Origin of the sequence: Microbacterium sp. HD4P20, assembly GCF_019449275.2 — a bacterium.
Classification (GTDB): domain Bacteria; phylum Actinomycetota; class Actinomycetes; order Actinomycetales; family Microbacteriaceae; genus Microbacterium.
In genome coordinates this window covers 344,253-401,555 of sequence record NZ_JAHZQZ020000022.1, presented here as the reverse complement: position 1 = coordinate 401,555, position 57,303 = coordinate 344,253, and the positions used below count along the sequence as shown (strand labels likewise).

General features: G+C 69.4%; 49 protein-coding genes and 1 pseudogene (2 of these 50 running past the window's edge). 25 read left to right on the top strand and 25 right to left on the bottom strand.

Annotated features, from left to right (window positions below):
- On the top strand, window positions 1-393 hold the 3' portion of the coding sequence (locus tag K0817_RS18395; RefSeq protein ID WP_219983123.1) for a glucose-6-phosphate dehydrogenase. 9 nt of this gene lie to the left of the window's left edge; only the last 393 of its 402 coding nucleotides appear in the window; its start codon lies off the left edge, out of view; the stop codon is at window positions 391-393.
- 54 nt (window positions 394-447) lie between these two features.
- Here the strand turns inward: K0817_RS18395 and K0817_RS18390 are convergent, their stop codons facing one another.
- The 3 genes from K0817_RS18390 to K0817_RS18380 all read right to left on the bottom strand — a co-directional run bounded on the left by K0817_RS18390 (window position 448) and on the right by K0817_RS18380 (window position 5,877).
- A complete protein-coding gene (locus K0817_RS18390; protein WP_219983122.1) occupies window positions 448-2,568 on the bottom strand; it encodes an acyl-CoA dehydrogenase in 2,121 nt (706 codons plus the stop codon).
- A gap of 146 nt (window positions 2,569-2,714) precedes the next feature.
- Entirely contained in the window at window positions 2,715-4,052 is a 1,338-nt protein-coding gene (locus K0817_RS18760) for an AAA family ATPase (protein ID WP_219983121.1), read from the bottom strand.
- 142 nt (window positions 4,053-4,194) lie between these two features.
- Entirely contained in the window at window positions 4,195-5,877 is a 1,683-nt protein-coding gene (locus K0817_RS18380) for a formate--tetrahydrofolate ligase (RefSeq protein ID WP_219983120.1), read from the bottom strand.
- A gap of 128 nt (window positions 5,878-6,005) precedes the next feature.
- On the opposite strand from K0817_RS18380, the gene K0817_RS18375 reads away from it, so the two are divergent.
- Together K0817_RS18375 and K0817_RS18370 are read left to right on the top strand one after the other, a co-directional pair.
- Window positions 6,006-6,806, top strand: a complete 801-nt coding sequence (locus tag K0817_RS18375; RefSeq protein WP_219983119.1) for a glycoside hydrolase family 16 protein — start codon at window positions 6,006-6,008, stop codon at window positions 6,804-6,806.
- 119 nt (window positions 6,807-6,925) lie between these two features.
- Window positions 6,926-7,390 carry a GNAT family N-acetyltransferase gene (locus tag K0817_RS18370; RefSeq protein WP_219983118.1) on the top strand — a complete coding sequence of 155 codons (465 nt, stop codon included), beginning with the start codon at window positions 6,926-6,928 and terminating at the stop codon, window positions 7,388-7,390.
- A gap of 32 nt (window positions 7,391-7,422) precedes the next feature.
- On the opposite strand, the gene recQ is transcribed toward K0817_RS18370, so the two are convergent.
- Window positions 7,423-9,267, bottom strand: coding sequence for a DNA helicase RecQ (recQ, locus tag K0817_RS18365; protein ID WP_301340128.1), 1,845 nt, complete (start codon window positions 9,265-9,267; stop codon window positions 7,423-7,425).
- A 244-nt stretch (window positions 9,268-9,511) separates the two neighbouring features.
- Window positions 9,512-10,048 (bottom strand): DUF1697 domain-containing protein, encoded by a 537-nt coding sequence (locus tag K0817_RS18360; protein WP_219983116.1) that lies wholly within the window; start codon window positions 10,046-10,048, stop codon window positions 9,512-9,514.
- A 142-nt stretch (window positions 10,049-10,190) separates the two neighbouring features.
- Between K0817_RS18360 and K0817_RS18355 the strand changes: the two genes are divergently transcribed.
- Window positions 10,191-11,063 carry an SDR family oxidoreductase gene (locus tag K0817_RS18355; protein WP_219983115.1) on the top strand — a complete coding sequence of 291 codons (873 nt, stop codon included), beginning with the start codon at window positions 10,191-10,193 and terminating at the stop codon, window positions 11,061-11,063.
- A 113-nt stretch (window positions 11,064-11,176) separates the two neighbouring features.
- Here the strand turns inward: K0817_RS18355 and K0817_RS18350 are convergent, their stop codons facing one another.
- Entirely contained in the window at window positions 11,177-13,795 is a 2,619-nt protein-coding gene (locus K0817_RS18350) for an RNA helicase (protein WP_219983114.1), read from the bottom strand.
- A gap of 103 nt (window positions 13,796-13,898) precedes the next feature.
- Here K0817_RS18350 and K0817_RS18345 point away from each other — a divergent pair, with 103 nt between their 5' ends.
- Window positions 13,899-14,219 carry a GNAT family N-acetyltransferase gene (locus tag K0817_RS18345; RefSeq protein WP_219983113.1) on the top strand — a complete coding sequence of 107 codons (321 nt, stop codon included), beginning with the start codon at window positions 13,899-13,901 and terminating at the stop codon, window positions 14,217-14,219.
- Window position 14,220: 1 nt separating this feature from the next.
- Window positions 14,221-15,243 carry a pirin family protein gene (locus K0817_RS18340; RefSeq protein WP_219983112.1) on the top strand — a complete coding sequence of 341 codons (1,023 nt, stop codon included), beginning with the start codon at window positions 14,221-14,223 and terminating at the stop codon, window positions 15,241-15,243.
- A gap of 82 nt (window positions 15,244-15,325) precedes the next feature.
- On the opposite strand, the gene K0817_RS18335 is transcribed toward K0817_RS18340, so the two are convergent.
- The gene (locus K0817_RS18335) at window positions 15,326-18,334 is read right to left on the bottom strand and encodes a S8 family serine peptidase (RefSeq protein WP_219983111.1); all 3,009 of its coding nucleotides are present in this window, start codon (window positions 18,332-18,334) and stop codon (window positions 15,326-15,328) included.
- A gap of 140 nt (window positions 18,335-18,474) precedes the next feature.
- On the opposite strand from K0817_RS18335, the gene K0817_RS18330 reads away from it, so the two are divergent.
- The 6 genes from K0817_RS18330 (at window position 18,475) to K0817_RS18305 (ending at window position 24,758) form a co-directional block, all read left to right on the top strand.
- Window positions 18,475-19,026 (top strand): ECF transporter S component, encoded by a 552-nt coding sequence (locus K0817_RS18330; RefSeq protein ID WP_219983110.1) that lies wholly within the window; start codon window positions 18,475-18,477, stop codon window positions 19,024-19,026.
- Between the two features lie 132 nt (window positions 19,027-19,158).
- Window positions 19,159-21,006: an ABC transporter ATP-binding protein gene (locus K0817_RS18325; RefSeq protein WP_374209564.1), complete on the top strand. Its 1,848-nt coding sequence runs from the start codon at window positions 19,159-19,161 to the stop codon at window positions 21,004-21,006.
- Window positions 21,003-21,851: an energy-coupling factor transporter transmembrane component T gene (locus tag K0817_RS18320; RefSeq protein ID WP_219983109.1), complete on the top strand. Its 849-nt coding sequence runs from the start codon at window positions 21,003-21,005 to the stop codon at window positions 21,849-21,851. Before K0817_RS18325 ends, K0817_RS18320 begins: the two co-directional genes overlap by 4 nt.
- A 33-nt stretch (window positions 21,852-21,884) precedes the next feature.
- Window positions 21,885-22,763, top strand: a complete 879-nt coding sequence (locus K0817_RS18315; protein ID WP_219983108.1) for a siderophore-interacting protein — start codon at window positions 21,885-21,887, stop codon at window positions 22,761-22,763.
- Window positions 22,760-23,308, top strand: coding sequence for an ECF transporter S component (locus K0817_RS18310; RefSeq protein WP_219983107.1), 549 nt, complete (start codon window positions 22,760-22,762; stop codon window positions 23,306-23,308). Before K0817_RS18315 ends, K0817_RS18310 begins: the two co-directional genes overlap by 4 nt.
- A gap of 70 nt (window positions 23,309-23,378) precedes the next feature.
- Window positions 23,379-24,758, top strand: a complete 1,380-nt coding sequence (locus K0817_RS18305; protein WP_219983106.1) for an FAD-dependent oxidoreductase — start codon at window positions 23,379-23,381, stop codon at window positions 24,756-24,758.
- A gap of 74 nt (window positions 24,759-24,832) precedes the next feature.
- Here K0817_RS18305 and K0817_RS18300 read toward each other — a convergent pair whose 3' ends face one another.
- Window positions 24,833-25,996 carry an acyl-CoA dehydrogenase family protein gene (locus K0817_RS18300; protein ID WP_219983105.1) on the bottom strand — a complete coding sequence of 388 codons (1,164 nt, stop codon included), beginning with the start codon at window positions 25,994-25,996 and terminating at the stop codon, window positions 24,833-24,835.
- A 113-nt stretch (window positions 25,997-26,109) separates the two neighbouring features.
- A complete protein-coding gene (locus K0817_RS18295; RefSeq protein ID WP_253735497.1) occupies window positions 26,110-27,216 on the bottom strand; it encodes a M15 family metallopeptidase in 1,107 nt (368 codons plus the stop codon).
- 124 nt (window positions 27,217-27,340) lie between these two features.
- Between K0817_RS18295 and K0817_RS18290 the strand changes: the two genes are divergently transcribed.
- Window positions 27,341-28,930 (top strand): Rv2578c family radical SAM protein, encoded by a 1,590-nt coding sequence (locus K0817_RS18290; protein ID WP_219983168.1) that lies wholly within the window; start codon window positions 27,341-27,343, stop codon window positions 28,928-28,930.
- Window positions 28,931-28,933: 3 nt separating this feature from the next.
- On the opposite strand, the gene K0817_RS18285 is transcribed toward K0817_RS18290, so the two are convergent.
- A complete protein-coding gene (locus K0817_RS18285; RefSeq protein ID WP_219983104.1) occupies window positions 28,934-29,863 on the bottom strand; it encodes an alpha/beta fold hydrolase in 930 nt (309 codons plus the stop codon).
- A 69-nt stretch (window positions 29,864-29,932) separates the two neighbouring features.
- Here K0817_RS18285 and K0817_RS18280 point away from each other — a divergent pair, with 69 nt between their 5' ends.
- On the top strand, window positions 29,933-30,595 hold the full coding sequence (locus K0817_RS18280; protein ID WP_219983103.1) for a TetR/AcrR family transcriptional regulator: 663 nt from the start codon (window positions 29,933-29,935) through the stop codon (window positions 30,593-30,595).
- Window positions 30,596-30,665: 70 nt separating this feature from the next.
- On the opposite strand, the gene K0817_RS18275 is transcribed toward K0817_RS18280, so the two are convergent.
- Complete coding sequence (locus K0817_RS18275; protein WP_219983102.1) at window positions 30,666-32,444, bottom strand: glycosyl hydrolase family 18 protein; 1,779 nt, start codon at window positions 32,442-32,444, stop codon at window positions 30,666-30,668.
- A gap of 210 nt (window positions 32,445-32,654) precedes the next feature.
- Window positions 32,655-34,643 carry a DEAD/DEAH box helicase gene (locus tag K0817_RS18270; RefSeq protein ID WP_219983167.1) on the bottom strand — a complete coding sequence of 663 codons (1,989 nt, stop codon included), beginning with the start codon at window positions 34,641-34,643 and terminating at the stop codon, window positions 32,655-32,657.
- 1,221 nt (window positions 34,644-35,864) lie between these two features.
- Here K0817_RS18270 and K0817_RS18265 point away from each other — a divergent pair.
- Entirely contained in the window at window positions 35,865-36,500 is a 636-nt protein-coding gene (locus K0817_RS18265; RefSeq protein ID WP_253735496.1) for an antibiotic biosynthesis monooxygenase, read from the top strand.
- Window positions 36,501-37,289: 789 nt separating this feature from the next.
- On the opposite strand, the pseudogene K0817_RS18260 reads toward K0817_RS18265, so the two are convergent.
- From K0817_RS18260 to K0817_RS18235, 6 genes and pseudogenes are all read right to left on the bottom strand, one after another.
- Window positions 37,290-40,520: pseudogene (locus K0817_RS18260) on the bottom strand (efflux RND transporter permease subunit); the annotation flags it as partial.
- Window positions 40,521-40,606: 86 nt separating this feature from the next.
- The gene (locus K0817_RS18255) at window positions 40,607-40,996 is read right to left on the bottom strand and encodes a CrcB family protein (RefSeq protein ID WP_219983100.1); all 390 of its coding nucleotides are present in this window, start codon (window positions 40,994-40,996) and stop codon (window positions 40,607-40,609) included.
- Window positions 40,993-41,406, bottom strand: coding sequence for a CrcB family protein (locus K0817_RS18250; RefSeq protein WP_219983099.1), 414 nt, complete (start codon window positions 41,404-41,406; stop codon window positions 40,993-40,995). The genes K0817_RS18255 and K0817_RS18250 overlap by 4 nt, the downstream gene beginning before the upstream one ends.
- Before the next feature lie 61 nt (window positions 41,407-41,467).
- Entirely contained in the window at window positions 41,468-42,451 is a 984-nt protein-coding gene (locus K0817_RS18245) for a DNA topoisomerase IB (protein ID WP_219983098.1), read from the bottom strand.
- Between the two features lie 71 nt (window positions 42,452-42,522).
- Window positions 42,523-42,789 carry a Rho termination factor N-terminal domain-containing protein gene (locus K0817_RS18240; RefSeq protein ID WP_219983097.1) on the bottom strand — a complete coding sequence of 89 codons (267 nt, stop codon included), beginning with the start codon at window positions 42,787-42,789 and terminating at the stop codon, window positions 42,523-42,525.
- Window positions 42,790-42,840: 51 nt separating this feature from the next.
- Window positions 42,841-43,728, bottom strand: coding sequence for an SDR family oxidoreductase (locus tag K0817_RS18235; protein WP_219983096.1), 888 nt, complete (start codon window positions 43,726-43,728; stop codon window positions 42,841-42,843).
- Window positions 43,729-44,144: 416 nt separating this feature from the next.
- On the opposite strand from K0817_RS18235, the gene K0817_RS18230 reads away from it, so the two are divergent.
- From K0817_RS18230 to K0817_RS18220, 3 genes are all read left to right on the top strand, one after another.
- A complete protein-coding gene (locus K0817_RS18230; protein ID WP_219983095.1) occupies window positions 44,145-44,810 on the top strand; it encodes a hypothetical protein in 666 nt (221 codons plus the stop codon).
- Between the two features lie 234 nt (window positions 44,811-45,044).
- Window positions 45,045-45,617, top strand: coding sequence for a DNA modification methylase (locus K0817_RS18225; RefSeq protein WP_219983094.1), 573 nt, complete (start codon window positions 45,045-45,047; stop codon window positions 45,615-45,617).
- A 187-nt stretch (window positions 45,618-45,804) separates the two neighbouring features.
- The gene (locus tag K0817_RS18220; protein ID WP_164861705.1) at window positions 45,805-45,969 is read left to right on the top strand and encodes a hypothetical protein; all 165 of its coding nucleotides are present in this window, start codon (window positions 45,805-45,807) and stop codon (window positions 45,967-45,969) included.
- An 81-nt stretch (window positions 45,970-46,050) separates the two neighbouring features.
- On the opposite strand, the gene K0817_RS18215 is transcribed toward K0817_RS18220, so the two are convergent.
- A complete protein-coding gene (locus K0817_RS18215) occupies window positions 46,051-46,830 on the bottom strand; it encodes a MerR family transcriptional regulator (protein WP_219983093.1) in 780 nt (259 codons plus the stop codon).
- Between the two features lie 143 nt (window positions 46,831-46,973).
- Between K0817_RS18215 and K0817_RS18210 the strand changes: the two genes are divergently transcribed.
- Both K0817_RS18210 and K0817_RS18205 read left to right on the top strand, forming a co-directional pair.
- A complete protein-coding gene (locus K0817_RS18210; RefSeq protein WP_219983092.1) occupies window positions 46,974-47,861 on the top strand; it encodes a DUF4097 family beta strand repeat-containing protein in 888 nt (295 codons plus the stop codon).
- Entirely contained in the window at window positions 47,861-48,469 is a 609-nt protein-coding gene (locus tag K0817_RS18205; protein ID WP_219983091.1) for a PadR family transcriptional regulator, read from the top strand. The genes K0817_RS18210 and K0817_RS18205 overlap by 1 nt, the downstream gene beginning before the upstream one ends.
- A gap of 63 nt (window positions 48,470-48,532) precedes the next feature.
- Here K0817_RS18205 and K0817_RS18200 read toward each other — a convergent pair whose 3' ends face one another.
- Window positions 48,533-49,072 (bottom strand): universal stress protein, encoded by a 540-nt coding sequence (locus K0817_RS18200; protein ID WP_219983090.1) that lies wholly within the window; start codon window positions 49,070-49,072, stop codon window positions 48,533-48,535.
- A gap of 192 nt (window positions 49,073-49,264) precedes the next feature.
- On the opposite strand from K0817_RS18200, the gene K0817_RS18195 reads away from it, so the two are divergent.
- Window positions 49,265-49,459, top strand: coding sequence for a DUF3073 domain-containing protein (locus tag K0817_RS18195; protein ID WP_019181519.1), 195 nt, complete (start codon window positions 49,265-49,267; stop codon window positions 49,457-49,459).
- Between the two features lie 39 nt (window positions 49,460-49,498).
- Here the strand turns inward: K0817_RS18195 and K0817_RS18190 are convergent, their stop codons facing one another.
- Window positions 49,499-50,752 (bottom strand): CynX/NimT family MFS transporter, encoded by a 1,254-nt coding sequence (locus tag K0817_RS18190; protein WP_219983089.1) that lies wholly within the window; start codon window positions 50,750-50,752, stop codon window positions 49,499-49,501.
- A gap of 131 nt (window positions 50,753-50,883) precedes the next feature.
- Between K0817_RS18190 and K0817_RS18185 the strand changes: the two genes are divergently transcribed.
- The 3 genes from K0817_RS18185 (at window position 50,884) to K0817_RS18175 (ending at window position 53,125) form a co-directional block, all read left to right on the top strand.
- Entirely contained in the window at window positions 50,884-51,744 is an 861-nt protein-coding gene (locus K0817_RS18185; protein WP_219983088.1) for an alpha/beta fold hydrolase, read from the top strand.
- Window positions 51,745-51,976: 232 nt separating this feature from the next.
- Window positions 51,977-52,579, top strand: a complete 603-nt coding sequence (locus tag K0817_RS18180; protein ID WP_219983087.1) for a TetR/AcrR family transcriptional regulator — start codon at window positions 51,977-51,979, stop codon at window positions 52,577-52,579.
- A 168-nt stretch (window positions 52,580-52,747) separates the two neighbouring features.
- The gene (locus K0817_RS18175) at window positions 52,748-53,125 is read left to right on the top strand and encodes a YciI family protein (protein ID WP_219983086.1); all 378 of its coding nucleotides are present in this window, start codon (window positions 52,748-52,750) and stop codon (window positions 53,123-53,125) included.
- 106 nt (window positions 53,126-53,231) lie between these two features.
- Here K0817_RS18175 and purF read toward each other — a convergent pair whose 3' ends face one another.
- The gene (gene purF / locus K0817_RS18170; protein WP_219983085.1) at window positions 53,232-54,692 is read right to left on the bottom strand and encodes an amidophosphoribosyltransferase; all 1,461 of its coding nucleotides are present in this window, start codon (window positions 54,690-54,692) and stop codon (window positions 53,232-53,234) included.
- Window positions 54,693-54,729: 37 nt separating this feature from the next.
- Window positions 54,730-55,944, bottom strand: a complete 1,215-nt coding sequence (gene purM, locus K0817_RS18165) for a phosphoribosylformylglycinamidine cyclo-ligase (RefSeq protein WP_308211916.1) — start codon at window positions 55,942-55,944, stop codon at window positions 54,730-54,732.
- Window positions 55,945-56,053: 109 nt separating this feature from the next.
- Here purM and K0817_RS18160 point away from each other — a divergent pair, with 109 nt between their 5' ends.
- Window positions 56,054-56,665 carry a zinc-binding alcohol dehydrogenase gene (locus K0817_RS18160; protein WP_219983084.1) on the top strand — a complete coding sequence of 204 codons (612 nt, stop codon included), beginning with the start codon at window positions 56,054-56,056 and terminating at the stop codon, window positions 56,663-56,665.
- A 15-nt stretch (window positions 56,666-56,680) separates the two neighbouring features.
- On the opposite strand, the gene K0817_RS18155 is transcribed toward K0817_RS18160, so the two are convergent.
- Both K0817_RS18155 and K0817_RS18150 read right to left on the bottom strand, forming a co-directional pair.
- Window positions 56,681-57,034 carry a potassium transporter Trk gene (locus tag K0817_RS18155; protein WP_219983083.1) on the bottom strand — a complete coding sequence of 118 codons (354 nt, stop codon included), beginning with the start codon at window positions 57,032-57,034 and terminating at the stop codon, window positions 56,681-56,683.
- Between the two features lie 69 nt (window positions 57,035-57,103).
- Window positions 57,104-57,303, bottom strand: the 3' portion of a protein-coding gene (locus K0817_RS18150; protein ID WP_219983082.1) for a sterol carrier family protein. Its footprint extends 169 nt past the window's final position; the window shows 200 of its 369 coding nt (coding positions 170-369); its start codon lies off the right edge, out of view; the stop codon is at window positions 57,104-57,106.

Genomic DNA, 57,303 nt, shown 5'->3' with positions numbered 1-57,303 from the left:
GTCGCATCATCGGACTGGCGGGACGCCATCCCGTTCGACACGCTCGTGGTGGTGGCCGATGTCGTTCCCGGCGAGCCGACGCGCTGCTTCACGTGCGGGACCGACTCCGAGCCGCAGCCGCGCACCGAACTGTGGGCGTACAAGCACCGCCATCCGAAGAACCATGACGGCTATGTGCGCTTCTACTGCGCCGAGCATCGTCCGGTGATTCAGCGACCCGTGGTCGCGGCGTACGTCGCTTCGAGCCGTTCCGCGCGATCCTCGCGGGCAGCGGCCGAGCGCCGCCCCGCGAAGCCATCTATCCCCGAGCGCCAGCGGGCGGTGTGCCCGAACTGCTTCGTCGAGGTCTCGGCGACCGGCGAGTGCGGCATGTGCAGCTGGTCCGACAGCTGACCTGGGCGGGCAGCTGACGAACCGGCGGCACCGGCCGCCGCCGCCGCTCGATGATCAACGCCCGGCGCGCTCCTTCTTCTTGAGCGACTTCTCCGACACGGGAGCCTCGCCCGAGGCTGCCAGTTCGCGATAGTACTCGCGGGCCTCGTCCTGGCGCTCCCGCTCCGCGCCCGACGCGATCGGCGCGCGCACGTGCTCGGGCTCGAAGCCGTAGGCGTCGACGAGATCCTGAGCGTGGGGGCGCAGCCGCGCCGACAGCCGGTCGATGTACCGCGAGACGGATGCTGCGCGCTGAGTCGACAGCCGTCCGTTGATGAGATACCACGCGAGGTGCTTCTCGATCAGCTGCATGCCGAACAGGTCGCGCAGCCACGTCAGCACGCGCTTCGTGCCCGCGTCGGTGACACGGTTGACCCCGTCGGTGAAGGCTTCCCACTGCAGCAGTTGGCCATGCGCACGGGCTGCCTCGATGAGCTCCGCCTGATGGCTGTTGAAGAGTGCAGCGGCCTCGGCGGGCGCGAGCGATGATGCCGGACGGAGGGCGGCCGCCAGGTCGGCGACCATCTGCTGCACACGGCCGGCGAGCAGCTCGTGCTGCTGGTCCTCGCGCAGTCCGAGCTCCACCGAGCGGGCCGTAGAACCGAAGTCGGTGACCGTCTGTCCGAGCTGGCGCAGGCCCGCGCCGTGGAACAGCTTGCCCGCGGTCTGCGTGACCGCAAAGCGTGCCAGGGCCGCGGCATCCTTCCCCTTGAACTGCTTGGCATAGTCCGACAGGAGTCGCTTGCCGACCAGCTGCAGCAGCACGTTGTTGTCGCCTTCGAAGGTGGCGAAGACGTCCAGGTCCTGGTGAAGGCCGACCAGGCGGTTCTCGGCGAGGAAGCCGGCCCCGCCGCACGCCTCGCGTGCCTCCTGGATCGAATCGAGCGCGTTCCACGTCGACAGCGACTTCAGGGCAGCGGCCAGCGTCTCGAGGTTCTCGCGCTCGGCCGGTGTGTCCTTGCGACCCGAGAAGACGCCGTCGAAGGTGCGCAGCAGCTCGTCGTGGGCGAAGAACTGCGCGTAGTTCTGGGCCAGCAGCGGCAGCAGGCGTCGCTGGTGCTTGCCGTAGTCGAGCAGCACGACCTCTTCGCTGCCGACGCCCGAGTCGAACTGGCGGCGCTGGTTGGCGTAGGTGAGCGCGATGTAGAGGGCGAGCGCGGTGCCGGTCGTCGCGGCGCCGTCGAGCGAGACCCGCCCCTGCACCAGCGCGCCGAGCATCGTGAAGAAGCGGCGGCCGGGGCTGGCGATCTCGGAGCTGTAGCTGCCGTCGGCGGCGACGTCGCCGTAGCGGTTGAGCAGGTTCTCGCGCGGGACGCGCACGTGGTCGAAGTGCAGGCGGCCGTTGTCGATGCCGTTGAGGCCGCCCTTGACGCCGTCGTCCTCGCCGCCGATGCCGGGGAGGAAGTTCCCGTCGCCGTCGCGCAGCGGCACGAAGAAGCAGTGCACGCCGTAGTTGACGCCGCCCGTGATCAACTGGGCGAACACTGTCGCGGCCTTGCCGTGCAGGGCGGCATTGCCGAGGTAGTCCTTCCAGGCGCCGCGGAACGGCGTGTGGATGACGAACTCCTCGGTCTCGGGGTCGTACGTGGCCGTCGTGCCGATGGCCGCGACATCCGATCCGTGTCCGGTCTCGGTCATCGCGAAGGCGCCGGGGATCGACAGATCCATCACGCCCTTGAGCCACTTGTCGTGGTGGGTCTTGGTGCCCAGCTGGTGGATCGCAGAGCCGAAGAGTCCCCACTGCACGCCGGACTTGATCTGCAGGCTGGGGTCGGCCAGCACGAGTTCCTGGAAGCCGGCGAGGTTCGCGCCGTTGTTGTTCTCGCCGCCGTATTCCTCGGGGAAGGCGCGACGCGAGCCGCCGTGCTCCACGAGCAGGTGCAGCTGGGTCAGCACGCGCTCGCGGTGTTCGGCCATCGGCTGTCCGTCGATGCGCCAGAACGCGGGGTCCTTGATCATCTCGCGCGCCGTGCGGCGGGTGTCGCCCCACGTTCCGAGCAGCAGATCGGTGACGGCCGCGACATCGATGCGGGGCTCGGATGCCTCTTCCGCGGTGTGCGCGGCGGTCGGGGCGCCGCCCGCGGGCGTGCGCTTGTGGACGGCGGGCTTCTTGGTGCGGACGGCGGCGTCAGCCATGTGCATCACCTTCGGGTCACGAGAGGAAGAGTCACTGCGACGGTAGGACTTCCTACAACGGCAAGGCAAGCCGGTTGGCGAGTGCGCACAAAGGTGCCCGACCGCGTCTGCCGGATGCCTTGTGCGGACCCGACAGCCGCAGGGAGCTACCGCAAGCCGGCGGCGACCGCCGCGGTGACCTTCATCCAGGCCTCGCGGCTCTGATCGCTGAGGGCGTCGTAGTCGATCACGTCGCCTCGATCGAGCGCCACGTCGAAGGGCACCGGCACGACCTGTCGCGTGAGCTCGCCCATGTGGCTGGTCAGACGCTTCTCGAGGTCGGGATAGCTCGTCGGCGACGGATGGCTCATGACCGTCACCGCGTTGCGCAGCTTGGCCTCGTGCCCGTGGGCGACGAGCGTGTCGGCCATGGAGGCGAGGGTCCTGGCGCTGTCCTCCTTCACGATGGTCGTGAGCACCAGCACGTCGGCGGCGGCGACGGCGGACTGCCAGGTTCCCGCCTTCGAGTTGTTGCCGGTGTCGACGATGATCACGCGATACGAGCTGCTCAGCGTGTCGTGCAGCAGCCCGAACGCCTGCTCGTCGATCACCTCGCTGTCGCCGTCGAGGTTCTGCGACGCCAGAACGTCGAACTTGTTGTCGCGCTGGCCGCGCACGAAGTCGATGAGGTCGGCCGAGCTGAGCTGACCCGGTCCCTCGTTCACGTGGCGCAGCAGGTCGATCGCGGTGCGGTCGTGCGACGGCGCGGGCAGCGAACGGATGCCGAGCGTGCCCTTGTACTCGTTGTTGTCCCACGCGAGCACGCTGCCGCCGCGAATGCGGCCGAGTGTCGCGCCGAGCAGGTACGTGGTCGTGGTCTTGCCGACGCCGCCCTTCTCCCCGATCACGGCGATCGTCTTGCGACCCGAGAACGCCCGCTGGATGGTGTCGTGGCGATCGCGCCGGGCCTGCTCCTTCTTGCCCGGCGCGAGGCGGAAGCCGACCTTGTTCATTCCGCCGCGCATGCCCTCGGTCGCCAGGACCCGGATGGGCGTCTTGGCGGACTCGGCGAAGTCGCGCGCGGTGAGCAGGCGTGCATCACGCCGGGTCAGCGATTGCTCGTCGGATGCTGCGGCTGGAGTTGCGGCGGCCGTCGCCGATGTCGAGACCGCTGTCGAGACCGCGCTCGAGACCGGTGTCGAGAGCGTCGCCTCGGGAACCCCGGTGACGAGGTCGGCGGTCGTCTCGATGCCCTCCTCGACCGATCCGTCGGGCGCGACGATCAGCGCACGCACGCCGTCGCTGCCGCTGGCCGCGACGCGAACCTCACGGCCGTGCTGCTGAGCCACCTCGACCACGAGCGCGAGCACCGCTTCCCGCGCGCCGGCGGCGTCGCGCGCCTTCACCGTGCGCGTGCTGCCGTCGACGGTTACCGACCCGGTGCCGTCGTCGTTGGTGACCACAGAGATGCGCGGCCGATCCGGGATCTGGACGCTTTCGTTCACTCGGACTCCTTGACTGAATGTCGATGGGGCGGATGTCGTCGAAGCGAGGACGCCTTCGCGGCGCGAGCACATGGCGCTTCAGACGAATCCGACGTACCACCGTAACCCGGGCGCGCTCGCGGCATTCGAATCGACGGCGGGCTCAGAACAGTCCGACGATCCGCCCGTCCCCTGTGACGTCGATCGTGTTGGCCGCGGGCACGGCGGGCAGGCCCGGCATCGTCATGATGTCACCGCAGATCATCACGACGAACCGCGCTCCGGCCGCCAGCCGCACCTCGCGGACGTCGACCGCATGGCCGCTGGGGGCACCTCGCAGCTTGGCGTCGGTCGAGAACGAGTACTGCGTCTTGGCGACGCACACCGGATACTGCCCGTACCCCTCCTCCTGCAGGCGGCGGATCTGCGCGCGGACCGCCGTGGAGGCGGTGATCTCGGATGCCCCGTACACGCGTGTCGCGATCGCGCTCATCTTCTCCCACAGGCTCGCGTCGTCGGCATAGGTGAAGTGAAGCTCGGACGCCGCGGGCGCCGCGTCGCACAGGCGCACCACCTCCCGGGCGAGCTCCTCGGCGCCGGCGCCGCCCTGCGCGAAATGCTTCGCCACGACAGCTCTGGCCCCGGCCGCCTCGACGGCACCGATCACCGCCGCGATCTCGGCATCCGAATCCTCCGCCCGATGGTTGATCGCGACGACCGCGGGGATGCCCCACGTGTCGCGGACGGTGGACAGATGCCGTTCGAGATTGACCATGCCGCGGGTGACCGCGGCGACGTCCTCTTGCGCCAGATGGGCGACCTCGACGCCGCCGTGGTACTTCATCGCCCGCACCGTCGCGACGATCACCGCGGCGTCGGGGCGCAGACCGGTGGAGCGGCACAGGATGTCGACGAACTTCTCGGCGCCCAGGTCGGCGCCGAAACCCGCCTCGGTCACGACGTAGTCCGACAGCCGCAATGCCGCATCGGTCGCGATGAACGAGTTGCAGCCGTGTGCGATGTTCGCGAACGGCCCGCCATGGACGAACGCCGGCGTGTGCTCGAGCGTCTGCACGAGGTTCGGCGCGAGCGCATCGCGCAGGATCGCGGCCATGGCGCCGTGCGCCTGCAGATCGCGCGCCCGCACCGGCGCGCGGTCGCGGGTGTAGGCCACCACGATGTCGCCGAGACGGTTCTTGAGGTCTTCGAGGCTCGAGGCCAAGCAGAAGATCGCCATGACCTCGCTGGCCACGACGATGTCGAAGCCGCTCTCACGCGGGTAGCCGTTGCCGGGCCCGCCCAGGCCGATGACGGTGTCGCGCAGTGCGCGGTCGTTGACGTCGAGCACGCGCCGCCACGTCACGCGCCGCACATCGATGCCGAGCTCGTTGCCGTGGTGGATGTGATTGTCGATGAGTGCCGCCAGCAGGTTCGTGGCCACCGAGATCGCCGCGAAGTCACCGGTGAAGTGCAGGTTGATGTCTTCCATCGGCACGACCTGCGCGTATCCGCCGCCGGCGGCGCCGCCCTTCATGCCGAACACCGGCCCGAGCGCCGGTTCGCGCAGGCAGATCATCGCGCGCTCACCGATCCGGTTCAAGGCATCGCCGAGGCCGACGGTCGTGGTCGTCTTGCCTTCGCCCGCGGGCGTGGGCGAGATCGCGGTCATGAGCACCAGGCGTCCACGCGGCCGTTCCTGCAGCTTCGCGAGGTGCGCGAGGGCGACCTTCGCCTTGTGACGGCCATACGGCTCGAGAGCCTCCTCGGGGATGCCGAGTCCTTCGGCGATCCGCGTGATCGGCCAGAGTTCGGCCCGCTGTGCGATGTCGATGTTGCTCGTGGCCACGCCCGCTCCCCGCTCCCGGGCGCCGTCGCCCGCACGTCGGAGCCTAGCCGGGCACCGTCGATTGTCGGGCACGGCACCCACGGAGAAGGTGACCTCGGAGTGTCGGCAGATGTGCGCAGAATGGAGCGATGCGCGCCACTCCCGATGCCCCGCTCGATCTGAGTGACCGCGAGCCCGACGTCGACGAGCGTTTCGACGGCGGCCGGCTCGATACCGCTCGCTGGTGGCCCTTCTATACGCCGCACTGGTCGACTCGGGATGCTTCGGCCGCGCGTTGGTCGATCGGCCCCGGTGGTCTCGAGCTGCGCATCGACGCCGACACCGCGCCCTGGGCACCGGACCTCGACGGCGACGTGCGAGTCTCGCACTTGCAGACCGGCCAGCACTCGGGCCCGGTCGGGAGCGAGCGGGGGCAGCACCGGTTCCGCACGGGTCTGCGCGTGCGCGAAGAGCAGCCGGAGCACCGGGGGTGGCTGGTGCGCCACGGAGTCATCGAGGTGCGGATGGCCGCGGTGCGGCATCCCGATGTGATGGTGGCCTTCTGGCCGATCGGGTTCGAGGAAAGGCCCGACGACTGCGGCGAGCTCTGCATCGCCGAGATCTTCGGTCGGGAGGTCGACGACACCGGCGGCCTTGTCGGGGTTGGACTGAAGGCCCAGAACGACCCGCGACTGCGGACGGACTTCGAGAAGATCCGCGTCGACGGCGACCTGACCGACTTCCACGATTACGCGGTCGAGTGGGCGCCCGAGCGCGTGCGCTTCTTCATCGACGGGCGATGGGTGAAAACCGTGGAGCAAAGGATGGACTACCCCGTGCAGTTCATGCTCGACGTGTACGAGTTTCCGCGCACCGACGGCACGCGAGACACCGCCGCGCTACCTCATGTGCTGCGCGTGGCACACGTCCGCAGCTACGCGGCGCGCTGACGCCCCCTCGGATCGACGAAGGGGAGCGTTCGAGACGCGTCTGCTGGCGCCCCAGGCGATGGCGCGCCACCGTGATGACCACCCTGGTCACGGCGTCGCGCGACGCCTACGGTTGACGCATGAGCGGGGTGCGGGTTCGACGTGCCGGAGTCGGCGATGCCGCGGTCGTGGCGGGCTTGCTGCACGATTTCAACACCGAGTTCGAAACCGACTCCCCTGGCCCGATCGTCCTTGCCTCGCGGCTGCGGTCGCTGCTCGCGGGAGCGGACACCTTCGCGCTGCTGGGCGGCGAACCGGCGGCCGGGCTCGCACTGGTGACCCTGCGCCCGAACGTCTGGTACCCCGGCCCGGTCGCCCTGCTCGACGAGATGTACGTCGCCCCTTCCGCGCGCGGTGCCGGCATCGGCGGCGCGATCATCCGGCGGCTCATCGAAGACTGCCGCACGGCCGGAGTCTCGGCGATCGAGATCAATGTCGACGAGGCCGACGTCGACGCGCAACGCTTCTACGAACGCCACGGCTTCAGCGGAACCGACCCTGACACCGGGGAACGCGCGTACTACTACGCCCAGGAGCTCGACTGAGCGCCACCCCGCCTGGGCGGGCCTGCACGGCGCTACGCCGCCGTTGCAACGACTTCGAGCACGGCTTCGCCGTAGGCCTCGCGCTTCTTGGCACCGATGCCGGTGACGCCGTCGAGGTCGGCGAGGCTCGCCGGGCGCCGCTCGGCGAGCGCTCGCAAGGTCGAATCCCCGAAGATGATGTAGGCCGGAACGCCCAGCTCTTTCGCGACGCCGGCGCGCCAAGCCCGGAGGGCCTCGAACAGTCCGACGTCGCCGGCCGCCAGCGACGCGGGTGCTGTCGTCTTGCGCACACGGCCGGCGCCGCCCGTCCGGCCCATGACATCGCGGCGCAGCGGCACCGGGGTCTCGCCCTTCAGCACACCACCCGCGGACTCGCCGAGTGCGAGGGTGCCGTATTCCCCGCGGGGAATCAGGATGCCACGCGCCAGAAGCTGCCTGATCACACTGCGCCAGTCCTGCTCGCTGAGATCGGCGCCCAACCCGTACGTCGAGAGCGAGTCGTGCCCCTGCTGACGCAGCCGCTCGGTCGAGGCGCCCCGCAGGATGTCGATCAGGTGCCCGGCGCCGAACGCCTGTCCACGCTCGCGCTGCAGGCGCACGATCGTCGACAGCAGCTTCTGCGCGGGAACCAGACCATCCCACGTCTCGGGCGCTTCGAGGCACGTGTCGCAGTTGCCGCACGGACCCGAGTCTTCGCCGAAGTAGCCGAGCAGGTTCTGGCGGCGGCATCCGATCGTCTCGCACAGGGCGAGCATCGCGTCGAGGTGCTGCCCGAGACGCAGCTTGAACGCGCGATCGCCCGGGGACTGGTCGATCATGCGCCGCTGCTGCACCACGTCACCCAGGCCGTAGGCCATCCAGGCGACCGACGGCTCACCGTCGCGACCGGCACGGCCGGTCTCCTGGTAGTAGCCCTCCACCGACTTGGGCAGGTCGATGTGGGCGACGAAGCGCACGTCAGGCTTGTCGATGCCCATGCCGAACGCGATCGTGGCGACCATCACCACGCCGTCATCACGCAGGAACCTCGACTGGTTGGCTGCCCGCGTCTCTGCCGGAAGTCCGGCGTGGTAGGGCAGCGCATCGATGCCCTGACCCGCGAGAAACTCTGCGGTCTGCTCCACGGACTTGCGGCTGAGCGCGTAGACGATTCCGGCGGCACCGGCGCCCTGCGACCGGATGAAAGCGACGAGCTGGCGGCGCGGGTCGGTCTTCGTCTCGATGCGGTACTGGATGTTGGGCCGGTCGAAGCTCGAGACGAAATGCCGTGCCGTGGGCAGCTGCAGTCGCTCGGTCATCTCGCGGTGGGTCGCGGGGGTCGCGGTCGCCGTCAGCGCGAGACGCGGCACGCCGGGAAAGCGCTCGGCGAGCGCGCCGAGGGCGAGGTAGTCGGGGCGGAAGTCGTGGCCCCACTGCGACACGCAGTGGGCCTCGTCGATGGCGATCACGCTCAGGCGACCCCGCGAGAGGAACCGGAGGGTGGTCTCGGTGTTCAGCCGTTCGGGCGCGACGTAGAGCAGATCGAGCTCGCCCGCGAGGTAGGCCCGCTCGACGGCTGCGCGCTCGGGCGGGGCCTGAGTCGAGTTGAGGTACGCGGCGCGCACGCCGTTGGCCACGAGCGCGTCGACCTGGTCGTGCATCAGTGCGATGAGCGGGCTCACGACCAGCCCCGTTCCGGGCCGCACGAGCGCGGGGACCTGGTAGCAGACGCTCTTGCCGGCGCCGGTCGGCATGAGCACCACGGCATCCCCGCCCGCGATCACATGCGCGACGATGTCGCCCTGCTCACCGCGGAACGCGTCGTAGCCGTACACCTCGTGCAGCACCGCACGCGGATCGGATCCCGTGAAGTCGCGCCGAGGTCCGGTGCTCTCCAAGGGCGAGTCTACGATTCCCGTCACCACGCCGTGAGAGCCGGAAGGCGGGGACCAGCCGTCCTCGGGGGGCACCCACGCGTCGTCGGGCGGGGGCGCGTCCGCGTCGCTCCACGCGAGATCGGCGTACGGGTCGCCGGAGGGGTTGGTCACCTGATCCAGGGTAACCGCGGCATCCGACGACGAATCCCCTGCACATGGACCGGTGGATGCCCGGCCCGACCAGTCGCCTGGGGAGGAGCGGGGCTCAGCACCACTTCACGGCGATGGCCGCGATGACGTTGACGTTGCGGTTCGTGGCGACCCCGAGCAGCTTCGCCCCCTTCAGGGGATCGCCGGAGCCCTCCTCGTATCCGGGTCCGAGCAGCGCATGTGCCGCACGCCCCCGCACCACGATCTCCCCACGCGGAGTCGCCATCGCGGCGATGCGCGCCACGGTCTCGTCGTGCAGCTCGTCCTTCATCAGGTAGACGTACTGCCGGGCGAGGTCGGGACGCTGGGCGCTCAGCTCGCGCGCCTGGCGCGCGATGTCGGCGATCTGCGCTGTCGTGAACACCATCGTCGGCACCTCGAAGCCCCGGTCGGCGGCGAAGGCCTTCTCCAGAGTGGCCTCGATCCTCACGCGCGAGCGCATCGGTGTGGACAGCCGCACGTTGCCGGTGTTGATGTGCGTCTCGACGTCGGTGAACCCGGCCTGCTCGACCACCCGCCGGATGTCGCCCTTCGGGAACACCCGCTTCGCCCCGAGGTTGATCGCGCGGAGGAAAGCCACATAGGTCGGCATCCGGCCATCATTGCGGATGATCCCGGTACACGGCATCCGCTATCGTCGTCGTCATGCAATGCCTGTGACTCGCCTCCGTCACCATCGCGCTTCGCGCTGAGAATCCGGATGCTCCCGCCGGGGCATCCCTGAAAGGCATCGCATGTCCTCCTCGACCTCCCTGCCGCTGCGCGGCAAGACCGCCCTCATCACCGGCGTCTCGCGTCGCCGCGGCATCGGCTTCGCCGTCGCGTCGCAGCTCGCGCACCTCGGCGCCGACATCTTCATCCACCACTACCGCGCGCACGATGTCGACCTGCCGTGGGGCGCCGACGATCTCGACGCCGTGCGGGACGGGCTGCGCGCGGCCCTCACGCCGGGCGCGTCGTTCGGCGACGTCAGCGCGGATCTGCGGGATGCGGCATCGCTTCCGGCCCTCATCGAGAGCGCGAAAGCGCTCACTGGCCGGCTCGACATCCTCGTGTGCAACCACGCCAAGTCCGGCGACGACGGCTCGATCCTCGACATGACCGCCGACCGGCTCGACGGGTTCTGGCAGGCGAACGCCCGCTCGACGCTGCTGCTCACGCGCGAGTTCGCGGCGTTGCACGCGGGCGCCGGCCCCGGTGCGCGCCCCGGCGAGCGCATCGGACGACGCGGGCCGTTCGCCGAGCCGACCGGCCGGGTGTTCTGGATGACCTCGGGGCAGATCCACGGTCCGATGCGCGGCGAGGTCGCCTATGCCGCCAGCAAGTCGGTGCTCGCGGGGCTGACCAAGACAGTGGCCGCGGAGCTGCTCGACCTCGGCATCATCCTGAACACGATCGACCCGGGTCCGGTGAACACCGGCTACCTCGACCCCGAGACGACCGACCGGCCACTCGAGGAGCTCGAGGCGTGGATGCGTGCGACGCCGTTCGGCCGCTACGGCGAACCGGCCGACCCGGCCCGGCTGATCGCGTGGCTCGCCACCCCCGACGGCGCGTGGGTGGTCGGACAGGTGCTCTCGACAGATGGAGGCCTCGGGCTCGGCTGAGCCGGGGATCAGCCCCCCTCTTCGAGAACGGGTGATCTGGCGAGGACAGGCCGATTCTCCGCCCTGCGTCCTGCCTGCGCCAGATCACCTGATCCGGGCAACGGCCGGAGTGCCTAGAGTCGCACCACCTCGGTCACGCGTACGACGGCGGTGCCCGACTCCTCCGACGCGGCGAGGTCTACGACCGCCCGGATGCGCCAGTCGTGGTGACCCTCGGGATCGTCGATCGTCTGCTCCACCCGCCAGAGGCCCTCGGCCGCGGCATCCGCCTCGTCCACCGTCACCAGTCTCGGCGAGCGCGCCGGCCCACCGGTGAGGATCTCGTCGTGCTCGTCGAAGTACCGGTCGAGCACGGCGGGCCAATCCACATCGGGGTCCAGCTCGACGAGCTCGTCGTCGCGCTGCAGGGCCGCGAGCTGCACGCGGCGGAACAGCTCGTTGCGCACGAGCACGCCGAACGCCCGGCGGTTCGTCAGCACCGACGGCGGCGCGGGCGGCACGACGGGAGCCTCGGGGTCGGTCACGGGGTTGATCAGCGACTCCCACTCGTCGACGAGGCTCGAGTCGACCTGCCGCACCACCTCGCCGAGCCAGGCGACCAGGTCGTGCAGATCCTCGGTCTGCGCCTCGGCCGGAACGGTCTGCCGGATCGCGCGGTACGCGTCCGACAGGTAGCGCAGCACCAGGCCCTCGCTGCGCGCGAGCTGGTAGAGCGAGATGAGCTCCGAGAACGACAGCGCGCGCTCGAACATGTCGCGCACGACCGACTTCGGCGACAGCTCGAAGTCGCGGATCCACGGCTGGCTCGACGCGAACACCTCGTACGACTGGGCCAGCAGCTCCTCCAGCGGCTTCGGGTAGGTCACATTCTCGAGCAGGGCCATGCGCTCGTCGTAGTCGAGGCCGTCCTGCTTCATGGCGGCGACGGCCTCGCCCCGCGCGCGGAACTGCTGCTGCGAGAGAACGGGTCGCGGGTCGTCGAGGGTCGCCTCGATGACGCTCACGACGTCGAGCGCGTAGTGGCCGGTGCCGGCCCCACCCTCGGAACCCTCGGGGTCGAGCAGGCCGATCGCGGCGAGCGCGAACGGCGACAGCGGCTGGTTGAGCGCGAAGTTCGGCTGCAGATCGACGGTGAGACGGATGCCGGGGCCGCCGGACGGCGGATGCTGTGCCGAAGGGTCGCGAATGGCCGCCGGAGCACCGCCTGCAGCGGCCGTTTGCGACGTTTCGGCGTCGCGCGACGACTCGGGGGCCGCGGCGCGATCGACCTCGACGACGCCGGCCGCGACGAGCGTGCGGAAGATGTCGATCGCACGGCGGGCGAGCTCGTACTTCCGCGCACGTGGCTCGTGATTGTCGAAGACGAGCGAGCGGACGTTGCCGAACACGTCGCCGCCGCGCGCGATGACGTTGATGAGCATCGCCGCAGTCAGCTGCAGCTGCGGCACGAGCGGCTCGGGCTCGGCCTCGACCAGACGCTCGAACGAGCCGATCCCCCAGTTGACCACGCCCGTCGGTGCCTTCTTGCGCACGATCTTCTTGCGCTTCGCGGCATCGTCTCCGGCCTTGCGCAGCGCCGCCTCGTTCTCGATCTCCCACTCCGGCGCCATCACGATGACCGTGCCGGCGGTGTCGAAACCCGCCCGCCCGGCGCGTCCGGCGACCTGATGGAACTCGCGGGCGCTCAGCTGCCGCGTCTTGGTGCCGTCGAACTTCGACAGCGCCGTGATCAGCACCGTGCGGATGGGCACATTGATCCCGACGCCGAGCGTGTCGGTGCCGCAGATGACGCGGAGCAGCCCGCGCTGGGCGAGCGTCTCGACCAGGCGCCGGTACCGCGGCAGCATGCCGGCGTGGTGCACGCCGATGCCGGCCCGCACGTAGCGCGAGAGGGTGCGCCCGAACGCCGTGTTGAACCGGAAGCCGCCGATCGCCTCGGCGATCTCGTCGCGCTGCTCGCGCGACACGATACGGATCGACGAGAGCGCCTGTGCCCGCTCCATCGCCGCCGCCTGTGAGAAGTGCACGGCGTAGACCGGGGACTGGCCGGTCTGCAGCAGCTCCTCGACGGTCTCGTGGATCGGCGTCCGCGCGTACGAGAAGTGCAGCGGCACGGGTCGCTCGACGCCGGTCACACGCGCCGCCACGCGGCCGGTGCGCCGCTCGAGATCATCGGAGATCGCGGTCACGTCGCCGAGTGTCGCCGACATCAGCACGAACTGCGCGCGCGGCAGGAGCAGCAGCGGCACCTGCCACGCCCAGCCCCGCTCGGGGTCGCCGTAGTAGTGGAACTCGTCCATCACGACCTGGTCGACGTGCGCGTCGGATCCCTGACGCAGGGCGATGTTCGCCAGAATCTCGGCGGTGCAGCAGATGATCGCGGCATCCGGGTTCACCGACGAGTCGCCCGTGACCATGCCGACGTTCGAAGCGCCGAAGATCTCGACGAGGGTGAAGAACTTCTCGCTGACCAGGGCCTTGATCGGGGCCGTGTAGTAGGTGCGACCGCCCTGCGAGATCGCTGCGGCATGCGCCGCGACGGCCACGAGCGACTTGCCGGTGCCGGTGGGCGTCGACAGGATCACGTGTGAGCCCGACACGATCTCGATGATCGCCTCGTCCTGCGCCGGGTACAGCGTCAGGCCCCGGTCGGCCGCCCACTCGACGAACCCGGTGTACACCGCGTCGGCATCCGCATCGCGCGGCACGGCGTCCAGAAGCGAGAGCGGCATCGTCCGAGTCTGCCAGGTGCCGGCGCGACGGCCGTCCGAGGCGGAACGCTGGCGGAACACGCGGGGCCGCGCTTACGTTGGAGAACACGACGAAGGGATGCCGATGCCAGCCTCCGCTGATGAGACCACTGTCCGCCGCAACGACGACGAGAGCCGCTACGAGGTGTGGGTGGGCGACACTCTCGCCGGATTCACCGAGTTCTCGGTCGATGCCCGCGGCCGCTACCGCTACCCGCACACCGAGGTCGATCCCGCGTTCCGCGGCCGGGGACTCGCCCAGACGGTGGTGGCCGAGGCCATGGCAGACTCCGCCGAGCGCGGCGAGACCGTTGTGCCGCTGTGCCCCGTCGTGGCCCGTTACCTCCAGGACAACGAGGTACCAGGACTCGACATCCATTGGCCTTCGCGCGTCAGCGCGCCCTGACATGACCCGCCTCGACGAGGCCTCGACCGCGGGCGGGCTCGACCCGCACGCCGAGGAGGTCGCAAGCGCGGCCGACTGCTCGGGGCCTCGCACGCTGCTGCTCGAGAGCCGCGATGTTCCCCTCGGCGGCGTGCGCGCGATGTCGGTGCGTCGTTCACTGCCGCAGCGCGAGCTGCCTCTCGTGGGCGCCTGGTGCTTCCTGGACCGCTTCGGCCCGCAAGAGACGCGCATGCGCGTCGAGCCGCACCCGCACATCGGCCTGCAGACCGTGACCTGGCCGTACCTCGGCGAGGTGCGGCACCGCGACACCGTCGCCAGTGATGTGGTCGTGCGTCGCGGCGCGCTGAACCTCATGACGAGCGGTGCGGGCATCGCCCACTCCGAATACTCGGTGGGCGAGGATGCCACGCCCCTGGACGCGCTGCAGCTGTGGGTCGCCCTTCCCGAGTCGCGGCGTCATGGACCACCTGCGTTCGAGCAGCACGCCGTGCTGCCGGACGTGCAGCTCGAGGCGCTCGCCGGCGATCCGGGCAGCGCCACCGTGGTCATGGGCGAGCTCGCGGGCACGCCTTCGCCGGCGAGCACGTACACGCCGATCGTGGGGGCCGAACTGCGGATCCCGGCGGGCTCGAGCGTGCGCGTGCCGCTCAACCCGGCCTGGGAGCATGCGCTCATCGCGGTCGAAGGCGAGGTGGCGACGGCATCCGTCACTCTCGACACCTCGCACCTGCTGTATCTCGGGCTGCGACGCGACGATGTGGTGATCGACAGTGCTGCCGGTGCGACGCTGTTCCTGCTGGGCGGTGAGCCGTTCGAGGACGACATCGTCATGTGGTGGAACTTCGTCGCGCGCTCTCACGAGGAGATCGCCGACGCGCGTGCGGCGTGGGAGGCCGAGGGATCCGCCGATGCCGCCACGATCGAGGCGCCGCGCTTCGGCCGCGTCGTCGACCACGGCGACGAGCGCATCCCCGCACCACCGCTCCCTGCCGTACGCCTCACCCGACGCCGTCGACGCGTGTAGGGAACGCCGCGGAGGGTTCGTGCCGCGGCAGACGAAGAGGCGCCCGGGCCGAAGCCCGGGCGCCTCTTCCTGCGAGGATCGCCTACGGCACGTCGACCGAGACGATGGTGCGCACCTGCGAGTCGCCGTACCGCACGACGCCCAGGTAGTTGCCCGCCTCGAGTCCCGACCACGACAGCTCGTACTGCGTCGGCACGGCCTCGGTCACCGGAAGCGGGTTCGGCGTCGCGGTGAGCGACCCGACGCCGCCCGGGGCGACCAGAGCCGACGTCGCCGTCCAGGTGAACGGCGCCGTGAACGAGTACACGTCGGCCGAGAGCACGTAGTACCCCGGCGTCGGAGCCACGAGCTCGACGGCCTCGTCGGCGGATGCCGACGCGGACTGCCACACCTCGTAGTAGCGCAGGTCGGTCGGGCTGACCACGCGATAGACCGACAGGTCGAGATCCGAGTTGGCGTCGTCGGCCGAGTCGAGGGCGAACCTGGCGAACTCAGTGCCCTCGGGCACCTCGATCAGCACGTTCGTGACTCCGTCGTTGTCGGCGCCGGTGGTCTCATCACCGTCGATCTCGACCGTCTCGGGTGTGAGACCGGCGAGGTTGAGCGGCAGCTCACCCGAGATGCCCGGCGTGATCTCGATGTCGAGGCTGCCCTCGGCGCCGGATCCTTCGACCGTGGCGGGAGCCGCGGCGGTCACCGGATAGACGACGATCGGCGAGCGCACTTCGGTCTCGCCCGACGTCCAGGTGAGGAATCCGCTCGTCCACTCCTCCACGGCCGCGTCGGTCTTGGTGAAGCTGACGGTGAACTGCTGCGTCTCGCCCGCGGCCCCGAACGTCAGGGTGCTGGGCTCGACCGTGACGTCCATCCCCGGCACCTCGACGGAAGCCGTGAAGGTGCCCGCTTGCGTCGAGGTGACGGAGCGGGTCACCGTCTGCGGGCCGGGGAAGGTGCCGATGGCGATCGACGCGAGGTTCAGGTCGCTGCCATCGATCGGCTCGAGCCCGAAGTCCTCCAGGCCCAGGCCCTGCAGGTACGCCGCCCATTCCGCCGGGCCGTTGAGGTACAGCAGACCCGGCTCGAAGTACTTGGTCGGGTCGACATGACCAGCGCCCTGCGCGAACGGATCGGTGTTGGCCGAGCCGTCGGCGTTCACGGTGTCGTACGCCGTGGTCATGAGCGCGGACTTGATCTCAGCGGGCGTCGCCAGTGGACGCTCTCCGAGGTACAGCGCGCCGAGACCGGCGACGTGCGGCGACGACATCGACGTGCCCGACTTGAAGCCGAACGTCGGGTCCTCACCAGGACCGTTGTGGGTGGCCGCGAGGATCGCGACGCCCGGAGCCGTGACATCCGGCTTCATCACGTCCGCACCGTCGGCGAGCATGGGGCCTCGGCTCGAGAAACCGGCGACCTGCGGGGTCGGGGTCTCGACGCCCGTGACGTTGTCGCCCACCAGGGTGGCGGTGGCGTCAGCGGTGCCGCGCACGTAGTCGAGCAGCGCCGCGCGGTGCTGCGCGTCGATGTGCACGGTCGGCACCGAGTGGAAGTCGTTGTCGAGCGAAGCCGGCGTGACGTTCACCAGGATCATGCCGGTGCCGCCGTTCGCGGCGACCTCCTGCGACTTCTCCACCCGAGCGATGACCCCCCGGTCGCACACCACGATGTTGCCGGCGACCTTCGCCGGATCCAGCGTGCCCAGGAAGCACATCGCCGCCTCGTCGGGTGCCGCATCTGCAGCAGCGACGTCGCCCGCGTAGACCACCGGCCCCGTGAGGGACTCGCCGAACGGAACCGTCACCGACGCGCCCACCGCCTCAAAGCCGTTGGGAAGCTGGACGGTCCCCTCGTAGGTGGGGATCGTGGATGCCGCGACCGTGGTGTACCACGGCGACGCGTGGTCGGCGGTCACCGGATCGGGGCCGGAGTTGCCGGCGCTCGTCGCGACGAACACCCCCGCTGCGGCGGCGTTGAAGAACGAGATGTCCTCCGGCTGCAGCACGGTGCTGGCCGCACCGCCGCCGATCGAGTAGTTGATGACGTCGACGCCGTCCGCCACCGCCTGATCGATGGCCGCGAGCAGGTCGCTCAGGGCGCAGATGTCGTCGGTGTTGTCGAGCAGGTCGGGGCCGACGTAGCACGCCTTGTACGACGCCACTTTGGCTGCCGGCGCGACACCAGAGATCGCACCGAAACCGATTCCTTCGACGGATGCCTCGATACCGAAGTTGCCGGCCGCCGTGCTGGCGGTGTGCGAGCCGTGGCCGTCGCCGTCCAGCGGCGACAGGTAGTCGTAGCTGAAGTCGAAGCCGGCCGCTGCCGCGCCGTCGGCGAAGAACTGCGCGCCGATGAGCTTCTGGTTGTAGTCCTGCTTGGTCCAGCCCTGGTCCTCTGCGGCGACGCGGCGGCTGCGGAACTCGTTGCCGTCGGACTTCTGGAACACGACCGTGTCTCGGTTGAGGTAGGGCTCCGAGCCTCGCTTGCCGGTGAGCTTGTCGCCCGCGAACGACGGATTGTCGGCGGCGATGCCGGTGTCGACGACGCCCACCACGATCCCCTTGCCGGCTTCGCTCACCCCGCCGACGGCGTCCCAGACGCCGCCGGTGCCCGCGTCGCCCGCGCCCAGGCCGAGGAACTCGGTCGAGGGGACGGCGACCGGGTGGCGCACTTCGTCGGCGAAGACGCCCAGCACGTTCTTGTCGTTGTGGAGCTTCGCGACCGCAGCGCCGTCGAGGTCGGCCGTGAAGCCGTTGAGCGTCACCTGGTAGGTGGCGGCCGGCTCGACGCCGGCGGCTGCCGCGACGTCCTGCTGCTCCTTCTTGAGGTGGGCGATGTACTTCTGCGAGTTCGCGGAGTGCGCGTCGAGCTGATTGCCCCGGTCGGGCTTGGTGCGCTTGATGCCGCTCTCGCCGCCCTCGTAGGTCGCCAGGGGAGCGTCCTTCAGCAGGACGATGTAGCGGCCCGAGGGCGAATCGATCGGAATGGGTGTGTTCACCTCCTCCGGCGCTGCGCCGAAGCTGGCGGTGGCTGTACCGGAGAACAGTGCGGCGAGTGTGACGACCGCTGCTGCCCGCACGGAGGATCGACCCATGTTTGGCCTCCATCGTGTTTCTGCGAAAGTGCTGCGCCACATCGTTGGGGCGCAGCTCGCTCAAACGTAACTCTCAGGTCACTCTCAGTAAATGAGAGCTCTGTGAGAATGGCATGTTCGACGGGAAGTACTGTGGGCAGGTGGCCCGGGTTTCGCGACTGTCGACGAGCGTTCTGCTCACTTGCGCGGCGATCGGGGTCGCGACCGGTCTCGTCGGCGGCATCGCGGGATGGCTCACCGTCCCGCTTCTGGGGTGGTTGCCGGTGCTCTACGGCTTCGTGCTGGGCGTGCATGTCCTGCCCGGGATCATCGCTCAGGAAGTGCTCCGGATGCCGTGGGTCGCACTCACGACGCACGTGCTGGCGGCGCTCGTCTCCAGCGCGCTGGCCCCCATCTACGCATGGCAGTTCGTGGGCACCGCGATCCTCTTCGGCGGCATCCAGGAGCTCGTCGCCGCGGTCGTCCGTTACCGGTCTTGGGCTCCGTGGCGCTACTTCATCTCGGCCGTCGTGATCGGCGCCATCGTGGCCGCTGCGGTCTTCTTCGCGGCGGATGTGGATGAGTTCGCCCTGTGGGCGCAGATCGTTTACCTCGCCTTGGCCGTCCTGGGGCCTGTGGCCTGGACCGGGGTCGGGCTGGCCGTCGGCGCCGGCCTCCGTCGAGCAGGCATCGGTCGCCGCACGACGACCTGACACCGGCGACCACGGAGGCGCGGCGTGGTTAGGCTACGCTAAATGAGGACAGCCTAAGTTCCCTCTTCGTCGGAAAGTCCCGTGACCGCACTCGAGCGCGACCCTTCCGCCCGGCCCCCGCGTTCGGACACCATCGACCACACGTCGGCGGCCCCGCGGGATCCCGGCGCCGCCTCGCGCATCCTCGCGCGGGTTCGGCAGCTCGGTATCACCCACGACGGCGAGTCGACGGCGGCTCCCGCCTCCGTCTCTTTCGACGTCCGCCCCGGAGAGGTGGTGCTGCTGCTCGGTCCGAGCGGTTCGGGCAAGTCGACGCTCAGCCTCGCACTGAACGGGCTGATCCCCCACGCGATCCCCGCCACCATCTCGGGCTCGGTGCTCGTCGACGGCCGCGACACGCAGGCCACGACGGTCGCCGAGCTCAGCACGCGCGTCGGCATGGTCTTCCAGGACCCCGATGCGCAACTGGTGACCGGCACCCTGCTGGACGAGGTCGCCTTCGGCCCCGAGAACCTGAGGATGCCGGCGGGCGAGGTGCTCACGCGCGCTGAGGCGGCACTGCGCCGGGTCGGGCTGTGGGAGCGGCGGTCCGAGAACCCCGACCGGCTCTCGGGCGGGGGGCGCCAGCGACTCGCGATCGCGTGTGCCCTCGCGATGGGATCGCCGCTGCTGGTGCTCGACGAGCCCACGGCCAATCTCGACCCCCGCGGGATCGAGGAGGTGTACGCGGCGCTGGCCGAACTCGTCGCCGAAGGTGACCGCGCGATCCTCCTCGTCGAGCACAACCTCGACGCCGCGATCGGGTTCGTCGATCGCGTCGTCGTGCTCGACCACGATGGGATCCTGGCTGTTGACGGCACGGTCGACGACGTACTGCGCGGCCGGGCCGACGAGCTGCACGAGATGGGCGTCTGGCTGCCGGTCTCGGCGATGGCCGCCCTGCGGCTGCGACGGGCGGGCTACGCCCTCGACCCGCTCCCGCTGACGCCCGGCGAGCTGCATGCCGCCCTCGAAGCCACCGCCGCGCCCGGCCCGGCCGACACTCGTCCGTTGAGCGAGCGCCCTTCGACAGGCCCGCTCAACGACCGGACGGGATCGACCACGCCGGTCATCACCGTGCGGGGCCTCACCGTGCAGCGGGGACGCCACGAGGTGCTGCACGACATCGATCTCGACATCCCGCGCGGCGAGTTCGTGGCGGTCGTCGGAGCCAACGGTGCCGGCAAGACGAGTCTCATCCAGGCGCTCGCCGGGGTCGTGCCGCCGCCGCGCGGCACCGTGCACGTCGACGGCATCGATGTCGGCCGCGCCGGCGCACGGGCGGCGACGTCGCACGTCGGCTTCGTCTTCCAGAACCCCGAGCACCAGTTCATCGCCCACACCGTGTTCGACGAGATCGCGCACGGACTGCGGCTGCAGCGGCTACCCGACGACGAGGTCACCGCCCGTACCGAGGCTCTTCTCGAGCGCTTCGGCCTGTCGGGCAAGGCCCGGAGTCACCCGTTCCTGCTCTCGGGCGGCCAGAAGCGCCGACTCTCGGTCGGCACCGCGCTCGTCGCCGGGGCTCCGGTGCTCGTCCTCGACGAGCCCACGTTCGGGCAGGACCGCGCGCGTGCCGACGAGCTGCTCGCGCTGCTGTCAGAGCTCAATGCCGGCGGCACGACGATCGTGGTCGTCACGCACGACATGCAGCTGGTCACCGAGTACGCCGACCGCACGATCGTGCTCGCGGACGGCAAGGTGCTCGCCTCCGGCGCCACCCCCGACGTGTTCGCCGACGCCGTCCTCGTCGAAGCAGCGGGGCTGCGACTGCCGCCACTGCGACGGGCGTTGCAGGGCCTGCAGCGGCATCCGGAACTCGCCCGCATCGCGCGGCTGGCCGACCTTCCCGCAGCTCCCGCGTCGCACGACGATCCCGCGGCCCTGCCGACGCCGCACCCGGCCGTCATCACCTCTGCTCCGACGGGAGGTGCCGCATGACCGTCGCCGACCCCGCCGTCGGCCGCTCGGCGGGAGCGCCCTTCGACCCGTACGCACCCGCCGTCGAGGCCTCGCCGCTGCGGTTCCTCTACGGACTGAACCCGCTCGCGAAGCTCGCCGCACCCCTGCCGGCGATGGTGCTGCTGATCTTCGTCCGGGATGTCGCGACCCCGCTCGCCTTCCTCGCGCTGTCGTACGTCGTGCTTCTGGTTGGTGTGAGGTTCACCCGCTTGCTGGCCGCGGGGCTGCTGCTGGCGCTGCCGCTCGGTGCGCTCGTGATCGGCTCGGGATTCGCGCTGTGGACCGACGCCTCCCGTGTCGACGACACCGCCGTGGTCTGGCAGCTGGGCGGGTGGACGCTGTACTCCGGCGCGCTCGAGGTGGGCTTCGCGACGGGCCTGCGACTCGCGGCGATCGTCGCGCTCACCCTGATCGCGGGCCTTTCGACCACCGGTCCCGACCTCGTGCGCGCGACCGTGCAGCAGTTGCGCGTGCCGTATCGCATCGGGTACACCGCACTCGCGGCGTTCCGGTTCGTGCCCCGGTTCCGCCACGAGCTCGACGTGATCAGGCAGGCCCACCGCGTGCGCGGCTCGCACGGCGGCCGCGGCCCCTTCGCGGCCGTGGCGCGCTGGTTCGGCTATGTCGTGCCACTGCTGGCCGGAGGAATCCGGCATGCCGAGCGGGTCGCGCTGGCGATGGACGCGCGGGCCTTCGGCGCCCACCCCGACCGCACCGAGCGGCACCTGGTGCCGTTCCGCGTGCGCGACGTCGTCTTCATCGTGCTCTTCTGGGCGGTCTCGGCCGCATTGTTCTCGTTCTTGTTCCCCTGGGGCCTGGCCTAGGCCCCCGACCGCACACCCACACCCGGAGGACCCATGGCCCAGGCCAGTCGACTCGTGAAGCCCGAGACCCAGGGGCTGGTTCATCTGACCGTGCTGCGCACCGAGCGCCTCTCACCGCATTGGATGCGCGTGACCCTCGGCGGCGGCGAGATCTCGCAGTTCCGCCCGATGGGCTACGACCAGTGGTTCCGGATCTTCCTGCCGCTCGGCGGCGACGAGGGGCTCGAGCGCCTCCCCGCCAAGGCGAACAAGATGTTCGGCTACCTCAAGTACCTGCGCATCCCCGACGGCGTGCGCCCGGTGATGCGCAACTACACCGTGCGCGCCTTCCGTCCCGCGACGGCGGAGTCGCTCCCAGCCGAGATCGACGTGGACTTCGTCCTGCACGGCTCAGCTGCGGACGGCACGGCAGGTCCCGCGTCGCGCTGGGCCGAGACGTGCGAGCCGGGTGAGAGCGTCGTGATCATCGACGAGGGGCTCGCGTTCAACCCCGACCGCGGCGTGGAGCGTGTCGTCCTCGTCGCCGACGAGACCGGTCTTCCTGCCATCGCGGGCATCGCCGCGTCACTGCCGGCCGACGCGACCGGCCTGGCGATCATCGAGGTGCCGTCGGCAGAGGACGCGCTGGACTTCGTACGCCCGGCCGGGCTCGCCGTCGAATGGATCGTTCGCGAGCAGGTCGTGAAGCCGGGAACACTCGCGCTGAAGGCTCTCACCGAGGCGACGCTTCCGGATGCTCCGTTCCACGCCTACATCGTGGGCGAACAGGCCCTGCCCACCGACGCCCGGCGCCACCTGGTCGGCGAGCGCGGTGTGCCCAAGGATCTCGTGAGCTTCTGCGGCTACTGGCGCGTCGGCGCCGCCTCGCCCGCGCCGAAGTCGCAGCGTATGACGGCCGAGGCCCACGCATGAGCCGCCTGGCGACGTCGTATCTGCTGACCTGCGCCGCCATCGGCGTGGCCGGGGGTGTGCTGCTGTGGGGCGCGACAAGCTTGTCAACCCTGCTGTTCGCGATCGTCGGACCGATCTCGGCCGGAATCGCCGGCATCTGGCTGCTGCCCGCGGTGGTCGCGCTGCGCCTGCTCGAGCGGCCGCTGGCCGGCATCCTGGTCGGGCTCATCTCCGGACTCGTGGTCTTCCCCTACCTGTTCACGAACCTGTGGTGGGCGTTCTTCGCCGAACTGCCGTTCCTCATCGTGCTCTACCGGTTCTGGAAGACGTGGCAGTACTTCGCCGGCGCTGCGTTCGTCGGACTGATCTACCCGGTCCTGGCCGCCGTGTCGTTCAACCTGTGGGAGATGGCGCTCCCCGCGCAGATCGGGTTGTTCGCCCTCACGCTGGCCAGCTGCCTCGGCGGCACGTGGCTCGGGATCATCATCGCCGATCGGCTGAAGGCCGCCGGCGTGGCGAAGCTCGCGCGCCGTCGCCCGAAGACCGTGGCGACTCCCGGCTCGTGACGGCGCGCCGCTAGGCTCGCGACGAGCCGCGGCACCGGGAGCCGCGGCACCGGAGGCCAGGAGGTGCGGCATGGCGTTCGAGCACGCGGTGATCGTGGGCGCGGGCATCGGCGGGCTCCTGTCAGCCGCCGCACTCGCGCCGCGGTTCGCGCGCGTGACGATCGTCGAGCGCGACGAGCTGCCGGCCGGCGCCTCCCATCGGCGCGGCGTACCGCAGGGTGAGCAGATGCACGCGCTGCTCGCGATCGGCCAAGACGCGTTCGAAGAGCTCCTCCCCGGAATCGGGCAGGCATGGGCGGATGCCGGGGCCGCGTGGTTCGACTCCACACGTGATGTCGCGAGCTTCAGCTCACAGGGCTGGACGGCCAGGGGCCCGAGTGAGGCCTGGACCTTCGGCATCCGTCGTCTCGTCCTCGAGAGCTCGGTGCGCGAGCGGGTCCGCGTGATCCCGAACGTGTCGATCGTTCAAGGCACGGTGGCGGGGCTGCAGGCATCGGGCGATCGCAGCCGCCTGACGGGCGTCACGGTGCGCGGAGCCGAGCCGTCGATGATCGACGCCGACCTCGTGGTGGATTCTTCCGGGCGCACCTCGCACGCCGTGCAGTGGATCGCCGACCTCGGGTACCCGCCGCCGGCCGAGCACGAGATCGTCAGCGATATCGTCTACTCCACCACCGTCGTGCGCTTGCCGCCCGATGCTCTGCGCGCCGACATCCGGGGCGTGCTGGCTCCGCCGACGCCGGCGCATCCGCGCGGAGCGGTGCTGCTCCCCTGCGACGCCGGGCTGCACCAGATCGTGGCGCTGGCCCAGAACGCGTCGCGGGCACCGGCCGATCGCGACGAGTTCCTGACGCATCTCGAGGACGCGACGACGCCGGTCGTGGCGGAGGCCGCCCGACGGGCCGAGTTCGTCGGCGAGCCGAAGCCCTTCAAGGTCCGGGGCACGCGGAGGGTCCGATGGGAAGACATGGCTTCGCGACCGGAGGGCTTCGTCGCGATCGGCGACGCCGTGCTCGCCCTGAACCCGATCTACGGGCAGGGCATGTCGGTCGCCGCGGTCGAGGCGCTCGCGATGCGGGACGAGGTCGCGCGCGCCCGCACGGACGACGCGACAGGCCTCGCCGGACGGATCCAGGAGTCGTTCCGCGCGACGCTGGACTTCGTGTTCGACTCCGGGCTGCGCAGCGACGCGCACTACCCGGCAACCACTCTCCATGGCGTCCAGGCGCCGCCGCCACCGAAGAGTCGCGTGCTCGGCGCGCTGGCGACCGAGGACTGGAAGGTCGCCGTGGCGATGCGCTACGTCAGCCACGACTTCTCTGCGGCGTCGCTGCAGCGACCCGAGATCCAGGCGCGCGTGCGTGCCTGGATCTCGAGCGGGCGCGGTGTGCGCCACAACGATCCGGCCGTCATCCCGAAACCGTTCGCCGGCAAGCCGCTGCCGCGCTGAAGCCGCTGCGTGGGAGAACGGATGCCGCGACCCTCGGCCGTCGAGAAGGCCCGAGCCGCGGCATCCGGAATCGACTAGCGCTTTCCGGCGATCTGGCGCCCGACGATCTCGCGCATGATCTCGTTCGTGCCGCCGTAGATGCGGTGGACGCGGGCGTCGAGGAACGCACGGGCGATCGGGTACTCGGTGATGTAGCCGTAGCCGCCGTGCAGCTGCACGCAGGTGTCGAGGATCTCCCACTCGCGCTCGGTGGTCCAGAACTTGACCTTCGCGGCCTCTTCGGCCGAGAGCTTGCCGTCCTTGTACGCCAGCAGCGCCCGGTCGAGGTACGCCCAGATGACATCGACCGTGGTCGCGACATCCGCCAGCTTGAAACGCGTGTTCTGGAAGTCGATGATGCGCTCACCGAAGGCCTCGCGGTCCTTCGTGTACGCGACCGTCCACGCCAGCGCGGCCTGGGATGCCGCGGCCGCGGCGATGCCGATCGAGAGGCGCTCGAGCGGCAGGTTCATCATGAGCTGGATGAAGCCCTGGCCCTCTTTGCCGCTGATGAGGTTCTCTTCGGGAACGAACACGTCGCTGAACGACAGCTCCGCGGTGTCGTGACCGTGCGACCCCATCTTGTGGAGTTTCTTGCCGTGATCGAAGCCCTCCATGCCGTTCTCGATGATGAGCAGGCTGAAGGCGTCGGGGCGGTTGCCCTCGCCTGTCTTGACGAAGGTCACGATCATGTCGGCGGTCTTGCCGCTGGAGATGAACGTCTTGGCGCCGTTGACGATGTACCCGCCGTCGACCTTCTTCGCGGTCGTCTTGATCCCGCGCAGGTCGCTGCCCGCGCCGGGCTCGCTCATCGCGAGCGCGCCGAGGATCTCACCGGTCGCCATGCCGGGGAGCCACTTCTCCTTCTGCTCCTGGGTACCCATGTGCACGATGTACGGAACGGCCAGGTCGTCCTGGATGCCGAAGGCACCGGCCAGCGAGCCTGCGCCGGCACCGATGACCTCTTCGTTCACGATGGTGCGGAACCGGTAGTCCTGCAGCATGCCGGCGCCGCCGAACTCCTCGGGCACCGAGAGGCCGATCAGGCCCGACTCGCCCGCGGCGCGCATCGTCGCCCGGTCGATCTCGCCCTCGGCGTCCCACCTCTCGCGCGCCTCGTTCGTCGCGTAGCGCTTGATGAACTCCTTGACGACGTCGCGGAACGCCTCGTGGTCCTCGTCGTAGATATCGCGCTCCATGGCAGGCGAAACCTCTCTCCTCGTCGAGCCCGCGGCTCTTCTCGACCGCGGCTGGCTCGATCCTACGCCGAACCGCGACATCGAGTCTCACGAATTATGGAATTCAGTTCCGCTCAATGCGCGTAGTCCGGCGCGGGCGGCAATCCGAAGAACTCCTCGAGCGACCGCCAGCCGCCCTCGTGGTACGCCCGGGCGAGCTCCGCGCCGACATACCGCAGGTGCCACGGCTCGGGAAGATAGCCCGTCACCGGCGTCGCACCCTCGACGTATCGCACGATCCAGCCGTGCTCCCACGCGTGCTCGGTGATCCACTGGCCCTGAGCGGTGCCGGCGAGATCGTCGAGGCTGCCGCACGCGCCGGCGCAGGGGACGACGTCGACGCCGAGTCCGAGCTGGTGCTCCGAGTGGCCGGGACGCGCACTGACCTGGTCTGCCTGCTGCCCGCGGACGGCGACGTGACGGGCGTAGGTCAGCTGCTGCGTCTCGTACGACCGGAACGCGCTCGCCAGGCCGATCTCGCCGGCGCCCGCATCACGGGCTGCCGTCACCAGGGAGGTGAGGGCGGCTGCCGCATCCGCGCGCAGTGCGCCCCCGTCGATGTTGCGCACGCCCTCGGGCATCACGAGCGCCGAGGGACGGTAGTCGATGGGAGACGCCGGCCGCAGCTTGTCGACCACCGTCCAGACGCGCGCCGAGTCCCCGAGGTCGACGCAGCCCGCCGACCCCGCCACGACGGCGGCGCGGAACGCCTCGCCACCCCCAGCTGCGGCGACCGCGGCTTGGTCGTCGCCCGACTGCAGCGCAGCGGCGAAATCGGGTACCGCACACAGGTCCGTGGCCACCGGCGACTGCTCGACCCGAGGCACGGGCAGCTGCGCCACCGCGGGCGGCTCGGCGGTGAACCCCATAGTGGCCTCGACGGTTTCGGCCGGCGGGATGACCATCGCTGTGAGAGCCGCTGACGAGCCGACAAGCAGTGCCGCCGCGACGGCGAGCCCGGCTACGAGGGCGGCACGGGTCCAGGTACGAGGGCGGGCGTGGCGGGCGTGCACCGCGTCGGGATCGAACAGCTCGGCAGCGCGCGCGGCACGACGTGTGGTGACGGGCTGGGCGGTCGCCTCGGCGCGGGCACGGCGCTCCGCCTCGTCGTGCATCGCGCGCGCGGCACGACGGGTACCGGGGGCCGGCCGGGAAGTTTCGGGCTCTCCAGGCGCCGTCACGCTAGCCATTGTGACCCCTGATCCAGGATGCGCGCGAACCCCGCTTCACGTGAGAGCCCGCTGATGTTCGAGGTGGGCAGGTGTGCGGCTTGACCGAGCATCGAAGATCTGTTCTCATGGAATCATGCGTTGGCAGGGTCAGGAACTGGGAGTGGCGGATGCCGCGGCCCTGCCCGGCCTCGAACAACTGAACGGGCTCGTCACGTCGGTGACCACGCCGGAGTTCGCCGGCATGACGTTCCACGAAGTGCTCTGCAAGTCGGCGTTGAACCACGTTCCCAGCTCTTCCGCGATGCCGTTCGACTGGACGGTGAACCCCTACCGCGGCTGCAGTCACGCGTGTGTCTACTGCCTGGATCCCGACACGCAGGTGCTGATGGCGGACGGACGCAGCAAGCGCATCGGTGATGTGCGCCCGGGTGACGAGGTGATCGGCACTGAGCGACACGGGTCGTACCGTCGCTACGTCCGTGCAACGGTGTCGGCACAGTGGACCACTCGCAAGCACGCCTACCGGGTGACGCTCGCCGACGGCACCGAACTCACGGCGAGCGGAGACCACCGCTTCTTGACCGAGCGGGGCTGGAAGCACGTGCAACCGGGCCCGCCCGGTTCTCAGCGACCGCATCTCACAACCGACAACAAGCTTGTCGGCTTCGGGGCGGGCGGCGCACCCCCCACCGACACGGAGATCGACCTCGGCATCATCGGCGATGCGGTGAAGTCGGATGCCCCACTGCGCGTCATCGCGATCGAAGACCTCGGCACGACGATCGACATGGTCGACATCACGACATCGACGGGCGACTTCATCGCCAACGGGGTGATCAGCCACAACTGCTTCGCGCGGGGGACGCACGAGTACCTCGAGCTCGACTCGGGCAAGGACTTCGACACACAGATCGTCGTCAAGGTGAACGTCGTCGACGTGCTCGAGAAAGAGCTGCGGCGCGGCACCTGGATGCGTGAGCCGGTCGCGCTCGGCACCAACACGGACCCCTACCAACGGGCCGAGGGACGCTACAAGCTGATGCCCGGCATCGCCTCTGCGCTCGCCGAATCGGGCACCCCATTCTCGATCCTCACCAAGGGGACGATGATCCGGCGCGACCTGCCGCTGCTGAAAGATGCCGCCGCCCACGTGCCCATCACGATCTCAACCTCCATCGCGGTGTTCGATGACGAGCTCCAGCACATCATCGAGCCGGGAACGCCCAGTGCGACCGCCCGGCTCGAGACGGTCCGCGCGGCGACCGACGCCGGATTCCGCGTGACGGTGTTCCTGATGCCGATCATCCCGCACCTCACCGACTCCATCGCCGCGATCGACCATGCGCTCACCCGCATCAAGGATGCCGGTGCCACACGGGTCGTCTACGGCGCCCTGCACCTGAGGCCCGGCGCCAAGCAATGGTTCATGCAGTGGCTCGAGCAGCAGCATCCGGAGCTGGTCTCGTCGTACCGCGGCCTGTATCCCGGCATGACGGCGAACGCCCCCAAGGCCTACCGATCATGGCTCGCCAAGCGGGTGAGGCCGCTGCTGCGAGTTCACGGCCTCGACGGCCGTGCCGAAGACGACGCCCCACGCGGCGCGCCCGTCGCGGGCCTGGCCGCCAGATCGGCTTCGATCGTCGTCACGTCGCGCGGCCGGGCGGCACTGTCGGGGCCGACCGGCGTAGGCGCCGGGCATGAGACCTCCGCCCGGCTGTTCTGACGGTCAGATCGCGACGGCCTCGGTCTGGCGGCGGGGTTCGGCGCGCGTGACCTCTGCATCTCGCGGCGACGTCGGCACCGGCTCGGTGACGAACTCGACCACGGCGTCCAGGAAGGGGTCCGCCGTGAGGATCCGGTTATGCCCGAAGCCGCTCGTCGACAGCAGCTGCGAACCGGGATTCGCGTCCACGATGCGCGGCGCCTCGGCGAACGGAACGCGGCGGTCGCCGTCGTCGTGGATCACGAGCAGCGGCGTTCCCGGCAAGGGACGCCGAACCGCCGAGAGCCACGCGAACGGATCGGCGTCACCCGGGAAGTACGTGCGCGCGAACAGTTGCCCGAGAGCGTCCGAGGTGCGATCGGAGTAGCGGAGCATCGACTGGAACTGCGTCAGCAGGGTCTCGGCAGCGGCCGGCGCGGCCACCGTCACGACTCGATCGGCCTGGATGCCGCCCGCGACGGATACGAGCGCGGCAAGGCCTCCGAAGGAGTGACCGACGACGGCCGCGAACCGGCCGTGTCGCTCCTGCAGCGCAGCGAGCACATCCCGCCAATCGACGAGGTAGGTATGGCGGCCGCCCGAGTCGCCGTGCGCGGGGGCGTCGAAGGCCACGACGTGGTAGCGCTCGGCGACGAGTTCGCGCACCAGGGTCGCGAACTGGCTCGCTCGCCCGTCCCAGCCATGGGCGAGCACGACCGTGCGGTTGCCCGCACCCCACTCGTACAGCGCGAGGTCGACGCCACTCCCGGTCACACCGGGAACCCGCAGCATAGAGCGCCGCGCGCGCCACATCGTCGGGACGTCCTCCGGCCGCACCGGACGTGGTCGATCGACACGGGCGAACAGCGGCATTGCCGCTGCCGCACCCCACCGGGGTGACAGCGATCCAGCGGCGCGGACGCCGGCGCCGGCGAGGGAGAGGGCGATGTTCATGATGCTCCGATCCAGCTATACGAACGGTCGTACGTAGGAATACGAACGATCGTACGGTATTCTCGACCCATGGCACAAGGGCAGATCGACGGACGCCGGGTGCGAGGCGATGAATCCCGCCGCGGCATCCTCGCGCACGCCGTCGACACTGCCTCGGTCGATGGCCTCGACGGCATCACGATCGGACGACTGGCGGATGCCGCCGGTCACAGCAAGAGCGGTGTCGCGACTCTCTTCGGCTCGAAGGAGCACCTGCAGCTCGCCGTCGTCGCGGCAGCCCGCGAGATCTTCGTCGAGAGCGTCGTGGCACCGGCCCGAGCGGACTCAGAGCGTGGGCTGTCGCGCGTGTGCGCGCTGCTGTCGCAATGGCTCGCGTACTCCGAGACGCGTGTCTTCCGCGGCGGCTGCTTCTTCGCCGCGACGTCGGTCGAGTACGACTCCAAGCCGGGCCCGGTGCGCGATGCCATCGTCGCCGCGAACTCGGACTGGGAGGACTACCTCACGGTGTGCATCGAGTACGCGATGAAAGCGGGCGAGCTGCCCCATCTGGACGACGCACGACAGCTCACCTTCGAGATCGTCTCGTTCCTCGAGGCCGCGAACACCCGGTCTCTCCTATATGCGAGCCAAGAGCCGTACGCGCGGGCGGCGACCGCGCTGCGGGGCCGGCTGAACAGCCTGGGCGGAGATCCCGTGCTCATCGCCACCGTGGTGCCTCCCGCGTCGGCCTGACGGACGACGCGCGGCCGGCACGCACGACGACGGCGGGCGCATCCGGGTGCGCCCGCCGTCGTGCCCAGGATCAGGGCTTCCAGGGACCGTGCGTGGCGCCCGGCTCGTCGGCGCGACTCCACCACTTCGCCGTGTAGGTCACGCCGTTGTGCACGACCTGGTCGCCCCTCCCGTAGATGCGGTCGGAGTACCAGTCCTGCACGGTGCCGGGATCCACGCCGCACGCGGTGAGCGTGCTCCACGGTCCGCGCACGGAGGCCCCGGGCTCATCACCCCGCGCGTACCACTGGGCTTCGAAGACGCGGCCGTCCAGGTACACGAGTTCGTCCCCGCGATACGTGGTCTGTGCGTTCCACGGCACGGCCGGCGCATCCGGTGTGTGTGCACACAGCAGTGCGGGCGACCCCGCGACCGGCCCGGGTGTTGCGGCGCGCAGCACGTCGGCCGAGGCAGCTGACAGGTCGCCGGCGACGTCATTGCCGATCTCCCAGAAGTCCACGCCGCCCAGACCGTGCTCGATCGCCCACCGCGTCTTCTCGGTGACCGCGAGCTCGTCGTCGAACGACCAGAACTCCCGCGCGGCGGGGTCATAGCCCCACGTCGCGTTGAAGCGGCCGTCGGCGGTGTACTCGTGATGGATGTCGAGGTCCCGGCTCTTGAGCTGGTCCCACGTGATCTGACCGAGCCCGCCTCCCGCCGTGCTCCACGGCTGCGGCTCAGCGTCGCGCCAGCCCTGACCGTAGGCGGCGAGGCCGAGGTTCAGCTGAACCGGGTCGATGCCCGCGTTCACGTACGAGGCGAGAACGGTGTCGAGCCCGAGTCCCCAGTTGTGGGCGGGGTCACCGAACACGTTGCCCTGATGCCCTGTCTCGGCGGTCCACGAGCCCCACAGGTCATAGCCCTGGAGGTTGGCGTAGTCGAGGTACTCGAACAGTTCCGGGTCGTTCCAGCCGCCGGCCGCGATCTGCGTCGGGCCGGCGGGCAGGAACGCCGAGAGCTCGTAGTCCGCCCCGGTCTCGCCCTCGACGGCATCGAGCTGGGCACGCAGCTCTTTCACGAACGCGAGGAAGTTCGCCCGGTCGTTCACCGGGTCGACCGAGTTTCCGACCTCCTGTGCCCAGTCGGGCGCTCCCGGCCACTCCCAGTCCAGGTCGAAGCCGTCGAAGATGCCGGCGGCCGCGCCCTCGCCACCGCGTCCGTCGATCATCGGGAGGTCGCCGCGGATGTACAGGCCGATGCACGACTCGGCCAGTGCGGCGCGCAGTTCGGGCGTCGCGACCGCCTTCGAGAAGGACTTCGACCACGACCAGCCGCCGAGCGACACGTTGATCTTGAGGTCGGGGTAGAGGCGCTTCAACTGGCGCAGCTGGTTGAAGTTGCCGGCGAGCTGCTGCTTCTTCGTGTCGGCGACTCCCAGCACGGACTCATCTGCAGCGAAGGCGTGCACGAAATCGCTGTCGGCGTCGCCGGCGGTGTCGGTCTGACCCGGCCCTGACGCTGGTGTGTCGGAGATGAAGCAGGTATATGGCTCGACCGCGTCGAGCCCCTGCACTCCGGCGGAGCGAGCGGCATCGAGGGCGGCCTGATCACCGGCGATGTTGCCGAACGAGTAGTTGAGGTGGGTGAGGTTCTCTGCGGCGGCGGTATCGACGAACAGGCGTTTGACGGTCGCCTGAGCCTCTCCGGTCGCTCGCCATTGACCGTAGTAGCCCACGTTTCGGTAGCCGTTGAGCGTGGTGGTGGGCGTGGGTTCGTCGGGTGCCGCGACAGCGGGCGATGCTGCGGACAGACCGACCACGAGCGCACCGACGGCGACCGCGGCGAGCGCGGGGATTCTGCGGGGGGACACACAAGCTCCTTCGATTGCGATGGGATGTGGCATCCGTACCTGCTATTAGGTAACCGTCCTAACAAATACCACACCGCCCATTCTGGCAGGTGCGGCCCGACTGACGGAAGACCTTCATCGATCGCGCGGCCGGCACGCACGACGACGGCGCCGAGCCCGAAGGCCCGGCGCCGAAGTTGCGGTGCAGCCGAGTGCGACCATGCGGTCGCGTCAGCGCGCCTGGCGGAGCGCCTCGATCACGTGATCGCCAGGACGCACCTCGTCGAACGGCGCATCGATCTCGGCGCGCTCGAGCATCTCGGTCATACGACGGCGACGCTGACGCGTGATGAGGGTCACGACGGTGCCCACGCGCCCGGCGCGGCCGGTGCGGCCCGAGCGGTGCAGGTACGTCTTGTACTCGTCGGGCGGATCGGCCTGGACGACCAGATCGATGTCGTCGACGTGGATGCCGCGGGCCGCGACATCCGTCGCCACGAGCACATTGACGCGCCCCGACGTGAGCCGCTCCAGGTTGCGCGTGCGCTTGGCCTGGTTGAGGTCGCCATGCAGGGCGAGAGCGCGGATACCGGCGTCGTCGAACTCCTCGGCGAGCATCTCGGCGTACGCGCGCGTACGAGCGAAGACGAGCGTCTTGGCGTCGCGGTCGACGAGCGAGTTGAGGATCTCGCTCTTGTCGCGGTGGTCGATCACGAGCACGCGGTGCTCGATGGTCCCCGACTCCTGGTCTTCGCCGGCGACCTCGTACACCGAGGGCTCGACGAGGAACTCGTCGACGAGCGACGCGACCTCTCGGTCGAGAGTCGCCGAGAACAGCAGCTTCTGGCTGCCCTCCGCTGTGCGACGTAGGATGCGCTGCACCGGCTCTAGGAAGCCGAGCTCGCACATGTGGTCGGCCTCGTCGAGCACGACGATGCGGATCTGCGAGAGGTCGAGCTTGCCCTGGTTGAGCAGATCCTCGATGCGGCCGGGGGTGCCGATGATGATGTCGACACCCTTCTTGAGCGCGCCGACCTGGCGTCCCTGGGGCACTCCGCCGTAGATCTGCGTGGTGAACAGTCCGACGCTGCGGGCGATCGGCTGGATCGTGCGGTCGATCTGCAGTGCGAGCTCGCGCGTGGGCGCCATGATGAGTGCGCGCGGCGCACGAGCGAACTCACGGCGCCCGCCCGACTGCGAGCGCAGGACGCTCTCGACCAACGGCGCGCCGAAGGCGATGGTCTTGCCCGAGCCGGTGCGGCCGCGGGCGAGGACGTCCTTGCCTGCGAGGATCGACGGGATCGTCGCGGCCTGGATGGGGAACGGATGCTGCGCACCGAGGTCGGCGAGCGTGCGGACGATGTTCTCGCCCAGGCCCAGATCGCCGAACGTCACGTTCTCGACTTCGCCGGCCTGGACGGCCTCGGCCTGCAGGCGCTCGTGAACGACGTCGACCTGCGCCTCGTGCGCGGCGGTCCGGGTCGGAGCCTTGCGGGCCCAGTCCGAACGGTCGGGCGCGTCGGTGCGACGCGGGCGCTGGTCCTGACGCGGGCGCTGGTCCTGACGCGGGCGCTGGTCCTGGCGCGGACGGTAGTCGGGACGGGGGCGGTCGTCGGACGAGCGAGCCGGACGATCATCACGACGCGGCCGATCATCGAACGAACGAGCCGGACGATCATCACGACGCGGCCGATCATCGAACGAACGAGCCGGACGATCATCACGACGCGGCCGATCATCGAACGAACGAGCCGGACGATCATCACGGCGCGTGTCGCGGTCGATGGGACGACGGTCGCGGTCCTGGGGACGGTACGACGGCCGAGCGTCGCCGAACGAGCGCCGGGCGTCGCGGTCGACGCGGTCCAGACGCGGGCCGCCGGTGGGACGTGCGCCGCGGTCATCACGACGCGGCCGATCATCGAACGAACGAGCCGGACGATCATCGTATGAACGGGCCGGGCGATCATCACGGGCGTGCGTGCGGATGCCACGCGCCTCGTCACGGCCGACCCGCTCCTGAGCCGTCCAGCGACGCTTGGGGGAGGCATCCGCCGTCTCGGCACGGTGTCCGCGATGACCTGCGCTCTTGCTGCCGGGCTTGCCTGCAGAGGACTCACCGGGTCGGCGCTTGCGATCCTGGTAGCTGGTCTTCGCGCCGTAGCGCGGCTCGAAGTTCTTCGCGGGCCGTCCGCCGGCGGGCTTCTTGTTCTTGGGCATGGGTGACTTTCTGGGTTGTTCTCGCAAGAACAGCGCTCCACATGCCGTCGTGCGCGATCGCGCACGACGGGGAGTAACCCGGACTCTCGTCGGCCGGGGGCCATTCGATCTTGATGGTCGTCGAGGCGGAATCGCCCTGACCATCGGCCCCTTGGACTCACAAACCCATCCGCGTGACGCGGTGTCCAGAGCCGACTCGACCACCTTACCCGGATCGTCTGCGCACACCCTGTACGCGTTCCCGTGACATTCGGCCAGCGCTCTCCCGGCATACGGCGTTACTGTTTCCCCAGCGGCTTGCCGCTGAACTGGGGATTGTTGCCGTACGCGGCGGACCTCGGTGACGGGTCCGGCTGGGGGTCGACTCGGCACCGCACGGTTCGCCATAGAACCGATCGTGAGTCGAATGTCTCCCACGACCCTTTCCGCTGCAGCAACCGCACCACCTGGTCCGGCACGCGTGCACGACCTTTCACCGAACCCGCTCGGCGCCGCGCCATCGGCCCGGCGGACCGCCCGTCATGCGGCGAACGTCCACCGCATCGGTCACCTCGCCGTCCTCTCCCTGCCGCTGGGGGTGCTCGTCTCGGTCCTCACGACGAGGGACGCCCTGTGGTGGCAGCTGCACTTCTCCCAGCTGGGAACGTTCACCGATCTCTCGAGCCGCGTCTTCAACACGACCGTGATGTTCTCGGGCTTCTTCCTCGCCGCCTACGGCGTGTTCGTCGTGCTCGCACTTCCTGCCGGCACCAGCCGGCGCGCCTCACGATCGTTCCGGGTCGCCGTCGTGTCGGCGGGTCTGCATCTGACCGCGGTGGGACTCGTGCCGATCCCCGTCAGCGCTCCGATGCACGATCTGATCGCGATCGGTCTTGGCCTGTCATTCCTCGGGACCGTCTGTGCGGGCCTGGCGCTTCCGGGGCGCAGCCGCCGGTTCCGCCGCGCGACGATGTTCTGCGTCGGCCTGCTCACCACGGGGATGATCGTGCTGGCCGCGGGGCTGATCACCCTGGCGCTGTTCGAGCTCGTGGCTTTCGCCTGCATGGGCATCTGGCTGTTGTCGCTGCCACGGGCACTCGCTCACCGGGCGTCCGAGCACGACGGCGACGGCGGGATGCCGCATCCCGACGTGGCGCACATGCCCGCTCGCCATGTCGGCCCGCGTCGGCCGGCACCCGGCGCGGCGATGCGGCGCCCGGCGGCACGCCGAGAATGGATGTCATGGCAGAACCCGTGGCCCACCCCATCACCGTCGCGATCGAACGACGCATCGACCCCTCCCGCACCGCCGAGGCCACGAGCTGGATGCAAGCGGGCACCGACCTCGCAGCCGGCTTTCCCGGCTTCCTCGGCTCGGGCTGGGTTCGCGCGGGCGAGAGCAGCGACCTCTGGTACATGCTCTACCGCTTCCGCGACATCCCGACGCTGGAGGACTGGGAGCAGTCCGGGCAGCGAGCGTGGTGGCTGGACTCCGGTCGTGCCTTCGCGAACGAGGTCCGCGTCGAACGCCGCACGGGCATCGAGGGCTGGTTCGACGCACCCTTCGCCACGGTCCTCGAGCCGCGCCGTGCTCATGGCGGTCCGGACGCCTCCGACGCGCAGACGCCGACCGGCCCCATCCAGCAGCCCATCCCGTCAGCGCCGCCCCGCTGGAAGCAGGCCGTCACGATCTGGCTGGGCTTCTTCCCGACGAACCTGCTCGCATCGTGGCTGCTCGGATTCGTGCCCGGCCTCAGCGAGTGGCCGCTCGTCGTGCGCGTGCTGATCACGACGCTGCTGCTGACGCCCGTCATGACGTACGTCGTGCTGCCGTGGGTGACGCGGTTGCTGCGCCCCTGGCTGCACCGATCCGCCTGACCCCAATCCCCCGCCTCGCGTCCTGACCAGCCCGGGCGCCTCTCACGCGCGGTCGCCCCGCGCCATCCCCACCCCAATCCCCCGCCGAGACCGTACGTCCTCGCCGAACGACCACGTTATTCGCGTCGACGACATGCTGTCTCGGCGAGACCGCACGTACTCGACGAGATAGGACGGGCGGGATGCGGCGGCGTGGCGTTGCGACGCAGGTCAGGCGCGCGGGGGCTCGGGGTCTGCGGGCGGCTCGGGGTCCGGGGCGTGCTCGGGGTCCGGGGCGTGCTCGGGGTCACCGCCTCCCGACGGAACCTCGTCGATGATCGAGGGAGCTGCCGGATCTCCGGCTTGGTCGTCGCCGGTCACAGTCGCGTCGCCGTCCGTGGCCTCTGTCGCCTGCGCGTGGACGGGATCCGGCTCCTCGGACTCCGCCGTTCCCGCGTGCAGCTCGGCCGGCGGAACCGAGTCGAAGTGGTTTGCGGAGGGGACCGGCTCGTCGGAGTCGGGTGAGCCGGTCGGGGCGACCGGCACATTCGCACCGGGCTCGGCGTCGACGGGGACCTCGACGTCGGGGCCCTCTTCGATCGGCGGAACTTCGACGGTCGCAAGCGCTGCGGGCTCAGCGCCGACGGGGACCTCGATGTCGGGGCCCTCCTCGATGTTCGACACCTCGGCGGTGACCAGCCCTGCGGCGCCGGGCTCGGCGTCGAGGGGGACCTCGACGTCGGGGCCCTCCTCGATCGTCGGCACCTCCACGGCGGCAAGCTCTGCGGCGCCGACCGCAGTGCCGGTCTCACGTGCCCGACGCTCGCGGCGCGTCTCGAAGACGGCGCCCGCGGCGGTCACACCGGCACCCACGAGCTCACGATCGGCAGAGGCATCCTTCCCGCCCGCGGGCCCCTCGCCGACCGGGGTCGGGCCACCGTTGCCACCACCGTCGCCGTCTTCACCGCGGCGAGCCCGTCGTCGCTCCTTCGCGCCCTCCACGAGGTTGTACAGGGTCGGCAGCACGAGCAGTGTCAGTACCGTCGACGACACCAGCCCACCGATCACGACGATCGCCAGGGGCTGCGAGATGAACCCGCCGTGGCCGGTGATGCCGAGCGCCATCGGTGTGAGGGCGAAGATCGTCGCCAGCGCCGTCATGAGGATCGGGCGCAGGCGTCGTGCCCCACCGGCGATCGTCGCATCGTGCGCCGACAGGCCCTTCTCGCGGTACTGGTTCACCAGGTCGACGAGCACGATCGCGTTCGTCACCACGATGCCGATCAGCATCAGCACGCCGATGAGAGACGCGACACCCAGGGGCACGCCGGTGACGATCTGCAGCAGGATCGCGCCGGTCGCCGCGAACGGCACCGACACGAGCAGCAGCAGCGGCTGGCGCAGCGACTTGAAGGTCGCGACCATCACGATGTACACGATCAGGATCGCCGCGAGCAGCGCCAGCCCCAGTTGCGAGAAGGAGTCCTGCTGCTGCGAGACGACGCCGCCGAGCGACGCGTCCGCCGCCGCCGGCAGGTCGGCGTCCTCGAGGGCGGAGGTGACAGTCGCCGTCGCGGCCGTCAGGTCGTCGGTCGAGGGCGTCACCGTGACCGTCGCTGTTCGCTGCCCGCGCTCGGTCGTGATGGATGCCGGGCCCTCGCTCTCTTCGACGGTGGCGACGTCCTGCAGAGGAACGGGTCCCGCAGCCGTCGGCACCTGCAGCTGTCGCAGCTCGTCCAGCGTGGCGGGCGTCTGCGAGGCAGCGAGGTAGACCGTGAGCGAGGTGTCGTCGATCTCGACGGCGCCGATCGACTGCGGCTGCATCGTGTTCGACACGAGGGCGCCGACGGCGACCTCCGAGAGGCCGAGGGCCGCGGCGGCGTCACGGTCGACGACCACGGCGATGTAAGGCAGCGATGCCGAGAGGTTGCTCGAGACCTGACCGACGCCCTCGCTTCCGTCGACGGCTGCGACGACGGCATCCGTCGCCTCCTGCAGCGTCGCGGAGTCCGCCGCGGTGACATCGATCTCGATGTCGCTCGAACCGAATCCGCCGCCGGCCGCGGCGACGGTGATCTCGCCGACGTCGTCGAGGTCGGCGACGGCCTGCTGCACGTCCTCGCGCACCGCGACCTGGTCGGCGTCGGGGTCCGTCGTGATCGAGTAGGTGATCCCGGCGCCGCCGCCCGAGAAGGCGTCCCGGAGAGGCGAGCCGCTCGAGCCGATCGACACCTGCACCGTCTCGATGCCGTCGATGTCGACCAGGGCGTCCTCAACCCGCTGCGCGGCGGCGTCCTCGGCTTCGAGGCTCGGCGACGCGCCGATGTCCTGCGTGACCGTGAACGTGTTCTGACCCGAGTCGCCGAGGAAGTTCGTCTTCATGAAGGGCGCCGCGGCGACCGTGCCGCCGAGCACGAGCACCGCCAGCAGCAGCGTCACCCACGAGTGCTTGAGCGTCCACCTCAGGATCGGCAGATACCCCTTCTGCAGGCGCGACGGCGGAGCCTCGGGGTCTTCGGGGTCGATCTGGTTGCCTGCGGCGTCCAGAATCGGCTTGCCCGGCCGCAGGAACCAGTACGCGAGCACCGGCACGATGGTGAGCGCCACCAGGAGCGATGCCAGCATCGCGATCGTGACGGTCAGCGCGAACGGACGGAACAGCTCGCCGGTGATGTCGCCGACGAAAGCGATCGGCAGGAAGACCGCGACCGTCGTGATCGTGGACGACGTGATGGCCGTCGCCACCTCGCGGACCGCGAGCTTGATCGAGGCGAGTTTTTCGGCCGTGCCCACGTAGTGGCGCTTGATGTTCTCGATCACCACGATCGAGTCGTCGACGACCCGACCGATCGAGATGGTGAGCGCCCCGAGGGTCAGGATGTTCAGTGAGTAGCCGAAGGTCTGGATGCCGATGAAAGTGATGAGCACGCTCGTCGGGATCGAGATCGCCGTCACCAGCGTCGCCCGCACCGAGAGCAGGAAGACCAGGATCACGAGCACAGCGAACGCGAGCCCGAGCATGCCCTCGACGGCGAGCGTCTCGATCGACTGCTCGATGTACGGCGCCTGGTCGAACACGACGGTGAACTCGGCGCCGTCGAGCGCGTCCTCGAGGGACGGCAGCAGGTCGAGCACGCCGTGCGACACATCGACGGTGTTGGCGGCGGGAAGCTTCGTGATCGCGATCGTGAGGGCAGGCTCGCCGTCGACGCGCGAGATCGAGGTGACCGGGTCGGGCTCTGCGACCACCGTCGCCACGTCGCCGATGGTGGTCGCGCCGCCCGCGAGCTGCTCGGCCGACGTCGGCACGAGCGGGAGTGCTGCGATGTCGTCGACACTGGTGAGCTTCGATCCCGTCTGCACCGTGAGTGTCTGGTCGTTCTCGGTGATGTCGCCACCGGGGAAGAGCACGCCGTTCTGCTCCATGGCCTCGGTGATCGCCTGCTGGCTGAACCCGGCCTCGGCGAGCGCGGCTTGGTCGGGCGTGATCGTGATCCGCTGGCCGACACCTCCGACGATCGATGCCGCGTTGACCCCGTCGACGTCTTCGAGCTCGGGAACGACGGATGCCTCGAGCTGGGACTGGACCGTGGCCTCGTCGTCGTAGCCGGTCACCGCCAACTGGATCACCGGGAAGTCGTCGATGCTCGCCGACAGCACGGACGGCTCGACGTTCTCGGGCAACTGGCCCTCGATGCGGTTGATCGCCTGCAGGATCTTCTGTTCGGCCGTCGCCAGATCGGTGCCGTACGTGAAGGACGCCTGGATCACCGACGCGTTCGTGGTACTGGTGGCGCTCGTGGACTCGAGGCCCGACACACCCTGGATCGCGGTCTCGATCGGCGTCGACACGTCGTTGTTGACGACCTCGGGCGAAGCGCCCGGATACGTAGATACGACGATCAGCGTCGGGAACTCGATCGAGGGGATGAGCTCCTGCTTGAGGTTCGACAGTGCGAGGCCGCCGAAGATGGCGGCGACGATCGTGATGAGCGCGATCAGCGCACGGTTCTTGAGACTCAGGACGGCGAGGTTCGACACGGCTGCCTTCGCTGGGAGGGTGGTGCGGTGGGATGCGGGAGCCCGCGACGATACGGGGATGTATCGGCTTCAGTATTTCACGACGCTCAGCGGCCTAGAGCCGCGGCGATCGCGGTACCGGCGGCGATACCGACTCCCGCTCCGGCCACCGCGAGCGCGAGTGTGCCGAAGAGGTTCAGCGCGGCATCCCGCCACCGTCGTCGTTCGGCGAGCAGCACGGTATCGACCGCCACCGTGCTGAACGTGGTGTACCCGCCGAGCAAGCCCAGCCCGATCGCGAGCGACAGGTCGGGCGCGACGACGGTGCCGAGGCCGGTGACCAGTCCCAGAGCGAGCGAACCCGACACGTTCACGACCAGGATGCCCACGGGGAACCGGCTGCCGGCGCTCGGGGTGAGCCTGCTGTCGACGACGTACCGCAGCCCGGCGCCGAGGCCGCCGCTCACGGCGACGACGAGCATCAACCACGCCCTCACCGGGCGTCCTCCGGTGCCTCGATCTCGCCGGGGCGATCGGCGATACGGCGCCCGATGAACAGCCCGACGATCGCGCCGGCGACTCCGGCGGCGAGGGATGCCCCGGCCAGCCCGATCGCGAGCCACGGGGCGCTGATCCACAGCGCCGTCTGCACCGCGAAGGCGCTGTAGGTGGTGAACCCGCCGAGCACGCCCGTGCCGAGGAAGGCTCGCGTGGGCGGGTGCCGGTCGTCGAGCCACCCGACGACGATGCCCAGCAGCAAGGAGCCTGCCGCGTTGACCGCGAGCGTCACCCACGGCACGCCGGCGCCGTCGCCCATCGGGCCGACGACGGCCGCACGGGCCAGCACGCCGATCGCTCCGCCGACCATGACGTACCCGAGGGTGCGCTGGTCGATCCGCTGCGGCATGGATTCACGCTACCCCGCAGGGGTCGGGGCGTTTCGTCTCGGGCGCCAGAGCGCCCTTCGCTCAACGACCGCGGACGCCCGGTCCGGGTCGCAGCAGTTGGCGAATGGCCGACTCAGGCGCGATCGACAGATCGAGCAGATGGCCGTCGCGATACCTCGTGAAGACGCGCGGGTCGATGTATGAGCCCCGGGCGACGGAAGGGGTGTTGCCGAGGGCCTCGGAAGTCACCCTCACCGCCAGCGCCTCGGCGCGCTTGCGGTCGCGTTCGGTGTCGACCGTGCCGATCCGGGCGAGGGCCTCGGCCGCCAGGATCGTGCCGCGAAGCGTCCGGAAGTCCTTCGCCGTGAATTTCTGGCCGGTCAGCGACCGTACATACTCGTTCACTTCGGTTGCGGTCAGCGGCACGCGGCGCCGACCTCGCGACCAAGCGAGCAGCGGCGAGCGCGGACGCCCGATGACCAGCACCTCCATCGACCGCGCGAGGTCCTCGTCGTCGATCTCGAGCCGCTGGCGCTGCCCGCTCTTGCCCGGGAACGACAGGGTGACCAGGGACTCGTCCACGGTGGCATGCCGACGCTGCAGCGTTGTCAGACCGCGACTGCCGTGGCGCACGAGATACCGTTCGGCGCCGATGCGGGGTGCGGCCTGATCCAGCAGACGGAACGACACGGCGAGGACGTGCTCGCGATCGAGTGACGAGTGGCGAAGCAGCGTCGTCACGCGGGCGCGGGCCCGAGGCAGGCTCTCGGCGAGCGCGAGCGCCCGCGCGAACTTGCCCCGATCACGCTTGGCGGTCCACACCTCGTGGTACAGGTATTGCCTCCGGCCGGCGTCGTCGATGCCCACGGCCTGGATGTGACCATCCGGCCTGACACTGATCCAGACGTCCTCCCACGCGGGCGGGATCACCAGCGCACGAATGCGCTCGAGATGCCGCCGCGGTGGTGTCCGGCCCTTCCCATCGACGTAGCGAAAACCCGAACCGGCGCGCACCCGCCGGAAGCCGGGGTCGTCGTACGGGCGGACGCGCGCGAGTCTCGGCATCCGTCCCCCTCATCCTTCAGCCCCGTCCAGCGGGGAACACCGAGCTTGTGCCAGGTCCGTGGTCGCGCGGGTCAGTGGTTGCGCAGCATCGAGATCAGCTCGGACTTCTTCTTGCCCGAGTATCCCGTGAGACCGAGTTCCTTTGCACGCTTGCGCAGCTCTGGCACGGTGCGGTCTTCGTAGTCCTGCGCGCTGCCGCCACGGCTTCCGACCTTCTTGCGTCCCTGGCTGGCTGCGGCGTTGGAGATGCGGGCTGCCTTCTCCTTGGACGCTCCGTCGTCACGGAGCTCCTCGTACAGCTCGCGGTCCTTCAGATTCGACCCGCGTCCCTTGGGCATTTCCCCGTTCCTTCCTTCATCGTCGATATCGCGGAGGTTCCGACCGCGTCGTCAGAGTCCTTTGCCGCCGGTGACCGGCAGGATCGCGCCAGAGACGTACGACGCGTCCTCGCTCGCGAGATAGACGTAGGCGCCGGCGAGTTCGGCCGGCTGCCCGGCCCGCCCGAGAGGCGTGTCGGCGCCGAAGCTGTCGAGGCGCTCCTGATCCCAGCCCGTAGCGGGGATGAGCGGCGTCCAGATCGGACCGGGAGCCACACCGTTCACGCGAATCCCCTTCGACCCGAGATCCTGGGCGAGCGCCTTGACGAACGCGACCTGCGCGGCTTTGGTCATCGCGTAGTCGATGAGTCCCGGAGACGGGTCGAACGCCTGGATCGACGTCGTGACGATGATCGACGACCCCGGCTTCAGGTGCGGGATGGCGGCACGGGCGGTGAAGAGCTGGGCATAGAGGTTGGTGCGGAAGACGCGATCGAACTCCGCCGTCTCGAGTTTGTCGACGCCGTCGCGGTCCTTCTGATAGGCCGCATTCAGCACCAGAACGTCGAGTCCGCCGAGCTCGGAGACCGTGCGGTCGACGATCTCGGCACAGAACGACTCCTCGCGCAGATCACCCTCGAGCGCGAGCGCCCGCATGCCTGCCTCGGTGACCCACCGCACGGTGTTGTCGGCGTCTTCCTTCTCCTCGGGCATGTACGTCAGCGCGACGTCGGCGCCCTCGCGGGCGAACGCGATCGCCACCGCGCGGCCGATTCCGGAGTCGCCACCCGTGATGAGGGTGCGCCGCTCACTGAGCTTGAGCGAGCCGCGGTACGAGCGTTCACCGTGGTCGGGCTCGGGGTGGGTCTCACCGGTGAGACCGGGCTGCTCCTGCTGCTGGGGCGGGAATCCGCCGCTGTGGTGCTTCTCGGTGGGGTCGGTGGACTCAGAGGTGGCCATGCCGCGACGTTACGTGCGCGCACCACCGGGTTCACGGGGGTTGACAGACTCACGGCTCGCCACTACCCCGGCCGCCGGGTCCGGTGGCCTGCCTGCTCTGGCCCTGACTGCTCTGGCCCTGACCGCTATATCAGTTCTTCCGAAGCATAGCCAGGGGGTCGAGTGACGCTGACCGACCGACAATCGTCGGTCAGGCAGCAGTTCGTTCGTTCTCGTCATCGTCCGAAACGGAGACTGCCCGTGGGGGCACTGTCCCCCGAGAGAGCACCGGCAGACAGCCGGGATGCCAATTGAAGAGCACGTGACAGTAGCCCCCGTCCGGGACATCATGCCGGCTCGGCGTGCCCATCCAGCCGATGTCTACCGGAGTCTGCCCGATGACGGGGCCCGGGAGCTGTCACTGAAAGGAACAGATCATGTCTATGAACTCTCCGAACGACCACACCGTCGCGACCACCCGCACCACCCGCGCTGAGGATCAGAACACGAAGGAGGCGCTGGTCGGCACCGATCGGCGCGGCAGCACTGCCAACGTCTCGTGGGGAGCGATTTTCGCCGGCGTGGTGACGTTCCTCGCGGTGACCGTGCTGCTGTCACTGGTCACCGCGGGGATCGGACTGACGGGCGCAGGGGTCGGCGCGGGGATCTGGAGCATCGTGGCGTTGGCACTGGCCCTCGCCGCCGCGGGCTTCGTCGCCGGCGCCCTCGCCGTGCGCAGCGGCCTCCTCCACGGATTCCTCACCTGGGCGACGTCGCTGGTGGCGGCCCTGGTGCTGACGGTTTGGCTCAGCGCCAGTGCGCTCGGTGCGGTCAGTGGCGCCCTCGGTCAGGTCGTGGACCTCGGCCAGGGCGACGTGAGCGAGATCGTGCAAGACGTTCAGGAGAACGTCGACGAGCAGGACGTCGAGAACGCGCAACAGCAGGCGGAAGAGGCTGCGGAAGACGCGCAGCCGGCAGTGTGGTGGACGTTCGTGGGCATGCTGCTGGGTGCCGCCGTCGCAGCCGGCAGCGGCCTGCTCGGGGCGCGCACGGTCATTACCCGCTCGGAGCGGGTGACGACTTACTCGCGCACGCAGCCCTGACCCTGAGATCCCATGGGCACTCCCGAGGCGGAGGTACGCCTCCGTCTCGGGAGCTGACCTGCTCATCGACGCGACCGACCGCAAGGGGCGGTTCTTGGAGGTCGCCTCAGGGGATTCCCCGGGATCGGCCAAGAGATCACCCTCATTCCGGTGGATGCGATCACCTCGATCACCCGGCACCCGGACTATCCGTTCTACCGCTGACAGGTGGATGACCCCATGGAGGAGCGACTCGTGCAACGTGAAGGACATTTCGCTCGACGGCTTGCTGCGGTTTCCGCGGTCGGCGCGGTCCTGCTGGGGATCACCGGGTGTGGATTCGCCGGGGAGCTCGGGCAGGTTCGATTTCCTGCCGACCCCGACGTCTATCGCTTCTCGTCTGGCGATGGCGTGAACATCGAGGGAGTCGGTCCGCTCGCCGTGCGCAACGTCCTGGTCGTCGCCAACGAAGCTGGGACGGAGGGGAGCCTCATCGCCGCCATCGTCAACAACACCGATGATGAACACATGCTTCACATCGTGGTGGGCGAGTCCTCAGGCACGAACCTCGAGATCCTCATCCCGGCTGAGTCGACGGTGAGTTTCGGGGACTACCCATGGCTCCAGGATCCGCCGGTGATCGAAGGCCTCGACGCGATCCCCGGATCGATGGTGGAGATGTACTTCCAAGCCGGCCAATCCGCGGGAACCGTCGAGGAAGTCCCCGTCCTCGGAGGATGCCTGGAGTATCTCGACGGCCTCGAGCCGGGCAGCCCCGAAGATTCCGCTGAGTGTCCGGTCGACGAGGAGCTGCAGCGGGCGCCATGAGGCCCTGATCCCCCTGCGGATGTGCACCGCGATGACGCATCTGCGGCGATCTCCGCGACCTATCACTGGCGCGGGAACCGCGTCAACCCCCTACGCCCGACACTCCGCGCAGTGCCAAGCTCGGAGCGTGCCCATGAGGCATCCGGTGCGCTACCCCGCGCATCGACGACGGAGAAGGAGAACCTCCATGAACCTCGCCTTGATCATCATCATCGTCGTCGCGATCATCCTCGCGATCGTCGGCGGCCTCAACTCGGCACTGAGCTGGCTGCTGTGGGTGGCGCTCATCGTCGGAGTGATCGCGCTCATCGCGTTCCTGTTCAGGGTCATCAGCGGGAGCCGGAACACCTGACGTCCGACCCCGCAGACCGAATGACGGATGCCGCGGCCACATCGGCCGCGGCATCCGCTCGTTTGTCACCCGGTGTGCGGGCTAGAGGTTCGCCTCTGCGTAGACGCGGAGCGCGTCACGTACGAACTCGGCACCGGCGGTGCCGCCGTCGCTCGTCGCGTAATTCGCGCCGAAACGCTCGTCGGCCACGTACATCTCGCCGAGACCGATGACGTAGCCCTTGACGTCTCCGCCCGGGACCGCGGCGGGCGTGCCGGGCACGCCGGTCAGCCAGTCCACGTGACGCTCGGCCAGGGCCTGCGCCTCGTCACTGTCGGGGGCGATGCCCGCCTCGGCTGCCGCGATCCAGTCGCGGCCGAGGTCGGATACCCGCTGCTGCCATGCGGCCTTCTCATCGGCGCTCATCGAGCGCCACCAGCGGTCGCTGTCTGCGTAAGCCTTCTTGCCCCAGCGCCCCTCGACCTCCGCCTTGTACTGGGTGTGGTCGAAGCCGTCGAACATGTTCTCTGCCATCAATCGTTCACCTCCTCTCAGTGCAGTGATCGTGGTTTCGACCGACGCGATCTGTCGCGCCAGCCGGTCCTGCTCCTGCCGCAGCCACGCGAGGTGGCTCTGCAGGGCGTGTTCTTCGGATGCCTCGCGCTGGAGCACGTCCGTGATCTGCGGCAGACCGAGCCCGAGTTCGCGCAGCAGCAGGATGCGTTGCAGGCGCACGAGCGCGGCCTGGTCGTAGTAGCGGTAGCCGTTGTGGCCGATGCTGGACGGCCGAAGCAGGCCGATGTCGTCGTAGTGCCGCAGGGTGCGGCTCGTCGTTCCGGCGAGCTTGGCGATCTGCTGGATCGACCACTCGTTCTCTTCCATGCGCTTCACGCTAGAGGTTGACGCTGCGTCAATGTCAAATGGGAAGCCGATCCATCCTCTCCGTCTCGCGATATATCGTGTTAGACTCACCCTCACGCGATATATCGCATCCCGCCGAATTCAGAAACGATAGGAGTAGCAGCATGACTCTGGAGAAGTGGATCATCCATCCCGGAGAGACGCGCGTGATCGACATCGAGAACGTGCGCTCCCTCAAAGTCGGCCTTGTCGCCGGCCAGATCGACGTCATCGCCCACGATGAACCCGGCGCCCGCATCGAAGTGCACAGCGTCACTGTCAAGGACCTGCGCATCGAGATGAACGGCGATCTGCTCGAGATCGACCATCCTCAACTGCGCTGGGACAACTTCCTCGAGGTGTTCCGCAACTTCGGCGCCGGCGGACCGCGCGCCGAGATCAGCGTGGCGGTGCCCCGCGCCGTCGCCCTCAATCTGGGTGTGGTCAGCGCGAGCGCGCTCGTGTCGGGATTGCGCAGCGACACCTCGCTCAACACCGTCTCGGGCGACATCATCGTGGACGGCCTCACCGGCGACCTCCGGGTCAACGCCGTGTCGGGCGACGTGCAGGTGCGGGGCCTCGAAGGGTCACTGAGCGCGAACAGCGTGTCGGGTGACATCGCCGCCACCGGCGCTCTGAGCAGGGCGTCCATCGACACCGTGTCAGGCGCCATGCTCGTGGACTCCGCCGGAGACACGAGCAGCGTCAACCTCAACACCGTGAGCGGCAACGCCACCGTCCGCCTGGACGACGGCTACCCGGCGAACTACGTGATCCGCAGCGTGAGCGGCCGGGTCCAGGTCGACGGCGAAGTGCGGTCGGGCCGCGGTGCCGGCCCGACGACGAACTTCGCCGGTGCGGCCGGTGAGCTCAGCGGCAATTTCGCCGACGTGCGGGTCAACACCGTGTCGGCTGATGTGACGGTGCTGCGCCGCGCGGCGCAAGCCGCGGTCCCCACGCCGCCTCCGGCTGACGCGGACGCGGCGGCCGGCGTGGATGAGGAGGAATGGTGATGACCCCGGTCTTCTCTCACGGCGACCTGCGCCTGTATCTGCTGAATCTGCTCGATGAGGGCCCACGGCACGGGTACGACATCATGCAGGCGCTGTCGGATCGCACCGGCGGCACCTACACCCCCAGCGCCGGCACGATCTATCCGCGCCTGTCGAAGCTGGAGGAGGAGGGCCTCGTGTCCAAGTCCGTCGACGGCCGCAAGACCGTCTATGCCATCACCGAAGCCGGTCACGCCGAAGTCGAGTCCCGTTCTGGAGAGCTCGAGGGCATCGAGGCCGGCCTCGCCGACTCCGTTCGCCTCATCGCCGACGAAGTGCGCGGAAGCGTGCGCGAAGCGATGAAGAGCCTCCGCGCGGACCTGGCCGCCGCGACCACGGACGAGCGCGCTCACGCGCCGCGGCCGTCCCGCGACGACGACCCGCGGGTCCTGGCCCGCGAACAGCTGCAGCGGGCCGACGCCGCCGTGAACGAGTTCCGTGCGCGAGTGCGCAGCGACCTGCGCACTCACGTCGCTAGAGGCGGCGACCTCGCCGCTTCCCTCGTCGACGAGCTGTCGTCGGACCTCGACCGCGTCGCCCGCGACATCACCCGCGCGCTGCGCCCCTGAGCCGCGACACCCGTCGCCCCTCTCCCGCCTCGCCCGCGGCGGGAGGGGCGACGCGAGTGCGGGTCAGTCGGGCCAGATGTCCTCGTCGTCGGCGACCGGCTCGCCGAGCGGCACGACGAGGATCGGGCGCTGCTGGCGGTGGGCGAGCCGAGCGCCGACCGAGCCGGTGAAGAATTCCCGGATCGATTCACCGATTCCCCGCTTGCGTGTGCCGACCACGAGCAGGCGGGCATCGATCTGGTCGGCGAAGTGCTTGATCGCCATCGCGGGATCACCCACGAGCTGGCGAACGGTCCACTCAATCGCGGACTCGCTCAAAACGGAGGCCGCAGCATCCTGCACCTTCGACAGGTCGCCTTCGCCCGCCGCGATATTGAGATCGATCGGCGCGGAGTGCACATACCCGTCGGGGTCCTCGTAGGTGACGAATCGCGTCACGTCGACATGCACGATCACCAGCGGAGCGTGGAACAGCTTCGCGTAGCGAGCCGCCTCCTTGATCACGCGCGGCGGCTGGTCGGGAATGACACCCGCGATGACCGCGCCGTGCAGGTCCTCGTTCGCCGTCGTGTCGTTCGCCGTCTCGGATGCCTCGTCGGTCATATGTCCGCACTTCCTTCTCGGGTCTCGCCCTTCGGGGTCCCGTGACGCACCCCCCGGGGCCGCCGGGGTGCGCGGCTCCGTGTTATTCTGAATGCTACTCTTACCGGTTTGAAGCCGGATTCGTGAATGCCCGGGTTTGCGGCGGCTGAATGCCCGCACACATCCCGCGACTCAGATATGAGGGGGTCTCGCATGGGGCGTGGCCGTCAGAAGGCGAAGCACACCAAGATCGCCCGTGAGCTGAAGTACGACACGTACAACGTGAACTACTCGGCGCTCGAGCGCGAGCTCGGTCATCCCAGCGACGACGCGTACGTCGACAAGTGGGCTGACGAGTACAAGGACGAGGACGAAGACGAGACCTCGGCCGTCTCGTCGCAGGCGTAGCTCGAGCAGCGATCCGTCGTTGGTGAGGGGACGGATGCCTCACCAGGCACCGTGGCGACTCTCCCACTCGTCCTCGACCGTGTGCGGCCGCGCCGCGACGACGCCGGCCGGGATCGCCGCCGCCACCACGCAGGCGAGCACGATGAGCGGCCCCGTCCAGGATCCGGTCGCGTCATGGAGCAGCCCGATGCCCACCGGGAACAGCGCGGCGATGGCGTAGCCGCCGCTCTGGACGAACCCGCTCAGCGCGACGGCGCCCTCGTGCGTGCGGGTGCGGAGGCCGAGCAGCACCAGGATCAACGGGAACAGCAGCGGCGCCGCGCCGAACAGCACGATCCACAGCCACGGGGCCAACGCCGGCGCGAGCAACAGCCCGGCGATGCCCACCAGTCCGGCCACCACTGCGACGCCGAAGAGCACCCGCGTCGCATTGCCGCGGGTCACCAGTAGCGGCACCGCGAGGGATGCCGGCAGGCCCATGAAGCCGAACAGCGCCAGCAGCACACCGGCGACGGCGGGCGTGACCCCGGCGACGTCGACCAGCAGCTTCGGCAGCCACGCGAACGACGTGTAGGCGAGGGTGCTCGACACCGCGAAGCCCACCAGGAGCGCCCACGCCAGCGGCAGCCGCCACATGCGCCCGAGTACCTGAGGGCTCGCCGCCTCGATGTCGTCGCCCTTCGCCTCGGCCTCCGACCGGTCGAACGAGGCGCGACGCACCGCAAGGCCAATCCAGGGGACGGCCGCGGCCACGGCGAAGACCGCCCACAGTCCCAGCGAGAGGTGCCACGTCGAGGCATCCGCCAAGGGGACGGCGATCAGCGGGGGCACGAAGGTCGCGACGGCCATCGTCGTCGAGAAGACGGTGGTCATGAGGCCGACGCGATCCGGGAAGTACCGCTTGACCAGTGGCGGCGTGAGGATGTTGCCGACGCCGACGGCGGCGAAGATGAGTGCGGTGCCCGCCAGCAGCAGGCCGGAGTTCGGGGCGAGGCTGCGCGCTACGAGGCCGACGGCTACGACGACCATCGCCGCCACGGCGAGCCGCTCCAGCCCGAAGCGCCGCTCGAGGCCGGGAGTGAGCAGACCGAACACGGCGTAGCAGACCGGCGGAGCTGTGCCGATGAGTCCGATGACCGCCGCCGGCAAGTCGAAGTCCGCTGCGATGTGATCGAAGAGCGGCGACAGCGAGGCGACGGCAGATCGCAGCGAGAAGGCGAACAGCACGATGCCGACGAGGGCGAGGGTCCGTCCCTGCCAGAGCGGGCGGGCAGGAGAGAACGCGGAACTCACTCCGCAAGCCTAGGACGCGGCCGATGCTCCCCCGCACCCGTATGGGCACCGGCTTGAGATTCTTACTGAGTTAAGTCATTATTGAGTCAGCTCGGATCTACAAGCGATCGATGACAAGAGGAAATCACGCCATGAGCACGACCAGCAGCCAGCCCCTCATCACCTCTTACGCGAAGGCACCGACCCGCGCCGTCTCTGCCGGCGGCGTCAGCTTCGCCTACCGCGAACTGGGACCGAAGGGCGGCGTCCCCGTCGTCTTCTTCGTGCACCTCGCCGCGACACTGGACAACTGGGACCCCCGCATCGTCGACGCGATCGCGAAGGATCATCACGTCATCACCTTCGACAACCGCGGCGTCGGCGCGTCCACCGGCGAGGTGCCCGACTCCGTCGAGGCGATGGCCGATGACGCCTACACCTTCATCAAGGCCTTGGGCTTCGACGAGATCGACATCTTCTCGTTCTCGTTGGGCGGCTTCGTTGCCCAGGCGCTCGTGGTCAAGCATCCCGAGCTCGTCCGCAAGCTGGTGCTCACCGGCACCGGCCCCGCAGGCGGCCAGGACATCGACAAGCTCCCCGGGGTCACCTACCTCGACATCCTGCGGGCGAACCTGACCCGGTCCGACCCGAAGGAGTTCCTCTTCTTCAACCGAAACACCACCGGCAAATCCGCGGCGAGAGCATTCATCAAGCGCCTCCAGGAGCGCACCGTCGATCGCGATGCCCCGATGAAGATGAAGGGCTTCCAGACTCAATTGAAGGCGATCAAGAAGTGGGGCCGCTCAGCGCCCGCCGACCTGTCGAAGCTGACGCAGCCCACCCTCATCGCCAACGGCGACAACGACCGGATGGTGCCCTCGGTTCTTTCACACGACATGCACCGCCGCATCCCGGGCTCCGAGCTGGTCATCTATCCCGACTCCGGGCACGGCGGCATCTTCCAGTTCCACAGCGAGTTCGCTCCCGTCGCGGTGGAATTCCTGGCGCGCTGATCGGCGCTCGAGTCATCGAGAGGACGAGCACATGACCACGTCCATCCCGCACAGGGAGCGGGCGGTTCGGGCAGTCGCGTAGACCTTGCTCGCGCCGCGCAAGAGCCTGGTCGGGTGATCGCACCGGACGGCGCGATCATCATGGATAATGAACCGACGCACATTCGAGCCCACGCGGTTCGGGGTTTAATCACAACTGAGTCTGGTCAAGATATCTCCCGGAGGTCCAGCCATGGCGCTCGCCCCTCAGCCGGTCGGACGACGCGAGCGGAACAAGCGGGAGAAGCTCGAGCGCATTACAGCCGCGGCCCGTGAGCTTTTCGAAGAGCACGGCGTCGATGAGGTCACGACGCAGCAGGTCGCCGACAGGGCCGACATCGGCACCGGCACGCTGTTCCTCTACGCCAAGAACAAGGGCGAGCTTCTCCTGCTCGTGCAGAACTCGAGCTACTTCGACGCGCTCATCGAAGGAAGGGCCGCCGCCGAGGGCATCTCGGATCCGCTCGACGCCGTCATGGCGGTGGTACGCCCGGTCGTGGAATGCAACCGGAAGCAGATCGAGAACGGGCGCACCTACCTGCGCGAGATCGTGTTCGGCGACCCCGAAGAGCCCCACCATCGTGACGCCCTCGCTCTCACGGTCCAGACCGAAGAAGCAGTGGCGACGGTCCTGCAGCGCGACGATCGCACCGACCCGGACGACGCGGCCACGCTCGCGCGCGTCGTTTCGGCCATCATGTTCGTCACCATGGCGACCACGGTGAACGTCGGCCTCTCGGTCGAGGACCTCCTCGCGGACATCCGGCACCAGGTCCGGGCTCTTCTGCCCCGCTGACCGCGTTCGGTGCGCGGACAGCGGCGCGGCCGGCCGTGACGTTCACGCGCAGCGCGATCCAGTGGTGCCCCGGGCACGAGATTCCGACCCGATGTCGATTCCGGGCGCACTCGTTCGACGCAATGGTGAGGGCGACACCGCAGCCGCCCCACGAGGAGAGGATCCGTCATGACGCAGTACTTCCTGACCGTGCCCCACGACTCCGCGAGCGAGCCGACCATGGAATCGATGCAGGAGTTCGATCCTGCTGAACTCGCGGCGGTCATGGCCGCCGTCGAAGAGTTCAACACCGCCCTCAAGGACGCCGGGGCGTTCGTCTTCGCGGCAGGGCTCAACCCGCCGTCCACCGCGAAGACCGTCGACGTGACCTCGGGTCAGACCCGGGTGCTCGACGAGCCGTTCGTCGAGGCGCCGTCCTACGTCGGCGGGTTCTGGATCATCGAGGCCGCTGACGAGGCGGCCGCCGTGGAATGGACGACGAAAGCCGCGACGGCGCTCCAGGGCCGCATCGAGGTGCGGGCCGTCCAGGAGGTGCCGGAGGGGTAGCGCATCAGCAGCCGCACCGCTGGAAGCGGGTGTACGGGGCCGGGGCATCGCCTCGGCCCCATTGCTGCGAGATCTCGATACGCTCGCTACTCGATCCTGACCCGCATCAACTCTCCTGCGAGCCCTCCACCCATGCGAGGTACTCGTCGGTGACCGTGCCGGTGATGTAGCGGCCGTCGAAGCAGCTCATGTCGAGATCCTCGACGTCGGAGCCCTCGAGGATCGCCGCTTTGAGGTCTTCGACCTCCTGGTACACGACGAAGTCGGCGCCCAGCTCCTCGGCGATCTCGGGGATCGTGCGGCCATGCGCGACGAGCTCCTGGCGTGAGGGCATGTTGATGCCGTAGACGTGGGGATAGCGCACGGGCGGAGCGGCCGAGGCGAAGGTGACGCTCTTGGCTCCGGCATCCCGCGCCATCTGGATGATCTCTTTCGACGTCGTGCCGCGCACGATCGAGTCATCGATGAGCAGCACGTTCTTGCCCTTGAACTCGCTCGACATCGCGTTGAGCTTCTGGCGCACGCTCTTCTTGCGCACCGCCTGGCCCGGCATGATGAACGTGCGGCCGACATACCGGTTCTTGTAGAACCCCTCGCGGTACTCGACGCCGAGTTTGCGGGCGACCTGCATCGCCGCCGGGCGCGATGAATCCGGGATCGGCATGACCACGTCGATCGCCTCGCGCGGCGTGTACCTGGCGATCGTGTCGGCCAGGCGCTCGCCCATGCGCAGGCGCGCCTCGTACACCGCGATCCCGTTCATGACCGAGTCGGGCCGCGCAAGGTACACGTACTCGAACGAGCACGGCACGAGCCGGGGATCGGTCGCGCACTGGCGGGTGTGCAGGTGCCCCTCGAGGTCGATGAAGACCGCCTCGCCGGGGTCGACATCGCGCACGATCTCGAACTCGCCGTTCTCGAGCACGAGCGATTCGCTCGTGACGACCCATTCGTAGTGGCCGTCGTCGTGCTTGCGCGTTCCCAGAATCAGAGGACGGATGCCGTAGGGATCGCGGAACGCCAGCAGACCGTAGCCGGCGATCAAGGCGATCGTCGCGTACGAGCCCTCGACGCGCTCGTGCACGCGGGTGACGGCCTGGAAGACCTGCTCCGGGTCGAGCTCGAGACCCGAGATGGACTCCTGCAGCTCGTGCGCCAGCACATTGACCAGCAGCTCCGTGTCGGAGCTGGTGTTGAGGTGACGGCGGTCCTTGTGGAAGAGCTCGGCGCTGAGCTCCCGCGTATTGGTGAGGTTGCCGTTGTGGACCAGCACGATCCCGTAGGGCGCGTTCACGTAGAACGGCTGCGCCTCCTCCTCGTTCGAGGCGGTGCCCTTGGTCGCATAGCGCACGTGGCCGAGCCCGATCTCGCCGAGCAGTCCGCGCATGTCGCGGGTGCGGAACGACTCGCGAACCTGACCGCGGGTCTTGTGCATGTGCACGGTGCCGCTGCGCTCGGCAGTCGAGATGCCGGTGGAATCCTGACCTCGGTGCTGCAGCAGGAGGAGGGAGTCGTAGATCTCCTGGTTGACGGGGCCTCGCCCGACCATCCCGACGATTCCGCACATGGGTGTTGCCTGCTTCGTTTGAGGTGTGAAACCGCGGTCAGTGAGCCGCGTCGCTCGCATAGGCGCCGACCAGGCGCACCGCGCCGCCGTCGACGCCCTTGGCGCCTTGGGCCCACGCGTCCCGAGGCTCGGCACGGCGCGCCAGCGCCGAGTCGAGAGGACGTGGGGACTCGAATGCGCCGTCGGGCCGGGGGTCGGTGTGCACCACGCCCACCTGCCACGTGGCGATGCCTTCGTGAGAGAGAGCGGATGCCGCGGCATCCGCCTTCTCGGCCGCCACGACCGCGAGGAACCCGATGCCGAGGTTCCACGTGCCCTCGGTCGATTCCAGGTCGAGATCGCCGAGATCGGCGAGCACGCGGAAGACGGGCGGCGGTGACCACGTCGACCGGTCGACCTCGACCCACGTGCCCTGTGGGAGCACCCGTGCCAGGTTCGCCGCGATGCCGCCGCCGGTGACGTGACTGAGGGCGTGCACGCGGTCGCCGTGGTCGGCGAGCAGTCGCAGCAGCGGCTGTGTGTACAGTCGGGTGGGCTCCAGCAGCGCCTCGCCCCACGTCGCGCCGTGCGTGCCGAGGTCGGCGGCGCGGTCGCCGTACTGGATGCCGGCGCCCGCGACGATGTGGCGAACGAGCGAGTAGCCGTTGGAGTGCAGGCCCGAACTGGCCAGGGCCAGCACGACGTCGCCCTCCTGGACGCGCTCCGCGCCGAGCACGCGCGACGCCTCGACGATGCCGGTGGCGGCGCCCGCCACGTCGTAGTCGTTCGGTCCGAGCAGGCCCGGGTGCTCGGCGGTCTCGCCGCCCACCAGTGCCGTGCCGGTCTCGGCGCAGCCGGCCGCGATGCCGCGGACGATGTCGGCGATGCGCTCGGGGAAGACCTTGCCGCACGCGATGTAATCGGTCATGAAGAGCGGCTTGGCCCCCACCACGACGATGTCGTCGACGACCATGCCGACCAGGTCGAGCCCGATCGTGTCGTGCTTGTCGATGGCCTGCGCGATCGCGACCTTCGTGCCTACGCCGTCGGTGCTGGTCGCGAGCAGCGGCTTGTCGTAGGCCTTGAACGCCGTCGCATCGAAGAGTCCTGCGAAGCCGCCGACGCCGCCGAGCACCTCGGGACCGTGCGTGCGCCGGACAGCCGATTTCATCAGCTCGACGGCGAGGTCGCCCGCAGCCGTGTCGACGCCGGCGGCGGTGTACGGGTTCACCGGCTCAGGGCGGGAAGGGGCGTCGCGTTCGGAGGAGGCCACGGCTACCAGCCTACCGGCGGCATGCCGGGCCGGATGCCGCGAGTCGGCGCCGTGCGAGGCAGGAGGCATCCGCCCCGGGGGCGGAGAGCCCGCGCCTAGAATGAGAGGCATGGGCAGCGCTGGGGCTCCGGAGTGGCTGATCCGCGAAGACGCCGGTCAGCCTGTGCTTCTGGCGCTCTATCTGCGCCAGGTTCTCGGCATCCGGTCTCCTGATGAACTCCCCCATCTGCGAGGGATCCCGCCGCGCGCGAACGACCGGGACGAAGAGGCTCAGGCACTGCTCGAGCGCCAATGGCGCGAGTACTGGGCGATGACGGTCGAGCCTCAGGCACACCCGGCCGAAGTGCCGCTGGACCTGATCGACGGCTTCGGCACGCTGCTGGCACTCCCCTCACGCGGGTCGGAGCAGCTGCGTTCCGCCGTCGCGCCGTTCGGGCCCGAGGCGCTGGCTTTCGCGCAATCGACCAACGCGCGGTATCGGCGCGACGCGACGCACGGCACCGGCACGGCCTACCGGGCCTACGCGAGCGCGATCGCCGAGTACGAGCGGCAGGTCGGCCGGCGCGCCCACTCGTTCGAGCTGAACGTGCAGGTGCTGCCGCTGACCCAGCGCGGGGTGTGGTGGATCGGGTCGCTCACGATCGCCGTCACCGATGGACTGCGAGGGGATGTCGCGGCCTTCGACGCCGCGATCCACCCGATCATCGCCGAGCTGGCCTGAACCTTCTCGCGCGGGTCAGTGACCGGAACCGTGGCCGTTCGTGCCGGGCTCGGGGTCGACGTGCACGGTCTCGTGGTCGACCGTGACCTCGCGGGTGCGCCCCTGCGAGCGACGGTCGAGGATGAGCGCGGCGACTCCGGCAAGCGCGATGCCGATCGGCACGCAGATGAGGGCGAGGAACCCGAACACCTGCCCCTGGGAGTACTCGACGCCGGTGTTGGGACTGGGGTCGGTCGTGCCGTTGAACGCGAACGTCAGGATCATCGCGACCAGCAGGCCCAGTGCCCCGCCGGCGATCAGGAAGACCGAGATCTTGGGTGCGCGACGCACGCGGACGGTCTCGATGCGGTCCTGGCTGTGCTCGGGCATAGCTCCATTGTCCCACTCCGGGCGACTTCCGGTCAGGCCGATGCCGCGCTTCTTCCCCACGGCGCACTGTCAGGGCCGCAGCGGAAGCAGGTCCGAGATGTCAGCGCGCGTGCCGGAGGCGTGGATGCGGCCGGCGGCCGCGGCATCCGTCCACTGCTCCTGGCCGGTGGCGAGCGCGATCCACGTCGCCGGGTCGGTCTCGACCACATTCGGCGGGGTGCCGCGGGTGTGGCGTGGGCCCTCGACGACCTGCACGGCGCCGAACGGCG

Coding starts and splice junctions, on each gene's coding strand:
- K0817_RS18390 (WP_219983122.1), bottom strand. CDS start 2,568: ATGGCTGACGCCGCCGTCCGCACCAAGAAGCCCGCCGTCCACAAGCGC.
- K0817_RS18375 (WP_219983119.1), top strand. CDS start 6,006: ATGCGCGCCACTCCCGATGCCCCGCTCGATCTGAGTGACCGCGAGCCC.
- K0817_RS18370 (WP_219983118.1), top strand. CDS start 6,926: ATGAGCGGGGTGCGGGTTCGACGTGCCGGAGTCGGCGATGCCGCGGTC.
- K0817_RS18360 (WP_219983116.1), bottom strand. CDS start 10,048: ATGCCGACCTATGTGGCTTTCCTCCGCGCGATCAACCTCGGGGCGAAG.
- K0817_RS18355 (WP_219983115.1), top strand. CDS start 10,191: ATGTCCTCCTCGACCTCCCTGCCGCTGCGCGGCAAGACCGCCCTCATC.
- K0817_RS18350 (WP_219983114.1), bottom strand. CDS start 13,795: ATGCCGCTCTCGCTTCTGGACGCCGTGCCGCGCGATGCGGATGCCGAC.
- K0817_RS18345 (WP_219983113.1), top strand. CDS start 13,899: ATGCCAGCCTCCGCTGATGAGACCACTGTCCGCCGCAACGACGACGAG.
- K0817_RS18340 (WP_219983112.1), top strand. CDS start 14,221: ATGACCCGCCTCGACGAGGCCTCGACCGCGGGCGGGCTCGACCCGCAC.
- K0817_RS18335 (WP_219983111.1), bottom strand. CDS start 18,334: ATGGGTCGATCCTCCGTGCGGGCAGCAGCGGTCGTCACACTCGCCGCA.
- K0817_RS18320 (WP_219983109.1), top strand. CDS start 21,003: ATGACCGTCGCCGACCCCGCCGTCGGCCGCTCGGCGGGAGCGCCCTTC.
- K0817_RS18315 (WP_219983108.1), top strand. CDS start 21,885: ATGGCCCAGGCCAGTCGACTCGTGAAGCCCGAGACCCAGGGGCTGGTT.
- K0817_RS18310 (WP_219983107.1), top strand. CDS start 22,760: ATGAGCCGCCTGGCGACGTCGTATCTGCTGACCTGCGCCGCCATCGGC.
- K0817_RS18305 (WP_219983106.1), top strand. CDS start 23,379: ATGGCGTTCGAGCACGCGGTGATCGTGGGCGCGGGCATCGGCGGGCTC.
- K0817_RS18300 (WP_219983105.1), bottom strand. CDS start 25,996: ATGGAGCGCGATATCTACGACGAGGACCACGAGGCGTTCCGCGACGTC.
- K0817_RS18290 (WP_219983168.1), top strand. CDS start 27,341: ATGCGTTGGCAGGGTCAGGAACTGGGAGTGGCGGATGCCGCGGCCCTG.
- K0817_RS18285 (WP_219983104.1), bottom strand. CDS start 29,863: ATGAACATCGCCCTCTCCCTCGCCGGCGCCGGCGTCCGCGCCGCTGGA.
- K0817_RS18280 (WP_219983103.1), top strand. CDS start 29,933: ATGGCACAAGGGCAGATCGACGGACGCCGGGTGCGAGGCGATGAATCC.
- K0817_RS18270 (WP_219983167.1), bottom strand. CDS start 34,643: ATGCCCAAGAACAAGAAGCCCGCCGGCGGACGGCCCGCGAAGAACTTC.
- K0817_RS18265 (WP_253735496.1), top strand. CDS start 35,865: ATGGCAGAACCCGTGGCCCACCCCATCACCGTCGCGATCGAACGACGC.
- K0817_RS18250 (WP_219983099.1), bottom strand. CDS start 41,406: ATGCCGCAGCGGATCGACCAGCGCACCCTCGGGTACGTCATGGTCGGC.
- K0817_RS18245 (WP_219983098.1), bottom strand. CDS start 42,451: ATGCCGAGACTCGCGCGCGTCCGCCCGTACGACGACCCCGGCTTCCGG.
- K0817_RS18240 (WP_219983097.1), bottom strand. CDS start 42,789: ATGCCCAAGGGACGCGGGTCGAATCTGAAGGACCGCGAGCTGTACGAG.
- K0817_RS18235 (WP_219983096.1), bottom strand. CDS start 43,728: ATGGCCACCTCTGAGTCCACCGACCCCACCGAGAAGCACCACAGCGGC.
- K0817_RS18230 (WP_219983095.1), top strand. CDS start 44,145: ATGTCTATGAACTCTCCGAACGACCACACCGTCGCGACCACCCGCACC.
- K0817_RS18220 (WP_164861705.1), top strand. CDS start 45,805: ATGAACCTCGCCTTGATCATCATCATCGTCGTCGCGATCATCCTCGCG.
- K0817_RS18215 (WP_219983093.1), bottom strand. CDS start 46,830: ATGGAAGAGAACGAGTGGTCGATCCAGCAGATCGCCAAGCTCGCCGGA.
- K0817_RS18210 (WP_219983092.1), top strand. CDS start 46,974: ATGACTCTGGAGAAGTGGATCATCCATCCCGGAGAGACGCGCGTGATC.
- K0817_RS18205 (WP_219983091.1), top strand. CDS start 47,861: ATGACCCCGGTCTTCTCTCACGGCGACCTGCGCCTGTATCTGCTGAAT.
- K0817_RS18200 (WP_219983090.1), bottom strand. CDS start 49,072: ATGACCGACGAGGCATCCGAGACGGCGAACGACACGACGGCGAACGAG.
- K0817_RS18195 (WP_019181519.1), top strand. CDS start 49,265: ATGGGGCGTGGCCGTCAGAAGGCGAAGCACACCAAGATCGCCCGTGAG.
- K0817_RS18185 (WP_219983088.1), top strand. CDS start 50,884: ATGAGCACGACCAGCAGCCAGCCCCTCATCACCTCTTACGCGAAGGCA.
- K0817_RS18180 (WP_219983087.1), top strand. CDS start 51,977: ATGGCGCTCGCCCCTCAGCCGGTCGGACGACGCGAGCGGAACAAGCGG.
- K0817_RS18175 (WP_219983086.1), top strand. CDS start 52,748: ATGACGCAGTACTTCCTGACCGTGCCCCACGACTCCGCGAGCGAGCCG.
- purF (WP_219983085.1), bottom strand. CDS start 54,692: ATGTGCGGAATCGTCGGGATGGTCGGGCGAGGCCCCGTCAACCAGGAG.
- K0817_RS18160 (WP_219983084.1), top strand. CDS start 56,054: ATGGGCAGCGCTGGGGCTCCGGAGTGGCTGATCCGCGAAGACGCCGGT.
- K0817_RS18155 (WP_219983083.1), bottom strand. CDS start 57,034: ATGCCCGAGCACAGCCAGGACCGCATCGAGACCGTCCGCGTGCGTCGC.